A 57671-nucleotide genomic window follows, 5' to 3' on the forward strand; every position below is an offset into this window, starting at 1 on the left:
AATCTTTAACCAGACGAAGCTTAAAATCGGATTTGTGTTTTTTGTACTTAACCATAAAAATGCCCCCAAATAGTGTCTAACTTTTTGGGGGCAGTGTATTTTTACAAGCCTCTTTTTATTTCAATATGTTAAGCGAACAAATTATTTTTTCGCGTAAGTAACCTCTTTAACCGCTTTTACCACTTTTTCTACACTAGGTAATGTCGCTTCTACCAAGGTAGGAGCATATGCTAAAGGCACATCGGCAGATGTTACGCGTAGGATAGGTGCGTCTAAGTAGTCGAAAGCATTTTTTTGAACGTGGAAAGAGATTTCCGATGAGATGGAAGCCAATGGCCAAGCTTCTTCTACTACTACTAAGCGGTTTGTTTTCTTAACGGACTCTACCACGGTAGCGTAATCGATAGGACGAACTGAACGTAAGTCAATAACTTCTACGCTGACACCTTCTTTTTCTAGTTCTGCTACTGCCGGCAAAACTACACGAGGCATCATTTTACCGAAAGAAACGATAGTTACGTCAGTACCTTGTTGTACTACAGTAGCTTTACCTATAGGTAAGTAATATTCTTCTTCTGGCACATGACCTTTGTCACCATACATCACCTCCGATTCCATGAAGATTACTGGATCCGGATCAAGGATTGCTGATTTTAACAGTCCTTTTGCGTCGTATGGGTTTGAAGGAACTACTACTTTCAATCCTGGGGTGTTAGCATACCAGTTTTCGAAGTTTTGAGAGTGTTGAGCTGCCAACTGGCCTGCGTTACCTGTAGGTCCGCGGAATACGATAGGACAAGATAACTGGCCTCCTGACATTTGGCGGATTTTCGCAGCAGAGTTGATTACTTGATCTATCGCTACTAATGAGAAGTTGAACGTCATGAATTCGACTATAGGTTTAAGACCGTGAGTCGCAGCACCTACGGCGATACCAGCAAAGCCAAGCTCTGCAATAGGTGTGTCAATAACACGTTTAGGGCCAAATTCGTCAAGCATACCTTGGCTTACTTTGTAAGCACCGTTATACTCAGCAACTTCTTCACCCATTAAAAATATTCTTTCATCTTTACGCATCTCTTCGCTCATAGCTTCGCGAAGCGCTTCTCTGAATTGTATTTCTCTCATTAGTTTCTAAAATAATCTTATTTTTATAGAATACGCAAAGCTAATATTTTCTGACGATATTTTCGCAATGTTAGGCTAGCTTTTGCTGGGATTAATGTCATTTTTAAATAAGCTTTTGCTAATCCTTAATAATTGTTTTCGACAAAAGAGCGTAGCCATCGGTTGAGGTTTGCTATGGCCAGAGGGATGTTCCATGCCTCCTTATTGCGGCGTTCCACATAGTTGGAGATGGCACGTACTTGACAGCAGGGAATCCCTTCTTTCTCACAGACATATAGCACGGCAGCCCCTTCCATGCTTTCCACAGCGATATGTGGAAGATGTTCTTTTAAGGTTTGGATGCTCTTTTCATTACCATGTACTTTGTTGACCGTAATAGCAGCTACAGCAGGAAGGGGTAGGGATATATCTTTGGGCATGCAGCTCCTATAGGTGGCCTGACCGAACCCCATCTCTTCTATACTTAGAAAGCGGTCGCCGTCTTCTGCGCCCAGCTCGTAGAAGTGGTCGGTTTCTACAGCTACTACTTCGCCGATGGACAGTTCTCTTATCACCGATCCAGCAATGCCTACATTCAGCACAAAATCTACCCGTTGGGAGAGCAAAGCCTTCGTAAGCTGGTGGGCTGTAGCTGTCATCCCGACCCCTGTAACGACATAAGGAATGCCCTTTTCTTCCAGCAGGGGAATACTATCCTGAATTTCGAAGGTTGTGGCGGCGACAATCAGAGGCTTCATTTTATAGTTATTTGATGCTAAGTTAAATTTTTTTGAGGTATCTTTGTAAAATATGATTTATATCACTCGACGAGAGCGATTTTGCGCCGCACACAAACTGTATAGGGAAGATTGGTCACAGGAGCAGAATGAGGCCGTTTTTGGCTACTGCTCGAATCCTAACTGGCATGGACACAACTATGAACTATTCGTAACCGTGAAGGGGCAAATTAATCCTGAAACGGGATTTGTGATAGACCTCAAAGTCATGAAAAACATCATCCGCACGTATGTGATCTCCAAGATGGATCATAAGAATGTCAACTTGGATGTTGACTTCATGCGTGGGAAGATGGCTTCCACGGAAGTCATGGCAAAAGAAATTTTTCATCAGTTGAAACCCCATTTTGAACGTTATAACGTTACTTTGCATTGCGTAAGATTGCAGGAAACAGAAAACAATTCCGTTGAGTATTTCGGAGAATAAATAAACAAGTAATCAAACAAATCACAATACAATGAGTCATCCTACAGATTTCCATGAGGAATTAGACGGCTATACGAAGATCGACCAGTATAATACGGCACAAGTAGAACGTATTGCTAATCATTACTTAGATATTTTAGAGGCCTTGGGAGAAGACCCAAAGCGTGACGGCCTAATCAAGACGCCGGAACGTGTGGCCAAAGCTTTGCAGTTCCTGACACACGGTTATGATATTGACGCGGCAGAACTGTTGCGTAGTGCTATGTTTGAAGAAGACTACAGCCAGATGGTGGTGGTGAAAGATATTGAGGTGTATTCGATGTGCGAACACCATATGCTTCCCTTCTTCGGTAAGGCGCATATCGCCTACATCCCTAACGGACGTATTGTAGGGCTGAGCAAGATTCCTCGCGTGGTAGACGCTTTTGCAAGAAGGCTGCAAGTGCAGGAAAGACTAACAAACGAGATCAGAGACTGCATTCAGGAGACGTTGAATCCTGTCGGTGTGGCCGTGGTAATAGAGTGTAAACATATGTGTATGGCTATGCGCGGCGTGCAAAAGCAGAATTCAGTGACCACCACGTCGGCATTCACGGGAGCATTCCAAAACGACGTGACGCGCTCCGAATTTTTACGTCTTATCACAGCTTCCTTAGACTAAACGCCCTTTTTATAAAAGTTTTTCAAAAAACCTGCATAATCTCAAATTATGCGGGTTTTTTTTGTTATAAATTAAACTATATCAAGCTTATGCAGTCTGTGGAAGAAAGGCACGATGAGCTGAATTAAAAATAGAATGCTTACATTTGCATTTATGTTTCAGAACGAGGAACGTGTAAATAGCTATTTGGAGAGCATTTGTGATGAGGAAAATCCTTTGCTCAAAACGATACATCGCGAGACCTATCTTCGTGAAACCATGCCACATATGCTTTCCGGACATTATCAGGGACGCGTGCTGGCAATGATCAGTAAGATGGTGTCTCCTACACGTATTCTGGAGATAGGAACATTTACAGGTTATGCCACATTATGTCTCGCAGAAGGCCTTCAACAAGGAGGGGAGCTGCATACCATAGATATCAACGAGGAGCAGCAAGAGCGTGTACAAGGGTATTTCGATAAATCGCCCTTTGCTTCGCAGATACATTATCATATCGGTGATGCATATGATATCATCCCTACTTTGGAAGGGTCTTTTGATTTGGTATTTATTGATGCCGACAAGAAAAGAAACCTGACATATTATGACATGATGATAGATCGTGTCCCCTCAGGTGGCGTAATAATGATAGATAATGTTTTGTGGAAAGGAAAGGTATTCGATGAGAAGCCAGACAATCAAACAAAACAGGTTCTGGAGTTAAACAGTACGTTGGCAAAAGATAGCAGAGTTGAAAAACTCATCTTGCCGATACGAGACGGGCTTTTTGTGATGCGCAAAAAGTAATGGTTGAACTAAAAAACAGATTATGCAAAAATCTTTAGTTAGCAGAACGTTGCTAATGCTGTTCTTGTGTTTGCTGAGTATAGCTGCAGCTTTCGGGCAGAAAAAATTCACGCCGAAAAGCTATATCGAAGAACACAAAGGCTTAGCCCAGCAACTTATGCGAGAGACAGGTGTGCCAGCATCTGTGATTTTAGCGATAGCTATTCACGAAAGCGCTTACGGAAACAGCCGTATTGCTCAACATCTAAACAATCACTTTGGTATAAAAGGTAAAAACAATAGCAAGAAAATCCGCTCTGCCTACAAAGGATATTCTTCTGTCAAAGAGTCCTACCACGATTTTATAGGAGTTCTCAAACGACGAAAATCCACCGCCCATCTTTTTGAAACATGCTTCGGCAAAAATTGTGAAGCCTGGATACATGGCATCGCCCGTTCCGGCTATTCACAGACCAAGACATGGAAAACCCATGTTCTAGGCATGATAAAAAGATATAATTTAGAAGAGTACGACAAGATATAATGCCTAAAAGAGAAGAATGAGAGCGTCCGTTTATCTTTTATTGTTGTGTGTATTTTTTGTGTCCTGTAAAACCAAGCAGGTAGGAGTACAGCGAGGGCAGGGACAGCGCGGCTCTACCGTGATAAATACGCCTAGTCCATCCCGTACGCAGGGAGCAACATCCATGTCTGGATGGAACTACATCGAAAGATATAAGGACATTGCCATCCGCGAGATGAACCTTTATGGCATTCCGGCCAGCATCAAGCTGGCACAGGCATTGCTGGAGTCCGGCAACGGAAACTCCATGCTAGCAAGAGAAGCGAATAACCATTTCGGTATAAAATGCGGACCCAACTGGACCGGAAAGCGCATATTTAAGTCAGATGACAATCCTAACGACTGCTTCCGTGTTTACGATCATCCGGAAGATTCGTTTAAAGATCACTCGCAATTTTTGCTTCGCAAGCGCTATGAAAAGCTGTTTTCGCTTCGTAAAGACGACTATAGAGGGTGGGCTTATGGACTCAAGGAGGCCGGATATGCGACCAATCCGCGTTATCCGGAGCTGCTCATAGACCTTATCGAACGCTATCAACTGTACAAGTATGATAGACCGGAAAGCCATACCGAAAAGGTTGCCCGCGAAGTGAAAGTGGAGAGCGTCATAGAGCAGAAAATAGAAAAAGGAGAGAGCGTACAGGCCGAAAAAATTAAATCTCCCGTGAAGATGATAATCCACGAGGTGGTAGCGGGGAATACACTGTACAGCATCAGCAAGCAATATGGCGTGACGGTAGAACAGATTAAACAGCTGAACAACCTGACGTCCGACAATCTGCATGTAGGACAGCTCCTCGTGATAAGCAAATAGTCAAAAGATGTTAATTTTATGGTAAAATACTTAATAATAATGTAGTTTTACCATTGTGAGACCGAAAACCTTTCTTACGTTCATAGTGTTGCTATGCATGTTTTCCGTGTCCTACGGACAATCGGAAATAGGGGGTATTGTGCTGGACGTAGAAAGCAAACAGCGTATTGCTAAGGTCTTTTTGGTCAACAAAAGTACGGGAGAGAAAATCTATAACAACAGTAAGGGTGAATTTGCGATGAAGCTTCGCGAGGGGGACTTGCTTATCGCATCAAAAGAAAATTATTTTTCGGATACCTTAGTCTATAAGGGAGAGAAAGTTTTGGTTATCTCGCTGAAGCGTAAAGCCATCGAAATACCTACGGTAAATGTAGTGGCGAGAAGGTCACCGGAGGAAATACTGGAACAACGGAAGAAAGAGTACAGCAGGGCCTATAGGCTTGCCGATCCGGGAGATTATGTATCCGTGGGGCAAAATGGGGCTGGCTTAAGCATCGATGCGGTGTACAACTATTTCAGCCGTGAAGGACGCAATGCCCGCCGGCTTACCCAATATTTTCAGAAGGAATATGAAGACAACTATATCGATATGGTGTTTAGCCGTGAGTTGGTGAAGCGTGAAACGGGACTTGAAGGAGAAGCACTGGATAACTTCATGGTGCGTTACAGACCTACTTATGCTTTCGTGCTCAAGGCCACTCATTACGACCTGGTGAAATATATAAAAACTAAGTATCAGTATTTTAAATATATACCTTATATCAAGCCATTGCCTGATTTGCAAAAAATTGACTTATCTTTGGAAAAATAGCACAAAATCTATGTATAAAACAGCCAAAATAGTTTTAGCATTTATAGCTTCTTTAATAGCTTTGGACAGTTGGGCTCAGGTAAATCTTAAAGACCTGCGTGAAAAGCCGGAAACAAACATTGTAAATACAGACACGATAAAAGGACATAGTCTCAAACAGATTAATGTGCCTATCCCACAATTGGGATTGGAGGTAAACTATTGGAAGCACTGGACTAAGTTCGGACTCAACGCCAATCAGGCGTCATTTAGCGACAACTGGAATGCCGGAGGGGTGAACTCTATGGCTCTGTCAGGACTGTTTTGGCATAAAGCGGACTATACCCGTGATAGGATTAACTTTGTGTCAGAGTTAGATCTGAAATACGGAAAAATCAAGAATAAAGATCAACTGGCAAAGAAAAATAACGACCGTATATTCTGGGATAACAAGCTTTCTTACCAGTTTAGTGAGAAATGGGCATTATATTTCTCCTTCACATGGGAAACGCAGTTTGATCAAGGTTACAAATACGGTAAAGATGGGGAAGGAAATGAAATCATCATTGATACGGTTTCGGCATTTATGGCTCCGGGATATTTCACGGAATCTTTCGGTTTGGAGTATAAGCCGGACAAAACATTTTCCTTGCGTCTAGGTACGGGTACGGCACGTCAGACATTTCTCCTCGACAAACGCATAGCACAGCCCGAAGGAGGAGAGGTGGTGTATGGTGTAGAACCAGGGAAGCGAGTACGTAATGATTTGGCTTTTCAGCTTACAGCAAACCTAGACCGCAACCTTTCGCAAAATCTGAACTTGAAGTCAAGATACAATCTCTTTGCTGACTATAAGGAACTTAGCGACCCTAACCACCGTTTGGACGTGACACTGACAGCAAAGGTAACCAAGCTTGTCAATGTGACCGCAACAGGAGTGGTTTTATATGATTCCGATCAAAGTAGCAAAGTACAGTACAGTCAAGCTTTGGCGTTGGGAATATTATTTTCATTCCCTCGATAATAAAATAAATAATACAATATGAGAATGGTGAAGTGGGGTGTAGGGATTTTTCTTGTTGCTTTTTTGGGTGCCTGTGGCTCATCACAGCGAGCGTCGCAGCAGAAGTTGGCTTTAGTAAATATAGTGCCGGAAGCTAAGATGGCTTTGTCTATGGATACGTTGAAAGATACTGTCCTCCTTCCGGCAGACACACTAAAAATATCTGCTGTGACGCGTATAGACTCCATAGATGAGCCTGTAGTGTTAACGCCGGAAGAGAAAAGACTGCAAGAGCGGTTGTCTGGAATAAATAAGACAGCCGATTGGGCTCCCGCTATACATTATGACAATAGGAAGCCAAACTTTGTTATAATCCACCATACGGCGCAAAACAGTGTGGCCCAGACTGTGCGCACCTTTCAGCTTCCACATACAAAAGTGAGTGCCCATTATGTCATCGGCAAGAATGGGCAGGTGATTCAGATGCTCAACGAATTTGACAGGGCTTGGCATGCAGGAAAGAGCAAATGGGGCACTATTACCGACATCAACTCAGTATCCATAGGGATAGAACTGGACAACAACGGTAAAGAGCCTTTCGCTGAGCCACAAATTGAAGCTCTACTTGTTCTTCTGGATACATTAAAGACAAAATATAATATTCCTCAAACAAACTTTATTGGGCATTCCGATATAGCTCCTACGCGGAAAGATGACCCTAGCAGCTTTTTTCCGTGGAAAAAGCTTGCAGAGCGAGGCTTCGGAATATGGTATAATGAAGACTTTCTGCCACAACCGCCGGCAAATTTCAATCCTACGGATGCTCTGAAGATAATAGGATATGACATGACTAATCCTGAGGCAGCTATCCGTGCTTTTAAGCGCAGGTTTGTTCAGACGGAGGTGAATAGCATTCTCACACCACGTGATATTGCAATTCTATATGACCTTTACAGAAAATACTATTAGGATTGGGATGCGCCCTGTTTCTGAGGTAAGGCATATTCTAAAAGGTATCCCATAAGGATTACCAACACACACCCAATAACATTCAACCAAAGGAAGGCTATAATGTCTGCCAACCAGATTGTCACGACGATGAATTCGCTAATCACGGCACTCCAGAATACGGCGTTTCCTCCAATACGTTTAAAATAGAAAGCCACGAGGAAAATGCCAAGGATGGTGCCATAGAAGAGAGAGCCTAGAATGTTTACGGCTTCCAACAGGTTGCCCAGCTTGTTGGCAAAAAGAGCTACGATGATGGTGAATATACCCCATCCTAAGGTGCTTAGACGTGAAACTTTCAAGTAAACTTTATCATCTGAGGCGTCCTTACGGATAAGCCTTTTGTAGATGTCTATCACTGTGGTGGAGGCCAAAGAGTTTATGGCGCTGGAGGTGGCACCCATGGAGGCAAGCATGACTATAGCTACCAGTAGACCTATGAGACCTTTAGGGAATACATTCGTGACGAAATTGAGGAAAATATAATTGTTGTCGTTCAGTTCGGCTTTGGCGTCATTCTTTTTCAGCAGCTCTACAGTTTGGCTGCGTAGTTCCTGCGATTTGGTGTTGATTTCCTGAATCTGCTTTTTGGAAACCTCTACACTTTGTAAATCTTTCTTGTCTAAGGCGGTGTGATAACTGAGCAGAGCAGCAATGCGTTGCTGTGTCAGCTTCTCTTGTTGGATTTTGAGTGCATCAAAGTCCTGCTTATAGATGCTTTGCTCCAGTTTGTTGACCTCTACCGGATTGAAAAATAGAGGTGAGGCATTAAACTGATAGTAAGCAAAAACAAGAATTCCTATGAGAAGGATACAGAACTGCATGGGAACTTTCAGCAGACCATTCATAATAAGGCCCATGCGGCTTTCGCGGATGGAAGAGCCGGTAAGATAGCGTCCAACCTGGCTTTGGTCCGTACCAAAATAAGACAGCTGGAGGAAGAAGCCTCCTATGAGTCCTGTCCATACGGTATACTGGTTGTTTAAGTCCAGTGTCAAATCTATGGCGTTAGTCTTTCCGGATATCCCTGCAATATGTAGAGCATCCGTAAAGCCTATATCTTCCGGAAGAAGATGGACGACCATTATGCCAGCAGCTAGCATGCCGGCAAAGATGATGGACATCTGTAATAGCTGGGTATAGGATACAGCCTTTGTTCCTCCATATGTTGTATAACAAAGCACCAGCATACCTATAAATAGGGTGGTATAGGTGACATCCGTATGTAATATGGATGACAAAATGATGGAAGGTGCGAATATGGTAATACCAGTGGAAATCCCCCGCTGTATGAGGAAGAGAAAAGCTGTGAGTGAACGCGTCTTAATATCGAAGCGTTTTTCCAAGAATTCGTAGGCGGTGAACACTTTGAGCCTATGGAAAATAGGGACAAAGGTCACGCACAGTACTATCATTGCCAGAGGTAAACCGAAGTAGAATTGGACGAAGCTCATTCCCGAGCTGTAAGCCAAGCCTGGAGCGGAAAGGAAGGTGATGGCGCTAGCCTGGGTGGCCATCACGGATAACCCCACATTATACCAAGGAAGCTCCCTATTACCAAGAAGGAAACCGTCTATATTACGAATATTCCTGCTTTTGTAGATCCCATAGAGAACTATCAAAAGCAGGGTTACAAATAGTACTATCCAATCGATAATACTCATGAGAAGTGTATCGTAAAGAAGTACATTAATAGAATGCAAAGCGCTAACCAGACAATGTTAATAATATACCATTGTCTCCAGTTAGTCGTCTTGCATGGCATTCTTCTATCGGTCACTTTCTTTATATGGTAGCAATACGGTTATGAAGAAAACAGCGAAAATCAATCCGCCGATAAGACCGCCAATAATGCTTAGGAATGAACCGCAAGAAGCAAAAGCGATCAATGCACCTAAAATAGTTCCGATTAACAAAATAAGTCCTTTAACATTCAAAGGCTGTTCATTAACTTGATTTTCCATATACTGAATAATTAATTTTCGTTTGCTAACAAATTTACAAATAATCTATAAGCTCCGGGCACTCCGGCTGGTAATTGTCTGAAAAATGCCAACGAGGTGTATACAAACTTACCTTTTCCGTAGTTGCATATCAGTAAGGAGCCTTCATGAGGCGCTTCTCCTTTGTCGTGCATGCGCAACGGGGTGCGGTATCTTTTGTCAATATTTCTAGCGAAGTAAAGTCCGCGTTCCTGTATCCATCCCTCAAAGTCGGACTCCGTAATGCGATTAGGAAAAGAGAAGGCTTTATCCTGTCGCTCAAAAGAAACAGGTGAGTCTTCTTCTGTAACACGGTCCCGGGTAATCTGAAAAGGATAAGGGCCTAACCTATTCGTCAGCAGTTTTGTGTTTACATTGTATTGAAACACTACAACTCCGCCATTATTTGCGTATTCCAACAGCCTATCTAGGAGCTGACTGCTGTTGTTGATCACATTGAAAAAGCGGACACCAACGATGATGGCTTCGTATTGAGTTAAGGAGGAAGGGTTGTTGAGGTCTGCTTCTGTCAGGTTGGAAACTTTGATGCCTAACTGTTTTAGCGATTCACCCACAAGGTCACCGGCACCGGCGAGATATCCTACATGACGTACCGTGTTTTCCAGCTGGAGGTTTTGGCAGATGATTTCCGTCGTTGGAAACCATGTCTGCTGTGGGATATGGTCGTAATCCAGTGTTTTGATATAACAAAGCTTCTCTTCGTTGCTGGAGAATGTAACGACTCCCTTTTTGCTGTTTTTTCCTGTAGGTGCTATGGTAATGGTTTTTGTGATCTTGTCGCTGGCTCCAAAATCCAATTCCAAAGTAGATGGTTCGACTTTCCAGCCTTCTGGTTGGTTTACTTTGACATTAAAGGAGCTCCGCAGTAGGTCGTGCCGCGTGAAAGTGATGTCTATCTGCCTAGCCTGTTGGTTGGTACTCAGAGCAAGGCTGGAAGACACTTCTGCCGTCATTGCTGGAAGGATAACGATAGGATTGTGTACTTCGCCTTTCACGGGATCCACAAAGCGATGGTGTATGTCTTTTACGATGTGAATATTTGTGTTTTCGACTTTTACGATCAGCTTGACCTGAGGTTTGTCGGGGTTTGTAGGGTGTCCTACCACTTCTAAAGGAATATCAAAGCGTCCCAGGGAGTGAGGTTGGACAAGCCAATAAGGCTGCGTCGTTTTTGCATAGGAGGTTTCTATATTGTCTCTCCAGAGTTTATTGGACTGCAGTTTTTGATGTATGGTCTTGCCGTCGATGGAGACGATCTCTACCTCTATATCTTTCGCGTAAGCGATGGCTTCCACTGTGGCATTAATTTTTGTACCTTTCACAAAGGAAGCTTGTGCTGAGTACACGTCCACCCAGAAGCCACTACATGCCAAAATAAGCTCTTCGACTTCTTTAAGTTTTTGTGCAATCCAGAAGCCGTGGTTAGCATGCTGACTGTATTTTTTGTCTAAGGTATATCCTTCCAGCAGTTTTTTTAATGCTACCAAGTCGGCGATAGACTGTTGCGGGTTCTGAAAGTTGAACTCTTTGTTTATTTTGTCTACCAGTTGCTGTATGGCACTCGTGTTAGGGATACGGCTCCAAGAGGTGTTGATGCCATCAAAAAGGTCGGTATTTGCTTTTTCTCCTGCTACGTGATCGAAATATTCGAAGGAAGTGCCTCTTGAGGATGCAGATCCAAAGCCTTGGGTTTTGTGTTGGGAGCGGCTCTGTGCTGACACTTCTCCGTACGATTGACCTAATAAGGTGTTGTAATGTCCTATGTCAATTTTCAGCTGGTCGTCCGACGTATTGTTTTGTCCGCCGAAGTTGGCTGTATTCCATACCAGCCGTTTGGCCTGCCAGGTGCTTACCTTGTTTAGTTGTTCAGGAAATTTGTTTTTGTCTGCTGCGGCTAGGAAAGCTTCGTGGGCCAAGATGGCCGAAGCCTGATGGTGGCCATGTCCCCCTCTTGGGTCCGGAGGAAAGCGTGTGATGATTACGTCCGGCTGGTACTTGCGAATGAGCCATACGGCTTCACGCAATATAGTTTCATGGTCCCAGAACTTAAATGTCTCTTCATGAGTCTTCGAAAAGCCGAAGTCATAGGCCGAGGAGAACAGCTGTTCGCCTTTGTCTACCTGACGAGCTGCCAGCAGTTCCTGCGTGCGGATAATACCCAGATTGATACCTAGGTCTGTGCCCAGAAGGTTTTGTCCACCATCGCCACGTGTCAGGGACAGGTAGGTCGTCTTGAACTTCCTCTCGCGGGCCAACCAAGCGATAAGCTTAGTGTTTTCATCGTCCGGATGTGCCGCAAAATACATAACTGAGCCCAGATGGTTAAGTTTCTGCAGACTGATGGCTATGTCTACAACCGACTGCTGTGCTTGTAAACTTTTTGTAGAAAGACCGAAAATAAAGGCTATTAGGATGAAAAAAAGAGGACTAATAGTTTTTCGCATAGTGACATTAAGCTGGTTTGGTATTAATTTACGTTAAATTTTGCGAAAACCGTAAAATAAAAAAGAGTTGAAAAACCTTTCAACTCTTTTTTAACAACAATTAAAAATCTTTTACTTAAATATTGTGCCTGAATAAGATCTAAACAAATAAGCAGAACTTTCTTTTAAACCCCTACATTTGTGTGTTCTCACAGCTGTAAGATAAAAGTAGCATAAAATTGCGAGATTAAATCTTCGAACGCTAAAAAAAATTTCCACAATGACGAAGTTATACACATCTCATGGTGGAAATAATAAGTGGACTGGAATTGTAACTGTTTTTTATTTATCAATCGAGCCTAAAACGCGCTGCATAAATTTGTTAAGCGCTTCTTTTTTAGGAGTACCTTCTTTAATCATTTTATCAACCTCGATAGCGCCATACATGTTAGAGATGAGCTCTCCGATGACGTCCAATTCTTCATCTTTCAAAGAAGGGACTTCAGTAAGCGCTTCTAACGTTTCGATAGTTTCTAATACGTAATCGGCATCGTTCTGCTCGATGAATTCCGTAAGATGTTTAATTATTGGTAACTTCATTTAATAAGTCGATTAATCCGTCGATTTTGTTTGTTTGTACTTGGTTTACCAACTGACCGTTTTTGAAAGCAGCGAACGTAGGTAAGTTGTTTACGTTAGCCAACTTTCTTGACTCAGGGAATTTTTCTGCGTCAACGATTACGAATTTTACGTTTTCGTTTTCTGTTGCCAATTTTTTGAATTTTGGTTTCATAATACGGCAGTTTCCGCACCATGATGCTGCATATTGCACCATAACTACGTCGTTGTTGGCTACAACTTCTTGTAAGTTATCTGATTCTAATTCTTGTAACATAGCAAGTTAAATTTTGATAGAAGAGGTGGAATTAATCCACCTCTACAATCTATTAAAGCAATTCTTAGTTCATCGACAAGTAAGAAGCTACACCTTCACGTGTTGCTGACATAGCTTGTTTACCTTCTTCCCAGTTTGCTGGACATACTTCACCGTGTTTTTGTACGTGAGTGTATGCGTCGATAAGACGAAGATATTCTTTCACGTTACGGCCAAGAGGCATATCGTTTACTGACTCGTGGAATACTTTACCTGTCTCATCGATCAAGTAAGTAGCACGGTAAGTTACAGCTGAACCTTCAGCTAAAGTGCCATATTCTGGGTGTTCTACTTCTTTAACATCCAAGATGCCTAAGATGCTAGACAAGTTGCGGTTAGTATCTGCGATGATAGGGTATTCTACCCCTTCGATACCGCCGTTGTCTTTTGGTGTGTTTAACCAAGCGAAGTGTACTTCGTTGGTGTCGCAAGAAGCACCGATAACGATAGTGTTACGTTTTTCGAATTCTTCTTTAGCTGCTTGGAAAGCATGTAACTCTGTAGGACATACGAAAGTAAAGTCCTTAGGATACCAGAATAATAAGATTTTTTTGTTTTCTTTTTGTGCTTTCTCGAAAATGTTAAGTGAAATGTAATCACCTAAATAGTCAATAGCGTCAACTGTAATGTTCGGGAAATTTTTACCTACGAAACTCATAATTGTATCTTCTTTTAATGTGTCACAAAGGTATGAAATCTTCTCATTGAAAAGTATAAATATTACCTATGCATCATTGAGGTTATCTATATTTTTTATGGTAAAATATTGCTTATATTTATGGTTATGCCAAATTTTAAATAGGTCTTTGTTTTCAGTTAGGTGTTTTCTATTTTTGACCTCAGCTGGCCCCGTAGTTCAATGGATAGAATAGAAGTTTCCTAAACTTTTGATAGCAGTTCGATTCTGCTCGGGGCTACAAAGTTAGCCGTAAACAACAAAGGACAGCACTTAGGCTGTCCTTTGCTATTTTAAATCAACACATGATTAGAATTTGAATGTCAAACCAAAAGTAGCTGCATCGAAGAAGTTATTGTATTGATTTAAGTTCATTCCAAAGCTGTTAGTAGCTTTAGCACCGTCTGTGTCTACTTTTGAGGTATTGTAGCCTATAACATTTGACAAGGCGAAGTTGATCGCAATTTTATCTGTCAAGAAGTAGTTTGCACCTACACCTCCGTTGATTCCGAAAGATTTTACTTTCGGGCTTTCTGTGGTGTTGTTTGCTACAGTAATTTCAGATTTTTGTGTATTGTAATCTGCATTTACTTCAGCATAGGTCTTGAAACGAGAACCTAATTCTAAGAAATAGTAACGACCGAATATTCCTGCACCAAAAGTATTGGATTTGTTTTTAGTGTCGATGCCGTATTTGTCGTTTGTAGAAGATGCAACATTGAAGTTTACACCGGCAGCAAGTTTATCTGTAAAGAAGTATCCAACTTTTGGAGTGAATTTAAATGTTGTTTCTTTAACTTCTGTAGTTTTGTTGTCAGTTGTGCTTAAACCCAAGTTACCTTCAACCAATACATTTCCTTTACCGAAACCTTCTTGAGCATAAGAAGCTGCTGTCAATCCAGCGATAGCAGTCAATGTAAGTAAAACTTTTTTCATAGCAATTATATTTAGTTGTTTTGACAATACAAATATATGTCTGACCAATTTGTTAAAAAAGTCAAAACGTCAATTTATTGTCATAATGAGTTTAAGTTTAGGCAAGTAGTTAATATTCAATAGGAAAAAATAAAGGTCGAGTCACAAGGGCTTTTTTTTAAAGTGGGGATATTTATTAGAGTGCGGAGGAAGTAGTGTTACTCCTTTTCATCTTTTTGTCACAATGTTGATATTTCCTGATAGATTTATTTGATTTTCTCCTAGATGTAGTTTACTTTTGAGTCGTCAAATCAAGACTCCGTAGCTCAGTTGGTAGAGCAACTGACTCTTAATCAGTGGGTCGAGAGTTCGAATCTCTCCGGGGTCACCAAGCAGACGCCTCTCTTGCACCTGAGAGGCGTTTTTTAATTTAGGAGTTGTATGCTGTTGCGGCTGAGTAAGATTTTACCTTCTTTTTCTAGGACTTTGAGCAGGCGAGAGATGACCACACGGGAGCTGTTGAGCTCATTGGCAATTTCTTGATGTGTTTTTTCGATGGTTTTGCTGTTAGATAATTTACTCTTTTCCAAAAGATAGCTATAAAGTCTTTCGTCCATCTTCATGAAAGCAATACTGTCTATGGTGTTCAGAAGTTCTTGGAAGCGGTTGTTGTAGCTTTGAAAGACGAAGGAACGCCAGCTGTGGTATCTGCTAAGCCATTCCTCCATTTTTTGAATGGGCAGCATGGCTACCAGTCCGTCTGTTTCGGCTATAGCCTTGATTTCGCTTTTCTTCTCTCCTATACAGCAACTCAGCGTCATGGAGCAGGTGTCTCCCTTTTCTAGGAAGTAGAGCAGTAGCTCTCCCGCATCGAAGTCTTCACGCATGATTTTTATAACTCCATCAATAAGCAATGGCATACTTTTAATGTATTGACCTATATTTATCAGTGCATCACCTTCCTTAAACGCGATAATCTTTGCGGTATTGGTGATTTCTTCCAGCAGACCTTTTTCAAAAATACCGCCATATGTCTTGAATATTGATTCTTTCATGTTGTTTCTTAATTAAATATAGGTATAATCCTATCTTTTCCTCTAAAATATATGTGATGAAGGGGAATGAATGTAACCCGAGTTACACAGAGAGGAGTAATCTTTCGAAAGCTGTGTTTACTTTTAAGATATATTTTGTATATTAGTTTAATTCGGGTTGGATGACCTAATCAGGGCATTGCTTTTACTGTTGTTTGGAATAGACTAGTGCTTTCGATTGTAGACCTCGTTTACTGGCTAAGCGAGGTTTTTGGTTTTACGAAGAGGAAGGCTCAGGAATTTGTATTATATTTAAATATGAGCTTTAAAAATGTTTGGCTAGGCTTATTGACTTTTCTGTTGATAGGGGGCTTCAGCATCTGTGCGCAGGAGCAGGGCAGTGGATGGATTGTTGGACCGTCGTTGTCGTATCAATATCAAGAAAAGAGTTTTCTGAAAGCATCCTTTTGGGGACTCACAGATTTGGGTTATGCAAATTACCTTCGTTTTGATGTGGGAGCAGGCCTAACCTTTCAAGAGAAGAAAACGATAGTAATTCCGGAAGCTTCTACCACATATTACCTCAGCGCCAAAGGGGCTTGGCCTTTTGTGAAGGCAGAGTTTACCCCTTATACCTTTACGCCCAAGTTGGGTATTGGTGTTTTTAATATTTTAGAGCTCAGTGCCGGTTATGGGGTAAAGCTTCGTCGACACACCAAGCTGTCTTCTATTGACGGGTTCAGCTTTCAGTTAGGATTTAATATTCCATTGAATTATTATTTAAAGTAGTGTGAAGAGCATTCATTTCCTTAGATTTGTGGGGCTAACGAAGACTATTCATGGATATTTTTAGTCAATTACATCAACCTACCAACCGTATCATATCCCTGGAGCAAGAAGATTATTTGTTTTTCGGCGGGACGGCCTATTTGGGTTTGTTGGTGAATGAGGATTATCGTAGGTTGGTTGTGGAAGGCCTTTATAAATATGGTATCAACAACGGTACTTCACGATCCAATAATGTGCAGTTAGGGATATATGACGAGGCGGAAGAGCTATTGGCGAAGCGTTTCGGTTTTGCGCAGTCAGCCTTATTTTCCAGTGGTTATTTGGCAGCGCAGGCTGTCGTGCGTCAGCTGAGTCTTTCGCGCGAGGTATTTTATGCACCTCACACTCATCCTGCACTATGGATTGACGGAAGGCCACAAGCTTTGAAAGAAGATGTTACGGAATGGACGGAAGCAGTGGTGGATGCCGTTAACGCTTCCCCGTCAGAATATATTTTGCTTATTGCTAATGCTATTGACAATCTAAAACCCGAGAGGTATGATTTCAATGTTCTAAAACATATACGTGAGGACAAGAAGGTTTTACTGTTGTTGGACGATTCACATGGTCTAGGGGTAGTGCGTAAAAATGCACTATCTGCCGGTGTCCAAGAGCTGAAGGGTTGCCATCATATTGAGGTTGCCGTTGTAGCCTCTTTGGCTAAGGGGTTGGGTACCGATGCTGGGATAGTGTTGGCGAGCACTGAGGTGGTAGACGAAGTGAAGCGCTCGCCTATATTTATGGGGGCTTCTCCTTCGAGTCCGGCATTCATCTATGCCCTTGCGAAGGGAGAGAGCATCTATGAGCAAGCTTTCGACAGACTGCACAACAATATAGCTTATGTATGCGAGGGTGTGGCTGCTTTAGAAGGTTTGTCGTATGCAGAAGACTTCCCCGTATTCACCTCTACGGATTCTCAATTATATGCTAAATTGCTTCAGCACCGCATATTGGTGTCTAGCTTTCCTTATCCATTACCCACCAGTGAACCGCTAAACCGTATCGTGATTTCTGCCTTGCATGAACCACAAGATCTTCAAAGGTTGACAGAGGTTTTACATAGTGTTTTGGAATAAGGGTTTGAAAATCAATCAAATAATCGTAGATTTGCGGACTATTTTGCAGGAACGTTCTTTGGGGTAAAAGATAATCGTTTGATTATGAAAAAAATATGTTTGACAAAAGCGTCAAAATATTTTTAAAGCTCATGAAAAAACGATAATTTTGCATCCCCAAATGTGGGGAGTGGAGAAATAAATTATTACAGAATATAGATATGACTAAAGCAGAAATTATTGCAGAGATCTCTACCAAGACTGGTTTAGAGAAGGTTGATGTACAAGAAGCGGTTGAAGCGTTCTTCAAGGTTGTGAAAAATGCGATGATTGAAGGAGAGAACGTTTATGTTAGAGGTTTTGGAAGTTTCGTAGTGAAAAAAAGAGCTGAAAAAACTGCGCGTAATATATCGAAAAATACAGCGATTATCATTCCTGAGCACTATGTGCCAAGCTTTAAACCTGCAAAAATTTTTGTGGAGAAAGTTAAAAACAGTAATAAAATAAAAAAATAATTTAAATTAGCTCTATGCTGAATACCAAACAAATAGTTGTAGTTGTTGTTGTGATAGTGCTGATTGGGTCTTTGTTGGCGCAACCTATCAAAGGTTTGGTAGATAAGCAAGAGCAAAACACAACGGCAGCAGCAGACGAATCCGCTTCTTCGATGTTTACGTTGAAGAGCGTTTCCGAGCTCGCCAAGCAAGGTATCAACAACTCCTTGGCGCAGGAGATTACAGCAATAGAGCAACAGGCGGAGAAAGCCGAAGGGGAAGATAAGATATCCTTGTTACAGACGTTAGCTGATAAGTGGGACGATCTGGCAAAACCTATTCCACAAGGATTTATTTATAAGGAAATGGCCGAAATTAACCCGAAATTAGAATATTGGGTTAAATCGGGCGATGCCTTTCGCGAGGGCTATACCAATCTACAAGACACAGCCATGGCGTCAGCGCTAAACAAAATGGCGATAGACTCTTATGAAAAGGCTTTAGCCATGGACAGCAACAACCTTGCCGCCAAAACCGGTTTAGGGGCAGCTCTTGTAACGGGTTCCAGCAATCCTATGGCAGGTATTGCTTTGCTTCGCGAGGTTGTGCAAGCCGATCCGAAAAATCTTGATGCTAACAAAACTTTAGGTTTGTTCTCCATGCAGTCGGGACAGTTTGATAAAGCTATCGAACGTTTCAAGACTGTAGTAGAAATCAAGGCTGATGCCGAGTCTTATTTCTATCTGGCGGCAGCCTACGAAAAAATTGGTCAAAAATCTGAAGCAATAGCAGCTTATAAAAAGAGCAAGGAAATTGCTGCAGATCCGACACTATCTCAATACATCGATCGTCAGATCGAAGAATTGAGCAAATAATAATTAACAGGATTTTTTAACATTATTAAAAAACATTAAAGCTATGCCAAGCGGAAAAAAGAGAAAAAGACACAAAATGGCTACTCACAAACGTAAAAAACGTTTAAGAAAAAATAGACACAAGAAAAAATAGTTTTCTTGCTGTGTAGTCTTTGACAAGATAATCTCTTGTCAAAGACCTGTACAATCTATGATAGCACTTCGGTTGTATTCATAGATTGTATTTTTTCATTAAACAAGTTTTATGTTTCATAGGGACTAGATATTAGTACGCGAGGTGTTAATATCCCAAAAATTGAGTAGCTGTTGGTAAAGGAATTAATCATCGATTCGTCTCCTGAGAATGGAGTGACTATCGCTTTACTACAGGACAAGCAACTTGTAGAGCTAAATAGAGAACCAGCGGGCAGTCATTTCTCGGTCGGGGATATTTATCTCGGCCGTATCAAGAAAATCATGCCCGGCCTCAATGCGGCATTCGTAGATGTAGGCTACGATAAAGATGCCTTCTTGCATTATCTGGATTTAGGTCCACAAGTATTATCGCTATTAAAGCTTACCAGAGTAGTAAAGAATGGCAGTTATCGAGAGAATCTGCTAGGTAGTCTCAAACTTGAAAAGGACATCGATAAGGCCGGCAAAATTTCCGACGTACTAAGTCGTAACGTCGTGATCCCGGTACAGATAGCTAAAGAACCAATATCAACAAAAGGACCTCGATTGAGTTCGGATCTATCTATTGCGGGTAGATATGTGGTATTAGTTCCCTTTTCAAGTACAGTTTCCATTTCGAAGAAAATCAAATCCAGCGCCGAACGCGCCCGTCTGAAAAAAATTGTCGAAAGCATACGTCCCGCAAATTTCGGGGTTATAATTCGTACAGTTTCGGAAGGAAAGGGTGTGGACGAACTGCAAAAAGATCTGTTGGATCTGATAGCGAAATGGGAATTATTTACCAAACGCCTTAAAAATGTAGAACCTCCACAAAAAATATTGGGCGAAATGGATAGAGCTTCTACCATTTTGCGAGATATTTTGACGGATGAGTTTACACATATTCATGTCAATGATCCGGTGATATACGAAGAAGTAAAGTCGTATATCCAGGAAATTTCGCCTGATTTGGAAAAAATTGTGAAGCTCTATAAATATAAAGAGCCCATATTTGAACATTTTGGAGTAGAAAAACAAATTAAGGCGTCTTTCGGCAAAACGGTGAATTTACAGGGTGGTGCTTACCTCGTTATCGAGCATACCGAGGCCTTGCACGTCATCGACGTAAATAGCGGTAACCGCATTGCCAATAAGGAAAACCAGGAAGATAATGCCCTGCTGGTAAACAAAGAGGCAGCACGAGAGATCGCAAGGCAGCTTCGTCTGCGCGATATGGGTGGTATTGTCGTCATAGACTTTATCGATATGCATAAGCCTCAAAACCGCAAGGAGCTATATTCCTATCTCAAAGAGTGTATGGCAGAAGACAGAGCTCGCCATACCATATTGCCACCAAGTAAGTTTGGGTTGGTACAAATCACACGTCAGCGTGTGCGTCCAGAAATGAGCGTCGTGACAAGCGAAAAATGTCCGGCTTGTGATGGTACGGGAGAAATACGATCAAGCATTGTCTTGATTGATGATATTGAAAATAACTTAAGCTTCATCTTGGAAGAACAAAACGAGAAGGGCGTAACCCTATGTGTTCACCCTTATCTGGGCGCCTACATTAAGTCCGGTCTTATTTCTCGTCGTTTGAAATGGTTCTTCAAATATGGTCAATGGATAAAAGTCAAAGACATTCAGTCTTATCATCTGACGGAATTCCATTTCTTCAATAAAAAGGATGAAGAAATTAAGTTGTAAAAAAAGAGATTAACAAAAAGGCCTCTCAGAAATTTCTGAGAGGCCTTTTTGTTTTTGAAATATAAATCTCTTCACTCACCTAAGAGCGCTATTGCTATGCCAAATAAATTCCCCAATTTGCTCCCTTGAATTATGTTTTTGCATGAATTTCTCTAAAATCTAGTGCCGGAAGTCTTTTTACGATCGATTAGTGTCTTTACCTATCTGTTCCGCATTTTATAGCATTATATTTTTCACTGTTTCCGAGGATTATATTGAATATGTATATAATCAAGCAGAGAATGAAAATGCCGTTAAGCGATATTTGGAAAAGCAAGAAGATATTTTAAATAGATTGGATTCCAATTTATTTTTTCAAGAATATTCAAACCTTTACATCAGCAAAGCTAGATTCGAAAATCAGCGTAAAAACCTGAAAGGAGCATTGACCTATCTTTTTAAAAGTTTACATATTTTGCAGAAAAATAAGGTAAGACAATTTACGAATTTTTATCTAGCGTTCGCTCAAACATATGAAAGCCACCAGGAGTGGGATAAAGCTTCCTATTATTACGAGTTGGCATTAGAAAATGCGGAGTCGTTGGGTGATTTGGATGCTAGCTTCAGTACGGCAAAATTCTATAGTGATTTTTTGTTGACCAATAATCTAGACAGAGAGAAGGCGCAATCGCTGATTGTGAGATATGCTGCCGTGAAGGACTCGCTTGACAGGGCAAACAAATATGCCGTAGATGAAATATATAAAAAGCTACTTAAAGATAAAGAAGCGGACAGGATCCTTATTATATATAAATATGGCTTTGCTTTGTTTACGCTTTTATATATTCTTTACTATTCTCTGTTCTTCTTCAGGCTACGAAAATTGTCTCCAATTAATTTTAATTTACCAAAACAGTCTGAAAAGTATGAGATAAGAGACAACAATAGTGAAACCGATAAAAACTTTGATATAAAGGATCTGATTGAAATGGCTAAAAACAACAATCCTGAGTTCTTGTTTGTTTTCGGATCCATTTACCCAGAAGTGATGAGTGTATTTAGAGAGTTGGCGCCTAATATGAGAAACTCGGAGATTTATTTTCTAGCCTTGTGCTATCTTAATTTTACGCCGAAGGAGATCGCAAAATGTACAAATGTAACGGTAAGGGCTGTACAGGTGAGAAAAAACCGTTATCGTAAAAATTTAATATTCCTTCCGATACAGATTTTAACCTATGGATTTATGATTTAAACAAAGGGCATAAGGAGTCATAAAGGTAGGTAGAGAAAACACACAGCCTATACCATTGTTGTAGGCTGTGTGATGAACAAATAAAATTTTTATTTAATATCTGTTATTATAGTAAATAGTAGTAAAGCTTATATAGGAATTGCAATACTAACTATTGACTTCCGGACGAAACCCTCCTAATTCTTTTTCTTTGTTTATCAGCGTTGCTATGCTGGTATCGTTTAGAATTTGCAGCATGGCGTTGCGAACATCTATGAATGTATCTCGGATGCCGCAGGCATGTTCTTCCGTACATTCATCGCAGGAGCGATAAAAGTTTAAGCTCACGCATGGCAATAATGCTATAGGGCCGTCTATGAGACGCATGATCTGCGACAAGAAAATATCTTCCGGAGCCTTGTTTAGGCTGTAACCACCTCCAGCTCCTTTTTTGGAATATAAAATCCCTGCATTGCGCATTTCTAATAAGATTTGCTCTAGGAATTTTTTAGGAATACGCTCTTCCTCTGCTATCTTTACAATCTGCATAGGTTCCTTTCCGTAGTTCCTTCCCAATACCATTAATGCCTTAATGGCGTATTTTGTCTTTTTAGAAATCATAGATCAATAATAGTACATCCAAAAATACAAAATTTAAATTGTATTATTGACCTAATACTTCCACTATAGGCCTACCTATATTTCCGTTAGGCTCCATAACATGCAATAGCGATGCTAGGGTAGGAGCAATATCTGTACTGTGTACTTCTTTGTTGCTTACTCCCGGCTTCACTCCCCAACCCATAAATACCAAAGGAATGTGTGAGTCATAGGGAGACCATACACCGTGTGACGTTCCTGTCGCACGAGGGGTACCATTATACCATTGTGGCTCGCCTATGATTTGGATTACTCCTGAATTTTTGCGGTTATAGCCGTTGATGATTTTTTCACGGAGAGGAGCAGGGATAACCATGTTGCCTCCGCTTTCCATATCTACCACATAAGCTATACCTTCCTGCTTTTTAAGGAATTTGATGATGAAGTTTTTAACGGCTTGTTCGTCTAGATTTAACGAATCTATCAAGCTGTGGTTGAGGTGTACCTGATAGTTGAATACCCTTCTTATCAAGTCCTTGTGACCAAATTTTTTTGTCAGCTCATCGTTTAGCTCTCGTTGGATCTGACGAAGAAACAGGTAGCCGCCATTACCTTTTTGGTCTGTATAATAACGCGGATTATAGGATGCGGCGTGGTCAGCAGTCAAGAAAAAGGTGTAGTTGCCTTTACCTATGGTTTTGTCGAGATAGTTTAGCAGGTCAGCGATATCTCTATCTAGGCGAAGATATGTATCTTCGATTTCCACAGCAGAAAGAGAATAGCGGTGGCCTACGTAGTCCGTAGAAGAAAGACTGATACATAGGAAGTCCGTATGTCCTGTAGGATTGTTTCCTAATTTTTCTGCTTCTATGGCTGCTTTAGCGAAATCCAAGGTGAACGTATTTCCTTGCGGAGTGGTCTTGATAAGCTCAAGACCTATGTCTTTCATCAGTTCAGAGGTTTTGCGAGGGAAGGTAGGAGATTTTTCTCCAGCCCATTTTCCTTCATATTCATTGTCGTCTTGGATGCTATTTTTGTATGTCTCAATAGGGTATAATGTATTCCAGTCTTGCTTAAGATATTTTTCGGCGAGCTTAAGCTTGTTGAATTTGTTTACCCAGTCTGGAAGCTTTTGCATGTAGTACGTACTACTTACCCAATTTCCGGATTTAGAGTCAAACCAGTATGCGGCATCTGCAAAATGGCCTGCCGGAAGGATTCCTCCACGGTCTTTGATGGCTATCCCTATTACTTTAGACTGGAAGTTGGTGGCCAACTTCAATTCATCCGTGATTGTAGATGCCAACAGGTTTTTAGGAGACTGTTGCCCCACTTTTCCGGAAGCACCAACAGTTTTAACGCTATCATCTTGCGTACAATACATCGCTTGTCCTGTAGCTTGGATAATCCAGTCGTTGCCTGCTATACCATGGATAGAAGGTACTGAACCGGTATAAATAGTACTGTGACCTATAGCGGTATAAGTAGGAATATACGGAATAATCGTATTCTCGCAGGAAAACCCTTCTCTAAGCAATCTTTTGAATCCATCGTCGCCGTAGCGGTCTGCAAAGCGGTAAAGATAATCGTAGCGCATTTGATCCACTACAAGTCCGACAACTAATTTAGGTCTTTCTACTTGAGCAAAGAGGGTGGTGACAGCACAAATGAAAGTTAGGAGAGTAGCAAATATTCTGTTTTTCATTTTTTTAAGTCTTTTAAACTAAAATTAAGTTAAATTAATTGTTTCAGGTGATTTTTCAAGAATTTCCCTGTAAAACTTTCCTTACATTGAGCTAAATCTTCCGGAATTCCCGCGAAAACGATGTTTCCTCCGCGTTGTCCTCCTTCCGGACCTATGTCAATAACCCAATCCGCAGCTTTGATCATATCCATATTGTGTTCTATCACCAGAATACTATTGCCCAAAGCTATTAGATCATCGAAAGAGCGTAACAGTTTACGGATATCGTGAAAGTGAAGACCTGTTGTTGGCTCGTCGAAGATGAATAAGGTTTTCTTGCTGTTATTTCCCTTGATGAGGAAAGAGGCCAGTTTGATGCGTTGTGCCTCCCCTCCCGACAAGGTGCTGGATGATTGCCCGAGCTTGACATATCCTAATCCTACATCCTGTAGGGGCTTAAGTTTGTTGATAATTTTGGGTTGATCTTCGAAAAACTCTAAGGCTTCATCGACGCTGAGGTCCAGCACGTCAGAAACGGACTTACCCTTATAGGTTACTTCCAGCACATGCTGTTTGAAGCGTTTTCCACCACAAGCTTCACATGGCAGCACGATGTCGGCCATAAACTGCATTTCGATCTTTACTTCGCCATCCCCTTGGCAAATGTCACACCGCCCTCCTTCCACGTTGAAAGAGAAGGCTGCAGGCTTAAGTCCGTTGGCTTTGGCGGGAGGAAGACTCGCATACAGGGTTCGTATTTCGTCCCAGGCCTTGACATACGTGACAGGATTAGAACGGGATGAGCGCCCTATAGGATTTTGATCTACCAACTCTACCTGTTCTATTTGTTGGATATCGCCTTCTATGGCGTCAAACTGTCCCGTCTGTTCGCCGGAATAATTGCCTATGGCTTTCTGTAGAGCAGGATAGAGGACACGTTTCACTAAGGATGTTTTTCCGGAGCCTGAGACACCTGTCACTACCGTAAATACGTTGAGTGGAAAGTCTACGGTAATGCCTTTGAGGTTGTTTTCCCTTGCGCCACGAACAGTAATTTTGTCAGTCCATTTACGGCGAGACTTAGGAACATCTATTTTTAGTTCCCCACTAAGGTATTTTCCCGTAAGAGAATTTTTATCTTTTAGTATTTCGTCATAAGAGCCACTGAATATCTGCTGGCCACCATTGATTCCCGCCTCAGGACCTATATCAATGAGATGATCTGCAGCCTCCATCATCTCTTGTTCATGTTCCACTACGATGACTGTATTGCCCAGATCACGCAAGGACTTGAGCACTCCGATAAGGCGATGAGTGTCTCTTGGATGTAGACCTATGCTTGGCTCGTCCAGTACGTAGATGGAACCTACCAATGAACTTCCTAATGATGTGGCAAGATTGATGCGTTGCGACTCTCCTCCGGATAGCGTGTTGCTTAAGCGGTTAAGTGTCAGATAGCTTAGGCCCACATCACAAAGGAACTGTAGACGATTGGTAATTTCTGTAAGCAGGCGTTTGGCGATAATTTGGTCGTTGGCATCTAAGGTCAGTTTTTTGAAAAATTCCAGCAGCTCGTCAATAGGCATGAGCACGAGATCTATGATGGATTTTCCGCCGACTTTGACGTAGGCTGCATCTTTGCGAAGTCTTGTGCCTTTACATTCCGGACAATCTGTTTTTCCACGATAGCGGGAGAGCATCACACGATATTGTATTTTATAAGTTTGTTCTTCCAGCTCGGCGAAAAACTCGTTCAACCCTCGGAAATATTCGTTACCTGTCCATAGTAGCTGGCGTTGTTCCTCCGTAAGGTCAGCATAGGCTCTATGAATAGGGAAATCAAACTTTATGGCAGAACGTACTAACGCTTCTAGCCAAGCGCCCATCTTTTCCCCACGCCAAGGGGCAATGGCGCCATCATAAACGGATTTACTTTTGTCAGGCACGACCAAGTCAGGGTCTATACCTATAATTTTGCCATAACCTTCACAACGCTTACAGGCACCATAAGGGTTGTTGAAGCTGAAGAAGTTGGGAGAAGGCTCTTCAAAGGTAATGCCGTCAAGCTCAAACTTTTCTGAGAAATGATGTAGTTCGCCGTCAATATCTACGTAGCATTCACCTTTGCCTTCGAAATAGGCGGTTTGTATTGAATCCGCTAGACGCGAAGCAGTATCATCTTCACCGTCCAGACGGATACGGTCTATAACAATTTTAACGTCTCCGGCACTAAAGTTAGTATTGCCTATGGAGGTATCCTCCAAGATACTTTCAATCTTTTGAATACTTTCCTCAAAAAGCACCCTTACAAATCCTTTCTGCATCAGAAGAGACAGCTCCTCTTTTAGTTTGCGGTTGTTGGTAGGTACGAGAGGGCTGTAGATCGTTACGGTTGTATCAATGTCATTCTGCAATAGCAGGTTGACGATACTTGACACCGAGTCTTTGGTTACTAGGTTTCCGGAAACCGGAGAATAGGTTTTTCCTATTCGGGCATAAAGCAGCTTGAGGTAGTCGTAGATCTCCGTTGATGTTCCCACAGTAGATCTAGGGTTTGAGGTGATGACCTTCTGCTCTATAGCTATGGCCGGAGCTATTCCCTTGATATAATCTACTTCGGGCTTGTTCATTCTGCCCATGAACTGGCGGGCATAGGAGGAAAGACTTTCTACATAGCGGCGTTGTCCTTCGGCATAAAGAGTGTCGAAAGCCAGTGAGGATTTACCCGATCCGGACATGCCTGTGATGACTACCAGTTTATTTTTAGGGATGTTAACGTCAATATTTTTAAGATTGTTGACGCGGGCACCCTTGATTTGTATGTGAGTTTTGGGATTAATGTCCTGATTTTGTTGCATAACTGACAAAGTTAAGCAATTCTAATAAGTTGCGAGTTAAATGAAAGTAAGGAATGCAGGAAAAGTGGTAGAGAGGAAATTTTGATTTTCATGTAATATCTTGTTGATATGCCTAGAGGTATAAACTTATAAGGCTTAAAAAAAACTATATTTGCTTTATAATCAACTAAAACTGTGATTAGATAAGCAATGAAAAGAACCAAGAGCATTTTAGGATTATTCTTTGTATTGGCATCTCTTCAGGCATTAGGACAAGAGATTATTCAGCCAAGTATTAAGAGCAAAACGACTTTTGCTATTGTGGTGGACCAAAATACCTATGAAGCAGCAAAAGAGGAAATCAAAGCTTACAAACATGTTCTGGAAAATGATGGATTGGGAACGTATATCATTTATGACAATTGGACAAAACCAGACCAAATTCGGGAAATCCTTCGAAAGCTATATAAGGATAAATCTGCCCCCCTTGAGGGGACGGTATTGGTAGGTAAGATTCCTATCCCTATGTTGCGTGATGCCCAACATCTTACATCTGCGTTTAAGATGAGTCAGAAGATTCGTTGGGATAAATCTTCCGTACCTTCGGACCGTTTTTATGACGATTTTGATCTTCAGTTTGAATATTTGAAACAAGACACAACTAAAGGAAGAGAGCTATATCATTACTACAGCCTGAAAGCAGAATCTCCACAATTTATTGGTATGGACATCTATTCTGCACGTATTAAACCTCCGATTAAGGAAGGAGAGAGTATGACGCAGAAGATTAAAGATTATCTAACTAAGGTAGTAAGGTTAAGAGCGCAGCGTTACGTTTTAGATGATATGGTGGTGTCCACAGGACACGGCTATAATTCCAATTCGGTAAATGCCGTGTTGGGAGAGGCTATAGCGTTGAAGTCTCAGTTTCCAACCCTATTTAAGCCAGGAGGCTCCATCAAGTTTTTAAACTATCGTTCTCAGGAGTTTATAAAGTTTAACTTACTGTCGGAGCTGAAGCGTCAAACTGTGGATTTTGCATATATGACAGGTCATGGGACACCTACGTTGCAGCTGATGAACGGCTATCCGGAAACCTCCAGTCCGCAACCATCTATGTTGAATGTGGCTCGATATATACGATCAAAGATGCGTTCAGCAAAAGAAGATGGTCGAGATTTAGATCAGGTTAAGGAAAACTTTAAAAAATCTTTAGGTTTATCAGATAAATGGTTTGAAGATGCTTTTGATCCTAAATCCATAGAGCAAGATTCTATTTATAATCTGAATATGGACATTCAGATTTCGGATATAAAAGATGCTGGTATTCAAGCAAAATTGGTGTATATAAACTCATGTTTGACGGGTTCATTTCATTTGGAGGATTATTTAGCTGGATATTATCCTTTTTCGAAGAATGAGAATATTACTGCTGTCGCAAATTCCGTAGGAGTGTTACAGGATCTTTATCCAAGTGAACTTATGGGGCTTTTGGGAAAAGGTTACCGAATAGGAAATTGGTTGAAGCATATTGCTTATTTAGAAACACATATCCTTGGTGATCCTACCTTTTATTTTCACACTGATGGAGCAAAAGCACTGAATGAAGCTACGGTATTAAATAATAATGTGGCCTATTGGAAGAAATTGCTTAAAGAGGATGATGCAAGTTTCCAAGCTTTGGCGTTGGAAAAGTTGAGCCAGCTCCTTTCTGAGAAGGAAGTTTCTCCTATTTTGCGTTCATATTATTTCAATTCGCATTATGAGTCTGTGCGTATGCAGGCATTTCAGCTGTTAAGTCATTTTGAAAATAAAGATTACTTTGAGGTATTGCATGCTGCAAAAAATGATTCTTACGAGTATATACGTCGTCGGGCAGTTTATGACCTTACAGACTTAGGGGCTACGGATTTTATCAGAGATCTAATACAGTTCTATATATTGGACGCTCACTCTGAGCGAGTACTATATCGAGCTCGTTGGGCGCTGCAGTTTATGGATCCTGTAATAGCAAAACAAGAAATAAATTTACAGATTAGAGAAAATAAGGCCTTATATGGCGGGAAAGAACTAGCCGATAAGTTGGAAAAAGAGATCGATTATAATCAGGCTAAGTTAGAAAAGCTAAAAAAGATAATAACGGATCGTTCAGCAGCAGAAAAAGAGAGACTGTCGGAGCTTACCTCATTGCGCTTGTACAGACATCATTCTTTGGTGCCTGAGATGATTAATTTAGCAATAAGCAACGAGGAGTCAGAATTATTACGTATCACAGTCTTAGAAGCCTTAGGATGGTATACCTTGTCATACCAACGCAATGCAATCATAGAAGGTTGTGAAGCAATACTGAAGTCGGACGCGCCTGATGCTGTAAAGAAAGAAGCCCTAAAAACAAAAAACAGAATCAAAGGTAATTCCCATAAACTATAGGCCATTGAAGCTATTCCAAACGCTCTTTAACATCATGTTAAAAAGCGTTTGGGTTTAGTGATGACAGGCCCAAGGATGGGTATCATTATAAGCACCCCTAGTTCGTCAGTAAAGCTATTCTCAAGTTGTTGAGGGAGGGATTTGAAAGGCCTAAGTTTGACGCTATGAAAATTGAATATATTACATAACGATGTTTTGCTTCTTTGATTTAACTGTTTCAGGATATATTTAACTTTCCTTCACTAAGCTCTCTTGTTCTCCAATTTTGGCCTTTTCTTTTACTTGGGCGCTCAACTCTCTATCACGAACCATAAAAAGGTTAAAGACGTTCCAGATAACAATGGCATAGTAAAAAAATATGGTATAGTCTGGTGCTAAATATATATAACTGCTAAATCCTTCACGCAAGGCGACGAACTTACCTATCTACACAAATACCTTGGTGTGATCACGAAATGATGTAGGAGCATCTTTTGTAACAATTTTTATCCGTTAATTTCCTAGAAGGAGTTTCTAAAGTAATCTGAGCATTAAGTTGGAATCATCCAAAAGACTCCGGCAAAAGCTATATCTATTTTTTATATCTTAACATTATATATTTAGAGTTAATAAAAAGCTGTTATCGTGGTAAAGATTCCGGTCTTTTCATCCAATATTTTGTAGCGGTGATGGCCTGTAAGAAGGCTACTATATCTTTTATTTCCTCTTGTGTCAGGTTTAAAGGTTTCATCAGCGGGTCTACACGCGGATACATAGGGTCAGCCCACTGTTCTGGTGTTTTCGGGTTGTTCATTACCATGCCGCTGTTGTACATGTTTAACACTCCGGTAATATTGTCGAAGAGTCCATTGTGCATCCACGGTCCGGTATTCATGACATCCCGTAAGGAAGGCGTGCGGAACTTGCCTACATCTGCAGGATTTTTGGTTACCGTATATCTTCCCAGATCTTCGTATTTTCTTTTGTAATATGTCAGTCCAATATTGTGAAAATCTTCATCCGTAAAGTACTGACCATGATGGCAGTTCATGCAACGCGCTTTGGTACGAAATAGGTGCAGTCCGCGGATTTCTTGGTCCGTCAAAGCCTTGTAGTTGCCATCCAAAAACTCGTCAAAGCGGCTTCTGCGGCTTACCAAGGTACGTTGAAAGGCGGCAAGAGCCTTCAACACTTCCGGCATGGAAAAATCTTCGTCTCCAAAAGCTTCATAGAAAAGTTTGCGGTAGCCGGGAATAGCTTTCAACTTAGGGATAAGCTTGGTAAGCTCCATCGCCATTTCGTTATGCGCCTCGATAGGGGATAGGGCCTGTTCTTCCAGCGAGCGAGCTCTACCGTCCCAGAAGAAACTCTTTCTAGCATGGACGTTCAGTAGAGAAGGTGTGTTGCGCGTGCCCAATTGATGGTCATGCCCTACAGGTACAGAAAGATGGTCTGCCCAAGAAGTTTGCGGATTATGGCAAGAGCTGCAGGAAATCTGGTTCGAACCCGAGAGGATAGGGTCGAAGAACAACAGCTTGCCTAGCTTGACATCCGGACGCTCCATAAGGCTGAAATAACTGGTGTCTAGTTTAGGTAAGGACTTAAATTCTGCCCAGTTCACTCCTGAATCGATGTCTGGCTTCGGCCATTCTGTAACCGGCCGGCTATATAAGGCTCTTAATGCGTCTTGATGCTCATGAAAGAAAGCATTACAAACCACAAAAATGACGATGACGGCTAATGATAAAAGTTTTTTCATAATATGACTATAAGCTAAACTGAATACCTGCCTGTACCTGCCACATTTGTGCATCTTCTACAGGCAAAGACATGGTTTCCTTTTCGCTCTTATTGACAAAAGTAAGAATTTGATTACGTAGAAACAGCCTCATCCCTCTAAGTTTCATGACCGATGGGATATTGTATGCAATATTCAAATGTAGCATAAGAGGTTCCAAATTAAAATAATCGAAATCGGGATAGACTACTGATGTAGTAAACAGGTTCACCTGTGTTGATGGTACGGACAGTTTATTGTTGAGTTTGAACGTATATTGAGGTCGTAGTTCTGTCTCTAAGATGTGGTCGGCGATGTGCCAGAAACGTTTGGCGTTGATGCTTAGACTAAGCAGAGAATATTGATGGTGGTGTGCTGACGCAGCATCCGTCTTTTCCATACTGGACCATGCTGTACTACCTCCCCAAGACCACCTTTCGTTGGTGTAGGAATAGTCCAATTCCACATTGTAATATTTAACCAAATAATTTGCTGCTCGGAGATTGTAGTTGTAATCTCGACCGTTATGATATGCTGCATTCAGCTCCAAGATGTGGCTTGCAACATTTTTGTTCAGCATCAGAAGCGTGTTATGACTAACGCTTTGCAGAGTGAACTCACTACGTTTGAAATATCGTTGACGCAGCTTAGTGTCATATGTAGAGTTTGTCACCTTTCTTTCAAAGGAAGTCACGCTGTAGAGCTGTAGATATTCCTTTTCTAAGGTATACCCCAAATTTCCTCCAAGGTAGGTGTCGTAGCGCCGTAAAGAGCTTGAGTCTCTTTGTGAGATGAAGCCAAATCCTTGATTGGTATAATAGATACGTTCCGGATAAAGCATACTGGTGCTGAACATCCTGTTCTTATAGGTTATGGTATTCTCTTCGTCGCCATAGCCGTAGGAAAAGCCTAGGGACAGTTGATGATTCTGCAGCTGAGCAGTGATGTAGGGATTAAATTTTATGGCTACCGAAGCTACATTAGGACGAGGATCAACGGACCTAGTTGTCCAATGGGAATGGTATTTGAAGACAATACCGGGTTGTAAAAGAGAGAATTTTCCTGCATAGCGTACATTCACATTACCCACAAAATTTTGCCTTTCGTATTTTCCTGCCTTCTGAACAAAAAAATAGAATGGAGAGAGGTCGTCCATTTCGCCTTGAAGCGTATTAGCCAAACTATCTTCCCACACCTTGTCAAACTGGAAGCTTCCCGATACCACAAACTTATCTATTTGTGAAATGCCATCAGCCTTGAAGTTGGCGATATTCTGCAGGTGTGCCTGTTGTGCTCTTCTGTAATTGCCTTCTCTATGTTGGAAAGAAAGTTCAGCTTCACCAATATTGTAGTTGTGCTCCCGAAATTTTACCATGTTCGGGTTGTCATAGTGAAAATGGAGCTTCTTTTGCAAGGGAAGGTTCCAAAACAAAGAGTCATTGTCACTAAACTTCTGCCCGAAGCTAGTAAGAGCTAAGAATATCAATATTATGGAAAAGCTGAACTTCATATCTATACACTTAATCTATAAACGAGCTTGCAGATTTCGAAGGGTCGGCCTTTTGTAGGAAGCCAAAGTCTTCTTCGGAGTTGTTTGTATCTTTCAGAATACGTCTACCATTTACGGTTTTTAAGGTTTTACGTACTAACGATTGACTTGAATATTGTCCACCTGGCACATGTGTGCGTCCGGCATCCAATGTGGTTGGAAGGCGTTTCGGAACACGGGAGGAAGCTACCGGATGTTGTAACTCTACGGCATCCACCACCACCTCAATAGGAATCTGTTTGTACACACGTGTAGTAGCTATCACTTCCCTAATATCTGGGGCAGCAAAGCTTCTTAGATTTTCCATGTCTATGCTCTTTCCTTTAGGATCCACGATAAAGTAAGCATCACGACCCAAGGCGTCCAAGATAAGGTCGTTTCCCGACGAAACGTGTAGAACATCAACATTAGGCACGTTGATGTTATCCACATCAAAACGATAGGGGGTGTAAGCACTTCCGTCTTTCGGACGTAGAAATTCTATAAGGTTGACTTCAAAATCTGCATGACTTAGGTTAATCGTCAAAGCAGGGTTTGTGATTGTCACTGGGGTGGCGTTGTTCGACTCGTAGGAGTTGGTATGGTCCACGGCGTTGGCCGCGATGATAATGCTTTGTCCCGGTTGTACAGGGTATTTCTTGCCGCTGCCGTCACTAGGGATGCGGAACAGAGTGTGGGCATAGATGTAGTCCTTATTAGCATCTTTGCCACTTTCCACCACCATCCCTACGGATTTAGACCAGTCATATTGGAAATTAGGGAGATAATATTCACCGGCATTGTTATTATTTTTTCCTCCTACCTGCCCGAAATAGAGGCTGTCTGCATATAGCACTTGGTTGGAGTTATTGTAGATTTCTAAAAAAACATCTCTGAAGCTGGCTCCTGTGCTCGAATTTGAGCCGGCATAGTAAATCTGCTTAAAAACCCAGTTTCCTGTTTTTCCGGCTTTAAGTTCTAGGGAGAATACGCGATCGGCATAGATATCCACGTTGTCGTAGCTATCCGTAAAGCTGACATTATCTTCTACATAGTAACCAGCCAGTTCCGAATAAGATTGGGCGCTTATGACAAGCGTTCCCGAAATGGAATAAAGCCCCGGAGTAATACTTTCAAATGTCGCTTGACCATTTTCCAAGACAAAAGCTTGGTAAGAAGCACCGTTGGTTTTGTTGGTAAGCGTAATGATGGCTCCTTGGGACGGAATATTAAGATTTTCGTCACTCTTCACGGTTACGGTGGCGGTGAACTTCACAGGGCGTGTAAGTTCTGGGTCTTTTTGACATCCTACAAAGAGAATCAGTGTCGTAAGGATAAAATATAGATAGTTTCTCATGGTTCGTTAGTATTAGAATTTAATGTTTGTTCCTATTGTAAAACTTGGTCTTCTGTTGTATTTCACAATGCGTTCCGTTCCGCTATTGGTAATTCTGTAATATTCCGGACGTATATTGAATAGGTTGTAGGCATTCAGATTAATTCTGAACTTCTTGTTAATCTCTTTTGCCAAGGACATATTGATAATAGTATGTACATGTGGTATCCCTTCTATAGCTTCGTCTGAAGCGATCCGTTTGAGACTGTTCAAAATATCTTGGGGAAGGGGCTGTTCATTTATAAGAAAATATTTCGCCTCGGAAGTATAGTAACCTACTGGATATATGTTGCTTGATGCTTTCTGCTTTTCCAGCCAGAAGATGTCGGCGCTAAAGTTCACGATAAAACCCAACTTAGGTATATGTGTAGAGCTGTTAACTTTTGACATGATCTGTGTATAACGCGTATCGTCGGGGTTATATACAGCATAGGTCATGCTGTTCCCATCAGGAAGTATGATTTTGTTATTTTCGATTTTGACCCGCACATGCTGTGTTCTGTTATAGCTATTGTATTGAAGGTTGTTTACTAGAGAAAAAGAGGTTTTTATAGCATTAATCGGCTTGAAGTTTAGCATCCATTCTAACCCTAATGAGGATCCACTAGCTCCGTTGACCATTTCATAGCCGTAAAAGTCAAAGTAAGTATTTTCTTTTCCGTTAGGGGTATAGGTGATGTTTCCTTCATTGTCTACAGAATAGTCGAATTCCGGCAGGCGGTACCAATGCGGCTGGTTGACAGTCTCATAGCCATTCCAATTATGCTTATAGTACGAGTAAAGAGATGAGCTGAAGGTCTTACCTTGATATTCCAGTCCTAGTTCTGCTTGGGAGGCCATCGATGGCTTCAGATGGGCATTGTCCAGAATCTTTTTGTCTGTAAATACTAAATATAGGGCCTTAGAAAGATCTCCAGCATACACTTTCAGCAGGTCGATGTCAATAAATACAGGAGCGGGGTACATGTGAGCCAAGGTCGGTGCTTTGGAAGATATACCGAATGAAGCTGTGGTCGCCCATCTGTCGTTCCAACGTAGTCGAGAACTAAATCTTGGTTGTAGCGTAAAATAGCCATTTTGAATATCGCTTCTGAGACCGATATTAGCATTATATGATTTTTGTAGCAACGTTCCGGAAATTTGGTCTTCCACGTAGAATCCCCAGTTTTGGGCGGCAGGAAGATGCTCAAAGTCATACGCTCTTTCGTTTCCTCCCCCATTGAGTATCCACCGCGGTCTGTCGGGATCGCTAATAACACCTTTTCCTCCATTGTTGGAGTAATTGTAGTTTACCCCATAGGAGAGGTGGTGGGTATGAGCTCCCAACACGAAGGTGGCAGAAGCATCGAGACGGGCTGAAAAGTTTATCGGATTTCCGATGATTTCCTCTTCTGCCATATAGCTGCCATTACTAAAATATCCCTTATAGATTCCTGTAGTATCTTTTACTGTAATAGCCGTTATTCCTCTGTTAAGGATATATTGCTTGAACGAATATTGGTCGGAGTTTGAATAATTAATATTGGCATTTATATTTTCAAAGAAACGGCTTCCTGTAGGTATGGAAATCCTGTTGGCCACCGAGATCCCTTTGTTTTTGAATACCGACATTTGTTGAGTCTCATCATCAGGATCGGCGCGTCGTCCGTCGTTGCGGTAGTTATGATCAAAAGAAAATGTATTTTTTATGCCGTTGGCAAAACGCTTAGTCCACATCAAGGACTGGTTGTATCTATCGAAAGTTTTGATTTTGTCGCGAGGGTCAGCGTTGCTATGTGTATAGTTTGAGGAAAGGTTTAAAGCTCCCCATTTTTCGGGAAGGATGAATCCTTTGCTGATGCTGGTGGAGGTAGATCCTCCGTTGAGCTGGATATTTATTGCCCACGGGGATTGTGCAGCTTGGCGGTTGATAATTACGGCGCCATCCGTAATTTCTCCATAGCGTGCCGATGCCACGCCTCGCACGACCTCAATGCTTTCAATATTGTTCACCGGAATTTCACGTAAATCGATTCCTTGGAATGCCACATCGTAGGTTTGAGCACTTTGTGTGCCTAAATAAGAATCCGAATATCCTACTCCGGAAAGAGTAGCATTGGTCATACCCCAGCGGCTTACCGACCGGCTTTGCATATTGGCGTCGTTGCTAAGGTATATATCATCCATAATAATGGCTATACCAAGAGAGTTGTTTAGGTTGTATAGCGAAGAGCCTCCTAGCGTTCCCGTACCTCCGCGCAATGTTAATGTTTCTACCTTATTGAGGTCTGGTGCTACTGCAGCCTTTCCTGGTAGCTTTAGTAATACGTCCTGAAGGCTGAAAGCTTGGCTCGCTTCAATGGTTTCCTTGTCGAAGACTATAGACGAATTGCTGGTTTTGGTTTGACGTACTATCGGGTTTATGTCTACTTCTTCGAGAGTTAGACTTAAGTCTTTAAGGATGAACAGATGTTTTTGGGAAAAATCTTTTCTAAAAATGGTTTTAGAAACCGACTGTTTGCCTACATGCTGTAAGGTCAGTTTGACCAAAGGTAAACCCGAAGAGATTTGAAACGTAAATTCTCCCTGTTCATTGGAATAGGTGCTCTGCTGACCATCGTTTAAGCGTATGGTGGTAAAAGCCAGAGGCTTATTATCTTCGTTGAGCACTTTGCCACTAATAGGGACGGTTTGTGCTAAAGCGAAACTTAATAAGACAAAATAATTTGCTATGAATAGGCAAACAACTCGTTTCAATTTTATTAAGATTAATTCTAAATTGCAAAGTAAAGCAAAAAATTGTTCATAGCGAATTAAAAGTTAAAATTTTGTTTTTGAAGCTATTTCAATGCCATATTAAGTCTATTCGTTTTGTATGTTGCTGTCTTCGTCCATTGAGTCATTTGCTTCTTGCTGCAGTTGACTTAAAAGTCTGTCAACCTCTTCTTCCGAGGCTAGAAGTTTGGCTTTACATATAGCAATTAATGAGGAGGCGCGTTGGATTTTGTTTGCCAGCTCATCGACATTGACTTCTCCGGTTTCGATTTCAGAGACAATTTGTTGTAGTTCGTTGAATGCGTCTATGTAAGTGTAATTTGATTCCATGGTTAAATGTTTTTTGAGACAACCTGACTTTGAATGCTTCCATCCATTAGAATGGTTTCAACAAGATCACCTTCTTTTACCTGAGTTGTTGAGAGTAAGGCCTTTCCATTAACCTTGGTGATAGAAAATCCTCTTTTCAACAGATGGGAAGGATCGGCTAAGCGGATAAGCCGGCTAATATTTTCTATCTGTGTGTGCTGTTCTCTCAGAAAATGCCTGCTAAATAGATGCATTCTTTGAGTAAGCAGCTGCACGGCATGGTTTTCCTGCTGTAAGCGGTTTTTACCGGACCACGACAGCCTTCTGGTTATATCCTGTAGTTTATTTTTTTCTTCGGCAAACCTGTTTTTGGACAACGAGATTAAACGTTCCTGCAGCTGGTCCAGCGGGATGGCAAAGTTGTGAAACTGCTGTATAAGGAAATCTGCAAGCTCACTTGGCGTTATAGCATTTTTGTAGGCTACCATCTCGCTGACGGTCTCATTGGTGGAGTGTCCGATGCCGGTCAATACCGGAATAGGAAATATGGCTATAGCTTTCGCTAAAGCATAATTGTTATAACTAGACAACCCTACTTCACCTCCTCCGCCACGGATAATAGCTACTGCATCATATTCTTCCGTCCTTTCAGCAATGACGGCAAGCTGTTTAATGATGGAAGGAACAGATTTGTCACCCTGCAGGAGTGCAGGATATAGCGTCGTTTCGAACTTGTATTTCCATGGGTTGTTGTGGATAATCTTGTAGAAGTCAGAAAGACCTTTACTGGTTTCTACCGAGATGATAGCCAGTCGTTTAGGTACTGGAGGAAATGGTAGCCGTCGGTTGGCGTCAAACAGCCCTTCCTGCTGTAAGCGTAAGATGCTTTGCCGCTTTTCGCGTTCTAGCTCTCCCATTACAAAGGTGGGGTCTATGTCAACAATACGTAGACTCAGCCCGTATAAAGGGTCGTAGGAGATGCCTGCCTGAAATAGGATGGTGATACCATCACGTAGAGGTTCGTTCAGTAATTTGAGAAACAGACTATTAATACGTTCAAAGTCGTTCCGCCAGAGAATAGAACGCATTTCGGCAACAACTTTACCATCTTTTTTTTCTACAAGGTCAGGATAACAGTGACCAGAATGCTTGTAGTGATTAAGCTTATTCATCTCTGCCTTAATCCAATACAAGCTTTTGTAACGCTCTCCTATGGTTTTCTGAATGCTTCGCGTTACTTCTAGTAGCGAATAGATGGTCCTCTCTTGTACGACTTCAGGCATAATTCAAATATAAGTTAAATAAAATCCTTCTTAAAATGAAATGAACTTGTTACTTGAGCATTTGCGTTTTTGTGCGTTTTATTAGTACATTTACTGCTTAAAGCATGTAAAAACATGAAAAAACTACAATTACTACCTAATCTACTACTTATTCTATTTTTGTTTGTTTCTACAGCACAGGCGCAATACAAACAGACTATTGTCAATAAGACACATCTGCTGTTTAACAAAAATAATGAGATTCCGTTCGGAAGATTAGATGAGCTTAAAATTGCAGTGGCAGTTCCTTCTGTAGAGAAGTACAGCCCATTTATTGCACAGCTTGACAAGTATGCTGAAATCACGCCTATAGACATCTATAAGCTGAATGAGCAAGGTAAGCTGTTTAACACCATTATTGTTGCCGGTACGACGGCGGAGCTGCAGCTGCTAAATGCGCAGTTGGTGAGCCATGCTACGGCGAACAAAAAACGTGTTGTCGTATGTCGCTTTCAGGATAGTGATTTAAGTCGCCTTCAGCAGACACCATCATTCAACGGTGTCATGTCGGAACTGGTTTACCCGGAGTTCTCGGAAGAAGCTCAACGCTATATGGCGATGAGTATATTCGGAGGGCTTGCAATCGGAGGAAACTCCAAGATAAAAACCAACCAAACCAGACTTCAATACACCTATGGAGAGCGGTCAGGATTAAATATTGCTAAGATGACCCAAAGGATAGATGCCATTGCGGCCGAAGCTATACGCGAGAAGGCAGCACCCGGCATGGTAGTCATGGTAGTCAAAAATGGACAGGTAATCTTTGAAAAGGCCTATGGCCACCATACGTATGAAAACGCACGTAAAACCAGCGTAAACGATATTTTCGACCTAGCGTCGGTAAGTAAGATTGCCGGTACTACTCCTGTCATCATGCACCTTACCGAGACCAAGGCTATACATTTGGATAGCACTATCGGGCGTTATATCTGGGAAGCACGAGAAACCAACAAAAAGGACATCAAGTTAAGGACTGTATTGTTGCATGAAGCTGGTTTCACGCCTTATATACCGTTCTACCGTCATCTCAAGCCAGGAGATCTTCAACGTTTCCCTTCTCCGACGCATCAGGTTCAGGTGGCAGACAGCGCCTATCTGCGAAATAATTATTACGAAGAGGTGATGTGGCCTGAGATGCTGAAATCTGCTGTGAAACCAATAGGAAATTATGTCTATTCGGATATAAGTATGTATGTGATGAAGGAAGTGGCGGAAAATGTTACCCATGTCTCTATGGATACGTTCGTCAACAAACTTCTCTACAAACCTATAGGAATGAAAACGGCAGGTTACAATCCACGCAGACGCTTCGATAAATCGAGAATAGTGCCTACAGAGCATGATACCTCTTTTCGTAAGGTGTTATTGGAAGGTTTTGTTCACGACCAAGGGGCAGCCATGGCGGGAGGTTTAGCAGGGCATGCCGGTCTTTTTGCTACCGCAAACGATCTTGCTATCTATGGGCAGCTACTGCTCAATAGGGGTGAGTACGGTGGAGTGAGATATTTCAAGCCGGAAACCGTAGATCTTTTCACATCAAAACAATCGAAAACCAGCCGTCGTGGTTTGGGCTTTGACCGATATGACCCTGACTCGAAATCCGGATATCCTTCCAAGTTGGCCAATCCTTCGGTGTATGGACATACCGGTTATACAGGAACTTGTATTTGGATTGATCCGCAAAATCAGTTAATTTATATTTTCTTATCCAATAGGGTACACCCACAGGTGTCTACAAAGCTGTTGGACTTGAATATTCGTAGCAGAATTCAAGATGTTATCTACGAAACCATAAATGAATCTAAATAATGAAAAGAAGTTTTATACTTAGTGTATTGTCTCTTTGTTCTTTTATGCACATGACGAATGCGCAAGAAGATTATAAGAAGATACATGAAGAACTTATTGTGGTGGACGGCCACAATGATGTAATCGTATCCAGTATATTGAGAGGTCGCGACATAGGTACGCGTCTGACTCAGGGACACACAGACATTCCTCGTCTGAAAGAAGGAGGAGTGGATGTACAGGTCTTTGCCGTATGGTCTGACGATACACGCTGGAAGACCAACGCCTTCAAGCATGCCAACGACCAAATTGATGCTCTGGAAAAAGTTATAGAAAGAAACAAAGAGCATATTGAGCTGGCCCAAAATGTGGAGGACGTGTATAGAATCAATAAGGCTGGAAAAATAGCCGCTCTCATTGGCATTGAAAGTGGTAATATGATAGAGGAAAGCATAGATAATTTGGTGAAGCTTCATGAGCGCGGAGCCAAATATATGACCCTCACGTGGAACTATAACCTTTCTTGGGCAACAGCTGCCGCAATAGAAGATGAAAAGCCGGATGAAGAGCAGAAGGGCCTTTCCGAAAAAGGTAGAGAGATTATCCGTAAAATGAATGAGTTGGGAATGATGGTTGACCTGTCGCATGGCAGCAAAAAGCTGTTCTATGACGTGTTGGAAGTTACCACCAAACCCATACTCGTGTCACACAGTAATGCTGCAGCATTAACACCACATTCCCGCAACTTGGACGACAAGCAATTGGAAGCTCTTAAAAAGAATGGTGGTGTTATCGGTTTAAACTTCTATTCGGAATTTTTGGACACAGCATACCAGAAGCGTGTCAAAGAGCTTTATGAGAAACATTTCGGTAAGCCTGAAGAAGGTATGTCGGTGTCAAGGATGTACAACAAGCTACCTAAGGAGTTACGCTTTCAGGCTGATGCTAAGCTCGAAACCTTATTACAGCATATTGATTACTTAGTCAGTAAAGTAGGCATAGATCACGTAGCCATAGGATCCGACTTCGATGGAATAGAATCTTCTCCACAATATCTGGAAGATGTGTCTAAATTCCCTGTCTTGACCAAAGCCCTTTTGGAAAGAGGTTACAAAAAAGAAGATGTAGCTAAGATAATGGGACTGAATTTCCTTAGACTGATGAAGGAAAACGAAACAAAATAAATTAAAGTCCGACCATTTGGTCGGACTTTTTTGCATGGAATACTTATAGGGGAAAGAATCTTATCTGTTTACTTACTTAGCTTTTATATTTCGTCACTTTTTGTAGTAAACATTTTTCTTTATAGATATAAAGTTGTATTTTCGGACAAAATTTAGATTAAGTCTAAATAAAATTTATTCGCGAATATAGAGGATTTTTCTGCTATCTAATGACGCAATCGGGAATTAATAATACGTATTTGGAAAAAAACAATTCTTCTGAATTGTCCGAGATGCATGTATTTGATATCCAGATGCATTACATGTTATTGCATCAGCAGGGAACCGTGAAGACTCAGGCCCCTTATAAAGGTTATCTTAATGTGTTATTGTTGCGGAATAAGGATAACTGTATATGTCCTTACTTTATTAATCAACAGTCTTATATTATACGTGGTGGTGAGAATATCATTCATCAAATTGATAAAGGGGACATATTTGAGTGGAAGAATATTTATGATCAGAATATCGGGATTGTGATTTTTTTCCCGGAGGGTTATCTTCGAGAGTTAAATTTTACGCAACATTTCAATAGCCGACGGTTTAGAGAGGCAGTCTTGACAAACAGTGATAGTAGGATGCAACTTTTGCAAAATCAGCTGCTAGAGTTTAGTGAGTCAAATTCCTTGGAGCATAAGCTAAGGATTCAATCCTGTCTTATAGATATTATAGCCCATCAAGTGGAAAGTTTACGAATGGAAAATAGGGAAGATGGGGTAGCTCTGATGAAGAGCATGTATGAGAAGATCATGCTTGCCAAAAAACTGATTGATGAGGATATGTCTCGTCATTACACCATATCGGAGCTGGCTAAGCTGGTAGGTACAAACGATCAGTATCTAAAAAAGTACTTCAAGCAATATGTGGGGAAGACCGTCTCCAACTACATTACCGAACGGAAGATGCATTATGCCAAACAACTTATCGTTTCCGGTAATTATAGGGTTGTGGAAGTCGCTCATATGATTGGGTATAAACATGCTACCCACTTTACTACAGCATTTAAAAAATATTTCGGTTTTATTCCGAATTCATTGAGGTACTCTTTTCTTTTGGGATACGGAGGGATAGAAGCTCTTGATTTATTGAAGATGGTGGTGTTATAAAATCAATAAGGGCTTCAACATTGTTGAAGCCCTCTTCCTTACACTATATAAACCTAGAATTTATAGCTAAAAGCAAAAGCTGCGTTTCTTGGGTCTGTCTGGTTGATGAATCCTCCACGGAAGTAGGCATTGTAACCTATTTCATTGGCTAGATTGTTTAAGTACAGCTTGGCATCCCATCTTTTCACTTTATAACCTATCTGTGCATTGATAGTTGTATAGGCCGGCATATCAAAAGGTTTTACACCTGGATTGTAGGTATGTCCGTCGTAAGCATTGCTATATTCATTAACCGGGCGTTTCCCCACATAATAAATACCAGCACTTAAAGAAAGGTTGCGTAAGGCTCCCTTGTTGAATAGATATTGCACCCAAGCATTTGCCGTATGATCAGGAGCATTCATCGGAGAAGAACCTTCGACATAGGAAGGAGAATTTTTGTAACGTGCATCCAGATAAGCATAACCTATCATTACTGTCAAGTTGTCCAGAATACGTCCGTTCAGTTCGGTCTCTATTCCATCACGAACCAAGTCGCCTGCTTTAAAGTAATAGCCTGTAGGCTGTGTGGTTCCTTCTACATATTCCGTATTAGATAGATTGGAAGTGAAAATGTGGAAGTAGGTAAAGTTAAAGCGTAACTTATTGTTTAGCCAATCGGTTTTGAATCCACCTTCGTATTGGTTGGTGACAGAAGGACCTATTTCCTCTCCATTGCTCATTCTGTTTGCGGCACTACGCAGACTGGTGGAGTTGGTGTATGAGGCAAAAAGATTGATGTTTTCCAAAGGTGATACAATGACGCCAACAGAAGGGTTGAAGGCTGACCTTCTTTCTGTTTTGTTAGTCGTAAAATCAGGGGTATAGATTTGTGAATAACGTACTCCTAAGGAAGCCTTAACATATTTGTTAAATTCGATGACGTCTTGTGCTAAGAAGCCAAAGGTATTATAGTAAGAATTCACCGGTGTGCCTGCTGCAAACTTTACAGATTTCCCCACATAGTGCTGACTGTCCACTATATATTCTACGTCAGCAAGGTTGTTTGTCCAAGTGTCAAGAACGTTGATGGTGTCGATGACGTTGGTAGTAGGAAGCTTTACACCGGTGGTCAGTGGTGATAAAGTCACTGCATAGGTCGTTGTGTTGACGTCGGCACTACGAAAATCAAAGCCTAATTGGGCCGTATGTTTAACGGTCCCTGTATATAAATCCTGACCGATCAAGTCGAACTGTAGGGTGGTGTTTTTGTCTTCTTTTCCACTTCTGGAAATGGTACGTGCAAATCTGTTGAAATCCGGATTATTTTCACGTACAAGAGAAGCTGTGGTAGTCAGGTTGTCGGTGATGGCGGTATTTGTTGCGTAAGCACCTCGGATGCTCCAGTTGTTGGTGAGCTCATGCTGAACGCTGGCCATGACAGCCTTTTGAATAATATTGTTGTTGTCACTGGATAACCCTAAAAATTTGTTATAAGGCACCAAATACAATGCGTTAACTCCTTGAGAGCTGTTAAGGTTAACTACGGCAGAATGAGGCGTGACATTAGCATTTAGGTAATCCGCTTCCATCGTGATCGACGTTCTGTCAGAAGCTCTCCAAGTGATAGAGGGATTAAAATATACACGGTCGCTTTTCAAGCCCTTGCGGTAGCTGTCTGCTCTTTCGTAAGCTCCATTAACCCGTATAGCCAAGGATTCTTTTTTATCTAGTACAGTCTCGACATCAAAGGTAGGTCGTAGTTGTCCCCAACTGCCTATACGTAATCCCACCTGTCCTCTATTAACGAAATTCGGCGTTTTGGTTACGACGTTAATAACTCCTCCGGCATTTCCCAAGTCGGTAATAACACCCTGTGTTATGGCTGCCGATCCTTTTATCATCTGTATGGACTCTACTCCCTGCATATCTACCACACCGGCTGCGGTTTGAAACTGAGTATCCATACGTACACCGTTCTTCAATACAGGTACGCCACGAAACCCTCGAGTAGACATAGATTCTTTCACCCCTCCGTACGAACCGAAAAGTGTTACTCCGGGAATGTTACGTACCGCGTCTGTCAATGTTAAAGCTCCTTGGGCTTCTATGACTTTGTTTGAAATGACAGAGATGGTCTGAATCTGCTCGTTGGGCTTTAGAGGCATGCGGGTGATATCTTCCAGTCCTTTTGGTCTTTTGTTCCTTTCTCCGAAGACTTCAATCTCTTCAATATCATATTCTTCTTTTTCCAGAACTAACGAAGGAATATGGGTAATATCACCCTGTTGACTGAAAGTGTATTGTTGCCTTTTATAGCCCAGACCGTGGAGCTGTATGGTAAAATCTCCTGGAGAAGGTATATAAATCTCAAATTGACCTTTGTGGTTGGTTACCGTTTTTTTGTTTCCGATAGTTACAGTGATATCTGCAATCGCACGTTGTTCTTGATCGGTGACTTTGCCTTTCACGTGAGTCTGTGCTTGCGCAACATGCATCCCTGCGATTGTAGCTAGCGTAACTATAATTGATTTTGTTCTCATAAAATTATCGTTAGTATTACAATTAAACACTCTTTAGAATAAGTCTAAATAAAAACTTCGCTGCAAATTTATAGACTAACGAATTATGAAAACTGACGTAATCAGAAATAATGCTTCATCTTTGGAAATATTTTGAGCCGGTAGCGTAGAATAAAAAAACCGTCTCATTTTGAACGAGACGGCTTTTTAACTTTTTTTATTTTCTTAGTCTTCGAATTTCCATCTTACAAAAGCTTCGATGGCTTCATAATCAGCAAGACCTAATTTACGGTAAAGTCCGGCAGTATGTGTGGTACGGTCTTCCGCTCTTACCCAGAATTCGCGTGGATCGTCTCCAGGGAATACTGGAAGGTCTTTTTGCGATTGGTGTTTGAAGATAGCCAAACGCTTGCGTTTTACTTCCTGAGGAGAAAGAGGTACGGCCATTTCGATTTCGTGGATAGGGAATTCGTACCAAGCTCCTCGGTACATCCATAACCAACAATCTTTTGCCCACTCTTCTGTCGCACGCAATCTTTTCAATGCTTCCAAGATGATGTCAAAACAAACTTTGTGCGTTCCGTGTGGATCGTGGAAGTCGCCTGCCGCGAATACCTGATGAGGTTTTACCTGACGCATCAATTCCATTGTCAATTGGATATCTTCCTCGAAAGAAACGTCTTTGGAGAATTTCTGACGATCGTAGAATGGTAGGTCTTGGAAGTGAATATTTTCATCAGGTAAGCCTACGAAACGAGCGCCGGCGATAGCTTCTCCCTTACGGATAAGACCTTTCACCTTGCGAATGATTTCTGGATCGATTTCTTTAGGTTGCTTTTTCGCAAAGTATTCGTTTGTTTCTTTGTAAAGTGCTTCCAGTTTGCTCACGTCCAGTCCTAATTCTCTAGAGATGTCGGTTGCAAACTCTAAGAATCTTCTTGCGTCGTCATCCCATACGGCGTTGTTACCCGAAGTTTGGTATGCTACGTGCACGTTGTGACCCTGATCGGCAAGACGGATGAAGGTACCCCCCATAGAGATTACGTCGTCGTCTGGGTGTGGTGAGAACAACAACACGTTTTTACGGGCAGGCTCTGCACGTTCAGGACGGTTGGAGTCATCGACACCCGGTTTACCGCCCGGCCAGCCTGTGATGGTACGTTGTAACTCGTTGAAAATTTTGATGTTGATATTATAAGCAGGACCTTTGGTAGTAGCCAAGCTTGCCATGCCGTTGTTGTTGTAGTCGTCATCAGTCAATTTCAAGATAGCTTTGTTCAACTTTAATGACAACCATACTACTGCCTTTTTGATAAGCGAATCGGTCCATTTTACATCGTGCGTCAACCAAGGGGTATCAAATCTTGTCAATAGACTTGCTGCTCCTTGATCTAAGACGAACTCAACATTGTCCGAAAGCTGAAGATATGTGGCAGGAATTTCCGAAGAGATTTCTCCTTCTACCGCTTTTTTAATAATCTCCGCTTTTTTCTCATTCCACGCCATAAGGATGATCTCTCTAGCTTTGAAGATAGTTCCTACACCCATGGTAATGGCTTTTGTAGGTACATTCTCTTTACCCCCGAAGTCGTGCGAGGCATCGCGACGGGTCAAGTCATCCAATGTCACAAGACGTGTACCTGAATTTGGCGCCGAGCCAGGCTCGTTGAAGCCAATGTGCCCTGTACGTCCAATACCCAAGATTTGAATATCTATTCCTCCGAAATCGGAGATTTTTTGTTCATAAGCTTCACAGAAGGCTTGAACCTTATCTTCGCTCAATGTGCCATCAGGAATATTAATGTTTTCACGAGGAATGTCTACGTGATCAAACAAGTTTTTATTCATGAATGTCACATAGCTTTGTGGTGACGTCGGTTGCATTGGATAGTATTCGTCCAAGTTGAACGTTACCACATTCTTGAAGCTAAGGCCTTCTTCTTTGTGAAGACGAACCAACTCTTTGTACACCTTGATAGGGGTAGCGCCAGTAGCTAAACCTAAGACTGCTGTTTCCCCTTTTGCTTGCTTCTCTCGAATGATGGAAGCAATACGATTTGCAACATGAATAGAAGCAACATCCTGATTTGGGTATACCGTTACCGGTACCTTCTCAAAACGTGTTTCCTCTAATAAATTTAATCTAGCCATTTATGAGGTAATATATATGATAAATCGTGAATTGCAAATTTAACAAAAAAAATACCCTGATTACTAAAGAAATTTCTAATTAAAACTTTTTTATTTAAAAAAATTGAAGTCTTTTGACGCATTCTTCTACAAGCGTGATAGATTACGCAGCGCAGCCTCTAAGGTCTCTTCTTTTTTCGCAAAACATAATCGTATAAGATGCTGATTTTTAGCTTCTGAATAAAAGGCGGACACGGGAATGGTTGCCGTTTTATGCTTTTCTGTAAGAGCTATAGCAAAGTCCAATTCGTCTTGGTTGCTCAGCTCGCTGTAGTCTGCCAGAATGAAGTAGGTTCCCTCACAAGGCAAGGTGCTGAACTTCGAATTTCTAAGGCTGTTTATGACATAATCTCTTTTCTGCTGAAACAGCAAAGCTAGCTTTTCGTAGTATGTTGGGTCTTCGAGGTATTCAGCTATGGCGTACTGCATAGGTGTATTTACGGAAAACACATTAAACTGATGGATCTTTCTCATCTCCGCTGTGAGGAAAGGAGAGGCCACGACATATCCTAGCTTCCAGCCGGTGGCATGTAGCACTTTCCCGAATGACGCTACCACAAATCCACGTTCTCGCAGAAGGGAGGAGCTTAAGATGCTGATATGTTTTTTCCGGTCGAAAACAAGATGCTCGTACACTTCATCGCTTAGCACAAATATATCGTGTTCGCTGAACAGCTTTTCTAAAGCTTTAATATCTTGAGCGTCCAGCAGCCTTCCCGTAGGATTGTTGGGGTTGTTGATAATAATGAGTTTGGTTTTGGAGCTTATTTTATTCTTCACCAGATCCCAGTCTATCCGAAAATCTGGAGCTTCCAAGACTATAGGAACTACAGTACCTCCGAAGGATTGTACACTGGGTCCATAAGAGTCATAGGCCGGCTCGAAGAGGATAACCTCATCTCCCGGATGGATAAGGCAACCTATGACATTGTATAAAGCTTGTGTACCTCCGGCTGTTATAGTGATTTCCTCCTGAGCGTCAATGTTTAGATTGTAAATACTTCTATATTTTTCGGCAATGACACGACGTAGCTCCATAGTGCCCGGCATAGGAGCATATTGGTTAAACCCCTTTCCCAGATATTTAGTCACAAGAGAGGTAAGACGTGGGTCAAGGTCAAAGTCAGGAAATCCTTGTGAAAGATTGATGGCTTGATGGGCTTGCGCAAGCGCTGTCATGCGCGAGAAAATAGTTACTTTTGTATTAGGCAGTTTAGATTGAAAGCTTTTTGTCATTTTCGGTTTAATAAGTATACTAAAGTAGTAGATTATTTTATATTTGAAGAAATATTCGATTATGAAAAAATTAATTTTGATAATATCCTTGTTGTTCCCGATGGGAATGATGGCTCAAAGCCAGAAGCCGTCCAAAGAAGAGTTGATTAAGCAAATAGAGGCTAATTCGAGAAATCCGGAAGCTATTCAGCTTATTCAACGCCTTAATCCTTATGACCCGGATTATAAGGAAATGCGTACTTACTTCAACAAGTTACATAAGTCGGTACGTAAATCTACCAAGGGTAAGATCTTCGAACAATATCTTAAAGCTTTGGAAAACACCTCGGTAGGGAAGAAGGCTCCCGGTATTACACAATTTGATGTGTCGGGAGAACCATACTCATTACAAGACCTTAAGGGCAAATATGTGTTGATAGACTTCTGGGCCTCATGGTGTCCACCATGTAGGGCGGAAAACCCTAAACTGGTAGCGATTTATAATGATTTTAAGGACAAAAACTTCGAAATCCTTGGGGTTTCTTTTGATAAAGATTTCGAAGCTTGGAAGAAAGCTATCCAAGATGATAATTTGACTTGGAAACATATCTCCGACCTACAACATTGGAACAACGGTGCAGCAAGCGTGTATGGTATCCGTGCCATTCCACAGAACGTATTGGTAAACCCTGAAGGAATTATCATCGCCCGTAACCTACACGGGGATGATTTAAGAAAAAAATTGGAAGAGGTGTTGAAATAAGGTTTCTAGTAAGTTTTATAAGAAATGGGCTTTCAGATGAAAGCCCATTTCTTTTTTAACCAAATAATGCCCTAAAAATATCTTCTAATTTACCGACAGGGCGGATGGCGATATTGTATTTCTTGGCGTCAAGACCTTTGGTATTGTGCTTTGGTATGAAAATTCCTTCAAAGCCTAACTTTTCAGCTTCAGCGATACGTTGTTCGATACGATTTACGGCACGTATTTCTCCTGAGAGCCCCACTTCTCCTGCTAATGTGATATTGCTAGGAAGCGGAATATCTTGTTGTGAAGAGATAATAGCAGCAATCACAGCTAAATCTATTGCTGGATCTTCTACACGCAACCCACCAGTGATATTTAAAAACACATCTTGCGCACTCAAACGGAAACCAAAACGCTTCTCTAACACAGCAAGAAGCATGTTTAGTCTTTTGGTATCAAAGCCTGTAGAACTACGCTGCGGTGTTCCAAAAGCAGAATTCCCAACCAATGCTTGCACTTCAATCATCAACGGTCGAATCCCTTCGAGCATGGTGGCGATAGCGACACCACTGGTAGGCTCATCACGTTGTGAAATCATAATCTCCGAAGGGTTGGAAACCTCCCGTAGTCCGGCCCCCTGCATTTCGTAAATACCCAACTCCGAGGAGGACCCGAACCTGTTTTTGACGGCTCGTAGGATGCGATAGACATGATGACGGTCCCCTTCAAATTGTAATACAGTATCTACCATGTGTTCCAGCACCTTAGGCCCGGCGATAGAGCCGTCTTTGGTGATGTGTCCTACGATAAATACGGGGACATTACTTTCTTTAGCATACCGTAATAATTCTGCCGTACATTCTCGTACTTGAGACACAGATCCAGGGGCAGATTCTATCTGTTGGGAGTGCAGCGTCTGAATGGAGTCTATGACGACAATGTCCGGCCTTACTGCTTCCGCCTGTTTGAAAATATTTTGTATGGATGTTTCTGTAAGGATATAGCATTCGGCTCTTGACTGTTGTGAAAGTCTTTCTGCCCGCATTTTAATCTGTTGTTCGCTTTCTTCTCCAGAGATGTAGAGGACCTTGGTCTTTGGTAGGGACAGAGCCAGCTGGAGCATAAGTGTTGACTTGCCGATGCCTGGTTCTCCACCTATCAATACCAAGGAGCCGGGAACTATACCTCCTCCCAAGACCCGGTTTAATTCTTTATCGGGTGTGATGATACGCTGCTCTTCGGAATAGACAATTTCGTGGATGATAGCCGCCTTGTTTTGTCTTTTGGCACTGCCCACGGTGGTACTGCGCCATTCCGGCACACGTGATGCACCGGTGGAGACCATTTCTTCCACGAAAGTGTTCCATTGTCGGCAGGAAGGACATTGTCCTAACCACTTTGGGGATTCATAACCGCAGGACTGACAAAAATATGCGGACTTCGACTTAGCCATACCTTGCTCTACCTCGTTTTATTCTTCGGTGTAAAAATCAATAAGACTTCCAACATATTCGGTATCCCATCCTTCGATAATATCCTCGTATGCCTCATCCGGAATGTTAGTATGTTGGACCTCAAAAGAAGTACCTTTCTTGTGTTCGTGAAGCTTTATTGTCACGATGGAAGGTACTTCTTCTCCAAAATACCATTCTTGTACGATTTTTTTGTAAGGCTCCAGCTCCAAAAAGCGTCCGTTGATACTGCTGTCCCACAGCGAAAACTCGCCTCCCACTCGTGGATCTATCTCTACAAGATCTCCGGTCCACAGACGTATTGTAATGTCTGTCGTCAACGCCTTGTAAACCTCTTCCGGTGTGGCAGGGATGATGTAATATTTCTTAAAATCTTTCATTATAATCAAAGATAAGGCAATTGTGGAGGATTTCAGTTTTTACTTTTGAATTTTTACTTTTGGATATGAGTAATATACTTCCCAACGACTTGATTAATGCGCTGAAGGGGGATCCTTCTTTCGATTACGAAGCTTTTATTGCGGTTCACGATAAAGAAGAAAAGACCACTTCCATAAGGCTAAACCCTTTCAAGGATGCTACCACCGAAGGTTTTGATGTGGAGAAAGCTATTCCATGGTGTAGGGGTGGTTACTATTTGAAGGAAAGACCTGTCTTTACCTTGGATCCTCTTTTTCATAGTGGGTGTTATTACTCGCAGGAGGCTAGTTCTATGTTTCTGGACTATGCCATACGCTCTCTTGCCTTGCATAAGGAGCCAATAAAGGTCTTAGACCTCTGTGCTGCTCCCGGAGGGAAGTCCACCTTGCTTAATTCGGCATTGCATAAGGATAGCCTACTGGTAGCCAATGAGATTATCAAGTCTAGGGTGAATATACTGAATGACAACCTTGTACGCTGGGGCAATCCTAATGTTGTGGTGTCCAACAATGACCCTTCGGCCTTCGGCAGACTGCCGGGATATTTTGATTTGATGGTGGTAGATGCACCCTGTTCGGGCTCGGGAATGTTTCACAAAGACCATACCGCTATAGATGAATGGTCTCTTTCCAATGTGAAGTTGTGCAGTGAGCGTCAACAACGTATTCTAGGACAAAGTTTAGACGCCTTGAAAAGTGAGGGTTACCTCTTTTATTCCACCTGTTCATATTCGCAGGAGGAAAATGAAGATATCGTCGATTGGCTAATCGACTGTTTCGAGATGGAGGCTGTCGACATAGAGGTGGATGAAAGCTGGGGCATCATGGTGACAAAATCGCCAAAACATAAAGCTGCCACATTCCGATTCTATCCACATTTGTTGAAAGGAGAAGGTTTTTTCTTTGCTGTACTGAAGAAAAGGGGAGATCAAAGTTCTTTTTCCATGAAAAAGGTGAAAAAGGAAAAAAATACCGCCCCGCAACAGGTTGCAGATACGTGGATAGATAAGGAAGGTTTGTATGTCTTTCAGCATAATGATATGCTTCATGTCTTTCCTAAACAATATGAGATGGACCTGCAGGCGCTACAAAATGTGTTATATCTTAAAAATGCGGGTACGCAAATAGGAAAACTCAAAGGCAAAGAACTCATTCCGGCACATGATCTGGCATTGAGCAACCGCATTCTAACAGATCTGCCGGCCATTGAACTTGATCTCGAACAGGCCCAGCAGTACCTCAGAAAAGAAAATCTTGCTCTTTCTATTAATCCCGACAATCTTCAAGGTTGGATATTGGTGCGATATAAAGGGACAAATATGGGATGGATTAAAGCGATGCCTAATCGAATCAACAACTATTATCCGAAAGAAATAAGGATTGCCAATCTATAGATTATAATTGTTGTTGGTGTTCAACAATTATCTGACAGATATCTTTGGCGACCTCTTGTTTGGACTTGAGGTCGTAATTTTTAGTGTTACCCGAACGGGATAGCACAGTAACTTTGTTGGTGTCCGTTCCGAATCCGGCGCCTTCATCCTGCATGGAATTCAGCACGATGAAATCTGCATTTTTGTGGTATAGTTTCTCTTGGGCGTGTTCCAGCTCGTTGTTAGTCTCTAGGGCGAAACCTACCAATGTCTGATTGGTGGTTTTGCGCTGTCCTAACGTGCCTAAAATGTCTATGGTTTTCTTCAACTCTATGGTGAAATCTTCCGCCTTTTTCTTGATTTTCTGTGAGGCGGCTTCTTTCGGCGTGTAGTCGGCAACGGCAGCACTCATGACGGCAATGTCCACTTTGTCAAAAAGACTGTTGCAGCTTTCAAACATTTCTTGTGCAGAAAGTACGCGTATAGTTTCTATGTCGGAACTTGCCTGTAGGTGTGTGGGGCCACTCACCAGAAAGACCTTTGCCCCCAAACGGTTTAGTTCCTCTGCGATGGCATAGCCCATCTTGCCGGACGAATGGTTTCCGATAAAGCGTACAGGATCTATGGCTTCGTAGGTAGGTCCTGCTGTCACAAGAGCCGTTTTTCCTTCCAAAGGTTTGTCAGCGCGAAAATGATTGTGAAGAAATGCGATAATTTCTTCAGGTTCAGCAAGACGACCTTCGCCTATCAGTCCGCTGGCAAGCTCTCCGCTTCCTGGAGGGATGAGGATGTTGCCATATGTTTTAAGTAAGGCTATATTTCGCTGTGTTGAAGGGTGTTTCCACATGTCGAGGTCCATGGCAGGAGCGACGAATACAGGGCATTTGGCCGAAAGGTAGGTGGCGGTTAGTAGATTGTCGCATAAGCCATTGGCCATCTTGGCAATAGTATTAGCGGATGCTGGTGCTATAAGCATAAAATCTGCATCCAATCCCAGGTGGACATGGTTGTTCCACTCTCCCGTTTTTGAATCATAATAATCTACCAATACCGGCTTTTTGGAAAGGGTAGATAATGTAAGCGGGGTGATAAATTGGGAGGCTTCCGGAGTCATGATGACCTGTACGGAGGCCTGTTCCTTAATGAGAAGTCTTATTAAAGAAGCTATTTTGTATGCGGCAATACTGCCGCATACGCCAAGTACAATATTTTTGTCTTTTAAAGAAGACATAGCTTCTCTTAGTCTTGCTCTTGTTCTTTAGCTGGGTTTCTGAAATAAACTTTGCCGTTTAAGAATTCGTCTACCGCAATCAATGTTGGTTTTGGTAAGCGCTCGTAGTGCTTAGAGATTTCGATTTGTTCGCGGTTTTCGAATACCTCTTCCAAATTGTCATTGTTGCTAGCAAACTCCGCCAATTTTGCGTTAAGCTCTTCTTTAAGCTCTACGCTGATCTGGTTCGCTCTCTTACTGATGATTACGATAGATTCATAAAGATTGCCTGTTGGCTTGTCCAATTCTCTCAAATCTCTCGTAACAGTGCTATTTGGAATGTTGCCGTATTTTGCTTGACTCATATTTACCTCGATATTTTTATATTCAAATTGTTAAAGACTTATTTTGTTTCTGCCTCTGCGGCTTTCGCCTCTTCGGCAATACCTAACTCTTTGTTTCGCTCTTCCATCTCTTTGTTATACTGTTCCATGAGACGGATGGCGGCTACGATTTTTTTGTCCGCACTTTTTTTCAGGTCGTCAGCTTCCGATCTGAACTTGGAGTTAGGGAAATGTTCGATAAAGCTATTATAGTAATCAATCGCTGTATTGAAACGTTCTTCTTGTCTGTACACGCGGCTGTTGTCCGCATAAAGGTACTGTGATTTGAAAATCAAGAATTCTATTTCTTCAGCATACTTGGTGTCCGGATATTGTCTCAACACGTTTTCCAAAGCTATTACCGCGGCGCGGTAGTCGTCCGCTAATCCCATGTTGTAATATAGCTTGGCATTTTCAAAAGCCTTTCTTTCCAGCTTGTCCCTTAGAATTTGGATCAGCTCGGAAGCTTTCTCTGCTCGTTCGGACTCCGGGTAGTAGTTGATAAACAGCTGGAGCTCGTCGATGGCTTTGCGTGTATTTTCTTGGTCCAACGAAAAGCGTGGCGACTCCAAGAAATAACAATATGCTGCCATATATCTACATTCTTCGGCTCTTTCGCTGTTCGGATAAGTGTTTGCGAAATTCTTGAAGTCGTAACGGGCAGCCGTATAATCTTTTAGTTTGTAATGTGTGTTGGCTAAAAGATAAAATAAATCCTCTGCTTCGGCACGACCACGATATTTAGAGGCCAAATCATCAAATAGAATCCGCGCTTTAGCATATTTGCCTTTTTCGTATAGCTTTACGGCCTCTTGGTACTTCATCGTGATATTGTTGCTGTTGCGAAGTTTTTCAAACTTGCTCTTGCAACCGGTAAATACCAAGGTGGTTAAGCAAAAAGCCAAAAGTACACTTATACGTCTATTCAAAAACATTTTACAAAGATACGTCAATTAACAATAATATTCAATTTATTTTTAAACCGCAATTTACTTGATTTTAAGATATTAATCCATATCTTTCAGGTGCCTTTAACAAACTTTAACCTTTATTTTGTATTGTCATTATTTTGCTATTAATATTGCCGTATTTTATTTAGGGCGTAAAATTGATTATATTTACAAATTAAAAGAGAGACAAAAGAAATGAATTTACGTGAAAGAGTAGAGCAAGCATTGGATACGATTCGACCGTATTTGGAGACGGATGGCGGCAATGTGAGTGTGGAGGAAATTACAGCCGATAATGTGGTGAAGCTTAAATTACTGGGCGCTTGTGCTAACTGTTCTATGAGTATCATGACTTTCAAAGCCGGTTTAGAGCAAGCCATCAAGAAAGCAGTGCCTGAGATTGTTTCGGTGGAAGCCATCAATATCACCGATATGGATGATCCGAATGCGACCACACCTGGTTTATAATGTGTTGGTTTCTTCTGGATTAACACAATTTAACAGCTAACATAACAACGAATTTATATTTTTGTTTTATGTTCCATAAGGCTATCACATATTTTCTGGTTGTATTAGGCTCCTGCCTAATTATGTTTTCCGTGGCGTCAGCTCAGGAAAAGAAAATCATCCAGTTTAGTGGCCTTATCACTTCTATAGGTTCGGATCTGCCGGTTGGATTTGTGACCATCAAAAACACCTCCTATAACAATCAGACTTTTATAGCGAATAACGAAGGTTTCTTCTCATTTGTAGCCCATGTGGGAGACGTTATAGAGTTTTCCAGTGTGGGATTTGAGACCACTACGTTCACCATTCCAAATGTGGAGGGGGATAAGTATACCGCATCTATCAAGATGAGAGCCTTAGTGATTGAACTTCCGGCGGTGACCCCTTTCCCGTGGGCAAGTTACGAAGATTATGTAGCCGAATTTATGGCTTTGGGCAATGGTGAAGATCCTATAGCTACAGCCCGTCGTAACCTCAGCCCGGAAGCTTTGGCGGCTTTGGCTCGTATAGTACCCCGCAGCGCCGAGGAGATACAGACCTTTAATTCTTTGCAGCGCCATCATAACATGCAAAACAGATATATCAATCAGAGGATGAGCAACCCTTTCCTTAATCCGTTTAACTGGTATCAATTTATCAATTCCATCAAACGTGGCGATTTCAATAAGGAGAAGCCGAAATACTAAAATTACTCGCTCTTGATATCGGTAATATTGCCAATCTCGCGTACACTCAGCTTGGAAGCGAAATAGGATACCAATAGTGAAAGCAGATTGATGGTGATAAAGACTAAGATAAAGTCCTGCATACGCATATCTACAGGATAGACATCTATGAAGTTGCCCCCGGTATTATTTGTACGGATAAATCCGTAGATATCTTGTAGATAACAGAAAATATATCCTACAATAGCACCAAAAACGCTGCCTATAAAGGCTATCATGGCGCCCTCAATAAAAAATATTTTCTCAATAGTGTTTTTCTGTGCTCCCAGATGCTGAAGTATTTTCATGTCTTCTTTCTTATCGATGACCAACATGGTAAGAGAGCCGATAATATTGAAAATGGCTATGATACCGATAAAGGTAAGGATAAAGAAGACAATCCATTTTTCAGATTTTATGGTTTTATAGAGAACAGGGTTTTGCTGTTCTCTGTTTTTTACAGCGTAGTCATCTCCCAGCTGTTTCTGCAGCTGTTTTTGTAGAGTTTTGGCTTGGGAGGGGTCCTGCAGGAATAGCTCTACAGCGGTTGCCGCCTTATCCTCGCCCAGAATTTCACGGGCGAAATCCAACGGTACGATGACTAAGTTCTGAAATTCAGGTTCGAATGTTAAGATACCGTTTACTTCGATAGGGCGGATATTAAAATCTTCCAGCGGGTTGAGGGTGCTGGCTGAAGCCTCTTTTCTTGGGAAGAATACTTCTATCTCGTTGTTGAATTCCGAAATAGGGACTTGCAGATTGGTCTGTATCTGAGGACCTATCAGGGCATAATAGGTAGAATCTGCCTGTATTTCAAACTTTCCTATGTGAAGGATATGCTGTTCGGACTGCTTGGATAAGCTTTCTTGGGAGATACCTTTGAGCTGTCCTACAATCTGTTTGCCTTCGAATTGAACTAAAACCTTGTCTTCCAGTGTTTCTGAATAGTTTTTGATAAGGGAATTCTTCTTCAGTTCAGTGAAGATTGTGTTGTAAGGATC

50 protein-coding genes and 2 tRNA genes (1 of these 52 running past the window's edge) are annotated in these 57671 nt (G+C 41.7%); 24 read left to right on the forward strand and 28 right to left on the reverse strand.

The window, feature by feature from the left end:
- Positions 1-141: 141 nt before the first annotated feature.
- On the reverse strand, positions 142-1128 hold the full coding sequence (locus ABD873_RS04810) for a pyruvate dehydrogenase complex E1 component subunit beta (protein WP_039054349.1): 987 nt from the start codon (positions 1126-1128) through the stop codon (positions 142-144).
- Positions 1129-1253: 125 nt separating this feature from the next.
- Positions 1254-1865: a futalosine hydrolase gene (gene mqnB / locus ABD873_RS04815; RefSeq protein WP_039054350.1), complete on the reverse strand. Its 612-nt coding sequence runs from the start codon at positions 1863-1865 to the stop codon at positions 1254-1256.
- Between the two features lie 52 nt (positions 1866-1917).
- Between mqnB and ABD873_RS04820 the strand changes: the two genes are divergently transcribed.
- The 8 genes from ABD873_RS04820 to ABD873_RS04855 all read left to right on the forward strand — a co-directional run bounded on the left by ABD873_RS04820 (position 1918) and on the right by ABD873_RS04855 (position 7919).
- Positions 1918-2331, forward strand: coding sequence for a 6-pyruvoyl trahydropterin synthase family protein (locus ABD873_RS04820; RefSeq protein ID WP_039054351.1), 414 nt, complete (start codon positions 1918-1920; stop codon positions 2329-2331).
- A 31-nt stretch (positions 2332-2362) separates the two neighbouring features.
- Positions 2363-2992, forward strand: a complete 630-nt coding sequence (folE, locus tag ABD873_RS04825; RefSeq protein WP_039054352.1) for a GTP cyclohydrolase I FolE — start codon at positions 2363-2365, stop codon at positions 2990-2992.
- Positions 2993-3145: 153 nt separating this feature from the next.
- Complete coding sequence (locus ABD873_RS04830) at positions 3146-3781, forward strand: O-methyltransferase (protein WP_345065396.1); 636 nt, start codon at positions 3146-3148, stop codon at positions 3779-3781.
- 22 nt (positions 3782-3803) lie between these two features.
- Entirely contained in the window at positions 3804-4304 is a 501-nt protein-coding gene (locus ABD873_RS04835; protein ID WP_082021947.1) for a glucosaminidase domain-containing protein, read from the forward strand.
- A 16-nt stretch (positions 4305-4320) separates the two neighbouring features.
- Positions 4321-5157, forward strand: coding sequence for a glucosaminidase domain-containing protein (locus ABD873_RS04840; RefSeq protein ID WP_345065401.1), 837 nt, complete (start codon positions 4321-4323; stop codon positions 5155-5157).
- Positions 5158-5212: 55 nt separating this feature from the next.
- Complete coding sequence (locus ABD873_RS04845) at positions 5213-5968, forward strand: hypothetical protein (RefSeq protein WP_345065404.1); 756 nt, start codon at positions 5213-5215, stop codon at positions 5966-5968.
- Between the two features lie 10 nt (positions 5969-5978).
- A complete protein-coding gene (locus ABD873_RS04850; protein ID WP_345065407.1) occupies positions 5979-6971 on the forward strand; it encodes a DUF3078 domain-containing protein in 993 nt (330 codons plus the stop codon).
- Positions 6972-6989: 18 nt separating this feature from the next.
- Positions 6990-7919 carry an N-acetylmuramoyl-L-alanine amidase gene (locus ABD873_RS04855; protein WP_345065409.1) on the forward strand — a complete coding sequence of 310 codons (930 nt, stop codon included), beginning with the start codon at positions 6990-6992 and terminating at the stop codon, positions 7917-7919.
- Here the strand turns inward: ABD873_RS04855 and ABD873_RS04860 are convergent.
- From ABD873_RS04860 to ABD873_RS04885, 6 genes are all read right to left on the reverse strand, one after another.
- A complete protein-coding gene (locus tag ABD873_RS04860; RefSeq protein ID WP_039054195.1) occupies positions 7916-9622 on the reverse strand; it encodes a sodium:solute symporter family protein in 1707 nt (568 codons plus the stop codon). The two genes, ABD873_RS04855 and ABD873_RS04860, sit on opposite strands and share 4 nt — an antisense overlap.
- Positions 9623-9727: 105 nt before the next feature.
- Entirely contained in the window at positions 9728-9922 is a 195-nt protein-coding gene (locus ABD873_RS04865; RefSeq protein ID WP_039054196.1) for a hypothetical protein, read from the reverse strand.
- 11 nt (positions 9923-9933) lie between these two features.
- The gene (locus ABD873_RS04870) at positions 9934-12405 is read right to left on the reverse strand and encodes a PIG-L family deacetylase (RefSeq protein ID WP_345065414.1); all 2472 of its coding nucleotides are present in this window, start codon (positions 12403-12405) and stop codon (positions 9934-9936) included.
- A 321-nt stretch (positions 12406-12726) separates the two neighbouring features.
- Positions 12727-12984 carry a DUF6952 family protein gene (locus ABD873_RS04875; protein ID WP_039054197.1) on the reverse strand — a complete coding sequence of 86 codons (258 nt, stop codon included), beginning with the start codon at positions 12982-12984 and terminating at the stop codon, positions 12727-12729.
- Entirely contained in the window at positions 12965-13279 is a 315-nt protein-coding gene (locus ABD873_RS04880) for a thioredoxin family protein (protein ID WP_039054198.1), read from the reverse strand. The genes ABD873_RS04875 and ABD873_RS04880 overlap by 20 nt, the downstream gene beginning before the upstream one ends.
- Before the next feature lie 64 nt (positions 13280-13343).
- Positions 13344-13976: a peroxiredoxin gene (locus tag ABD873_RS04885; protein WP_345065418.1), complete on the reverse strand. Its 633-nt coding sequence runs from the start codon at positions 13974-13976 to the stop codon at positions 13344-13346.
- A gap of 187 nt (positions 13977-14163) precedes the next feature.
- On the opposite strand from ABD873_RS04885, the gene ABD873_RS04890 reads away from it, so the two are divergent.
- Positions 14164-14235: transfer RNA gene (locus ABD873_RS04890), tRNA-Arg, on the forward strand.
- A 68-nt stretch (positions 14236-14303) separates the two neighbouring features.
- Here the strand turns inward: ABD873_RS04890 and ABD873_RS04895 are convergent.
- Positions 14304-14930, reverse strand: coding sequence for an outer membrane beta-barrel protein (locus tag ABD873_RS04895; protein ID WP_345065422.1), 627 nt, complete (start codon positions 14928-14930; stop codon positions 14304-14306).
- 294 nt (positions 14931-15224) lie between these two features.
- On the opposite strand from ABD873_RS04895, the gene ABD873_RS04900 reads away from it, so the two are divergent.
- Positions 15225-15300, forward strand: a tRNA-Lys gene (locus tag ABD873_RS04900).
- A gap of 34 nt (positions 15301-15334) precedes the next feature.
- On the opposite strand, the gene ABD873_RS04905 is transcribed toward ABD873_RS04900, so the two are convergent.
- A complete protein-coding gene (locus ABD873_RS04905; RefSeq protein ID WP_345065424.1) occupies positions 15335-15964 on the reverse strand; it encodes a Crp/Fnr family transcriptional regulator in 630 nt (209 codons plus the stop codon).
- A gap of 297 nt (positions 15965-16261) precedes the next feature.
- Here ABD873_RS04905 and ABD873_RS04910 point away from each other — a divergent pair, with 297 nt between their 5' ends.
- The 6 genes from ABD873_RS04910 (at position 16262) to ABD873_RS04940 (ending at position 22286) form a co-directional block, all read left to right on the forward strand.
- On the forward strand, positions 16262-16732 hold the full coding sequence (locus ABD873_RS04910) for a hypothetical protein (protein WP_345065426.1): 471 nt from the start codon (positions 16262-16264) through the stop codon (positions 16730-16732).
- Positions 16733-16782: 50 nt separating this feature from the next.
- Entirely contained in the window at positions 16783-17847 is a 1065-nt protein-coding gene (locus ABD873_RS04915; protein ID WP_345065429.1) for a PLP-dependent aminotransferase family protein, read from the forward strand.
- A 200-nt stretch (positions 17848-18047) separates the two neighbouring features.
- On the forward strand, positions 18048-18341 hold the full coding sequence (locus ABD873_RS04920) for an HU family DNA-binding protein (protein ID WP_039053031.1): 294 nt from the start codon (positions 18048-18050) through the stop codon (positions 18339-18341).
- A gap of 14 nt (positions 18342-18355) precedes the next feature.
- A complete protein-coding gene (locus tag ABD873_RS04925) occupies positions 18356-19195 on the forward strand; it encodes a tetratricopeptide repeat protein (RefSeq protein WP_345065433.1) in 840 nt (279 codons plus the stop codon).
- 306 nt (positions 19196-19501) lie between these two features.
- Positions 19502-21055, forward strand: a complete 1554-nt coding sequence (locus tag ABD873_RS04935) for an Rne/Rng family ribonuclease (protein WP_345065436.1) — start codon at positions 19502-19504, stop codon at positions 21053-21055.
- A 304-nt stretch (positions 21056-21359) separates the two neighbouring features.
- Positions 21360-22286, forward strand: a complete 927-nt coding sequence (locus tag ABD873_RS04940) for a hypothetical protein (RefSeq protein ID WP_345065439.1) — start codon at positions 21360-21362, stop codon at positions 22284-22286.
- Between the two features lie 147 nt (positions 22287-22433).
- Here the strand turns inward: ABD873_RS04940 and ABD873_RS04945 are convergent, their stop codons facing one another.
- Genes ABD873_RS04945 through uvrA form a run of 3 tightly spaced genes read right to left on the reverse strand, consistent with a single transcriptional unit; the run spans position 22434 to position 27407 of the window.
- The gene (locus ABD873_RS04945) at positions 22434-22886 is read right to left on the reverse strand and encodes an RrF2 family transcriptional regulator (RefSeq protein WP_039053034.1); all 453 of its coding nucleotides are present in this window, start codon (positions 22884-22886) and stop codon (positions 22434-22436) included.
- 43 nt (positions 22887-22929) lie between these two features.
- Positions 22930-24570: an alkaline phosphatase PafA gene (pafA, locus tag ABD873_RS04950; RefSeq protein WP_345065445.1), complete on the reverse strand. Its 1641-nt coding sequence runs from the start codon at positions 24568-24570 to the stop codon at positions 22930-22932.
- 29 nt (positions 24571-24599) lie between these two features.
- Positions 24600-27407 (reverse strand): excinuclease ABC subunit UvrA, encoded by a 2808-nt coding sequence (uvrA, locus tag ABD873_RS04955; RefSeq protein ID WP_345065448.1) that lies wholly within the window; start codon positions 27405-27407, stop codon positions 24600-24602.
- Positions 27408-27596: 189 nt separating this feature from the next.
- Between uvrA and ABD873_RS04960 the strand changes: the two genes are divergently transcribed.
- Positions 27597-29816, forward strand: coding sequence for a HEAT repeat domain-containing protein (locus tag ABD873_RS04960; RefSeq protein WP_345065451.1), 2220 nt, complete (start codon positions 27597-27599; stop codon positions 29814-29816).
- A 619-nt stretch (positions 29817-30435) separates the two neighbouring features.
- Here ABD873_RS04960 and ABD873_RS04965 read toward each other — a convergent pair.
- From ABD873_RS04965 to xseA, 6 genes are all read right to left on the reverse strand, one after another.
- Positions 30436-31554 carry a cytochrome-c peroxidase gene (locus ABD873_RS04965; protein ID WP_345065454.1) on the reverse strand — a complete coding sequence of 373 codons (1119 nt, stop codon included), beginning with the start codon at positions 31552-31554 and terminating at the stop codon, positions 30436-30438.
- Positions 31555-31561: 7 nt separating this feature from the next.
- Positions 31562-33082: a DUF6850 family outer membrane beta-barrel protein gene (locus ABD873_RS04970; RefSeq protein ID WP_345065457.1), complete on the reverse strand. Its 1521-nt coding sequence runs from the start codon at positions 33080-33082 to the stop codon at positions 31562-31564.
- Positions 33083-33092: 10 nt separating this feature from the next.
- Positions 33093-34457: a DUF4876 domain-containing protein gene (locus ABD873_RS04975; protein ID WP_345065460.1), complete on the reverse strand. Its 1365-nt coding sequence runs from the start codon at positions 34455-34457 to the stop codon at positions 33093-33095.
- Positions 34458-34469: 12 nt separating this feature from the next.
- Complete coding sequence (locus tag ABD873_RS04980; protein ID WP_345065463.1) at positions 34470-37232, reverse strand: TonB-dependent receptor; 2763 nt, start codon at positions 37230-37232, stop codon at positions 34470-34472.
- 105 nt (positions 37233-37337) lie between these two features.
- Positions 37338-37580, reverse strand: a complete 243-nt coding sequence (gene xseB, locus ABD873_RS04985) for an exodeoxyribonuclease VII small subunit (RefSeq protein WP_039053041.1) — start codon at positions 37578-37580, stop codon at positions 37338-37340.
- Positions 37581-37582: 2 nt separating this feature from the next.
- Positions 37583-38842 (reverse strand): exodeoxyribonuclease VII large subunit, encoded by a 1260-nt coding sequence (xseA, locus tag ABD873_RS04990; protein ID WP_345065467.1) that lies wholly within the window; start codon positions 38840-38842, stop codon positions 37583-37585.
- A 114-nt stretch (positions 38843-38956) separates the two neighbouring features.
- Between xseA and ABD873_RS04995 the strand changes: the two genes are divergently transcribed.
- From ABD873_RS04995 to ABD873_RS05005, 3 genes are all read left to right on the forward strand, one after another.
- Positions 38957-40690, forward strand: coding sequence for a serine hydrolase domain-containing protein (locus ABD873_RS04995; RefSeq protein WP_345065470.1), 1734 nt, complete (start codon positions 38957-38959; stop codon positions 40688-40690).
- Positions 40690-41853 carry a dipeptidase gene (locus ABD873_RS05000; protein ID WP_345065473.1) on the forward strand — a complete coding sequence of 388 codons (1164 nt, stop codon included), beginning with the start codon at positions 40690-40692 and terminating at the stop codon, positions 41851-41853. The genes ABD873_RS04995 and ABD873_RS05000 overlap by 1 nt, the downstream gene beginning before the upstream one ends.
- A 209-nt stretch (positions 41854-42062) precedes the next feature.
- Positions 42063-42998, forward strand: a complete 936-nt coding sequence (locus ABD873_RS05005; protein WP_345065476.1) for a helix-turn-helix transcriptional regulator — start codon at positions 42063-42065, stop codon at positions 42996-42998.
- Between the two features lie 53 nt (positions 42999-43051).
- Here ABD873_RS05005 and ABD873_RS05010 read toward each other — a convergent pair whose 3' ends face one another.
- From ABD873_RS05010 to ABD873_RS05020, 3 genes are all read right to left on the reverse strand, one after another.
- On the reverse strand, positions 43052-45520 hold the full coding sequence (locus tag ABD873_RS05010) for a TonB-dependent siderophore receptor (protein ID WP_345065479.1): 2469 nt from the start codon (positions 45518-45520) through the stop codon (positions 43052-43054).
- A 204-nt stretch (positions 45521-45724) separates the two neighbouring features.
- Positions 45725-47650: a glucosamine-6-phosphate deaminase gene (gene nagB, locus ABD873_RS05015; RefSeq protein ID WP_345065482.1), complete on the reverse strand. Its 1926-nt coding sequence runs from the start codon at positions 47648-47650 to the stop codon at positions 45725-45727.
- A 126-nt stretch (positions 47651-47776) separates the two neighbouring features.
- Entirely contained in the window at positions 47777-48925 is a 1149-nt protein-coding gene (locus ABD873_RS05020) for a methionine aminotransferase (protein ID WP_345065485.1), read from the reverse strand.
- A gap of 61 nt (positions 48926-48986) precedes the next feature.
- Here ABD873_RS05020 and ABD873_RS05025 point away from each other — a divergent pair, with 61 nt between their 5' ends.
- Positions 48987-49667 (forward strand): peroxiredoxin family protein, encoded by a 681-nt coding sequence (locus ABD873_RS05025; protein ID WP_345065488.1) that lies wholly within the window; start codon positions 48987-48989, stop codon positions 49665-49667.
- Between the two features lie 55 nt (positions 49668-49722).
- Here ABD873_RS05025 and radA read toward each other — a convergent pair whose 3' ends face one another.
- Positions 49723-51105 carry a DNA repair protein RadA gene (radA, locus tag ABD873_RS05030; protein WP_345065491.1) on the reverse strand — a complete coding sequence of 461 codons (1383 nt, stop codon included), beginning with the start codon at positions 51103-51105 and terminating at the stop codon, positions 49723-49725.
- 18 nt (positions 51106-51123) lie between these two features.
- Positions 51124-51504, reverse strand: coding sequence for an SRPBCC domain-containing protein (locus ABD873_RS05035; protein ID WP_345065494.1), 381 nt, complete (start codon positions 51502-51504; stop codon positions 51124-51126).
- A gap of 65 nt (positions 51505-51569) precedes the next feature.
- On the opposite strand from ABD873_RS05035, the gene ABD873_RS05040 reads away from it, so the two are divergent.
- Complete coding sequence (locus tag ABD873_RS05040) at positions 51570-52937, forward strand: methyltransferase RsmF C-terminal domain-like protein (protein ID WP_345065497.1); 1368 nt, start codon at positions 51570-51572, stop codon at positions 52935-52937.
- A 1-nt stretch (position 52938) separates the two neighbouring features.
- Here the strand turns inward: ABD873_RS05040 and coaBC are convergent, their stop codons facing one another.
- From coaBC to ABD873_RS05055, 3 genes are read right to left on the reverse strand one after another with little or no spacing between them, the layout of a single operon-like run.
- A complete protein-coding gene (gene coaBC / locus ABD873_RS05045) occupies positions 52939-54147 on the reverse strand; it encodes a bifunctional phosphopantothenoylcysteine decarboxylase/phosphopantothenate--cysteine ligase CoaBC (RefSeq protein WP_345065500.1) in 1209 nt (402 codons plus the stop codon).
- Positions 54148-54155: 8 nt separating this feature from the next.
- Positions 54156-54491: a DNA-directed RNA polymerase subunit omega gene (locus tag ABD873_RS05050; protein ID WP_345065503.1), complete on the reverse strand. Its 336-nt coding sequence runs from the start codon at positions 54489-54491 to the stop codon at positions 54156-54158.
- A 38-nt stretch (positions 54492-54529) separates the two neighbouring features.
- Positions 54530-55414: an outer membrane protein assembly factor BamD gene (locus ABD873_RS05055; protein ID WP_345065506.1), complete on the reverse strand. Its 885-nt coding sequence runs from the start codon at positions 55412-55414 to the stop codon at positions 54530-54532.
- Between the two features lie 240 nt (positions 55415-55654).
- On the opposite strand from ABD873_RS05055, the gene ABD873_RS05060 reads away from it, so the two are divergent.
- A complete protein-coding gene (locus ABD873_RS05060; RefSeq protein ID WP_039053670.1) occupies positions 55655-55927 on the forward strand; it encodes a NifU family protein in 273 nt (90 codons plus the stop codon).
- A 122-nt stretch (positions 55928-56049) separates the two neighbouring features.
- On the forward strand, positions 56050-56652 hold the full coding sequence (locus ABD873_RS05065) for a hypothetical protein (protein WP_345065510.1): 603 nt from the start codon (positions 56050-56052) through the stop codon (positions 56650-56652).
- Between the two features lie 2 nt (positions 56653-56654).
- On the opposite strand, the gene ABD873_RS05070 is transcribed toward ABD873_RS05065, so the two are convergent.
- Positions 56655-57671, reverse strand: partial view of an ABC transporter permease gene (locus tag ABD873_RS05070; protein WP_345065513.1) — the 3' portion only. Its footprint extends 231 nt past the window's final position; 1017 of the gene's 1248 nt are visible here — the last part of the coding sequence; the start codon falls outside the window, past its right edge; it ends in the stop codon at positions 56655-56657.

Source organism: Sphingobacterium thermophilum, from assembly GCF_039541675.1.
Lineage (GTDB): Bacteria > Bacteroidota > Bacteroidia > Sphingobacteriales > Sphingobacteriaceae > Sphingobacterium > Sphingobacterium thermophilum.

Excerpts from the sequence above, each read along its gene's own strand:
- ABD873_RS05035 (WP_345065494.1), bottom strand. The coding sequence starts at position 51,504 with ATGAAAGATTTTAAGAAATATTACATCATCCCTGCCACACCGGAAGAG.
- ABD873_RS04975 (WP_345065460.1), bottom strand. The coding sequence starts at position 34,457 with ATGAGAAACTATCTATATTTTATCCTTACGACACTGATTCTCTTTGTA.
- mqnB (WP_039054350.1), bottom strand. The coding sequence starts at position 1,865 with ATGAAGCCTCTGATTGTCGCCGCCACAACCTTCGAAATTCAGGATAGT.
- nagB (WP_345065482.1), bottom strand. The coding sequence starts at position 47,650 with ATGGCTAGATTAAATTTATTAGAGGAAACACGTTTTGAGAAGGTACCG.
- ABD873_RS04965 (WP_345065454.1), bottom strand. The coding sequence starts at position 31,554 with ATGAAAAAACTTTTATCATTAGCCGTCATCGTCATTTTTGTGGTTTGT.
- folE (WP_039054352.1), top strand. The coding sequence starts at position 2,363 with ATGAGTCATCCTACAGATTTCCATGAGGAATTAGACGGCTATACGAAG.
- ABD873_RS04810 (WP_039054349.1), bottom strand. The coding sequence starts at position 1,128 with ATGAGAGAAATACAATTCAGAGAAGCGCTTCGCGAAGCTATGAGCGAA.
- ABD873_RS05040 (WP_345065497.1), top strand. The coding sequence starts at position 51,570 with ATGAGTAATATACTTCCCAACGACTTGATTAATGCGCTGAAGGGGGAT.
- ABD873_RS04920 (WP_039053031.1), top strand. The coding sequence starts at position 18,048 with ATGACTAAAGCAGAAATTATTGCAGAGATCTCTACCAAGACTGGTTTA.
- ABD873_RS04865 (WP_039054196.1), bottom strand. The coding sequence starts at position 9,922 with ATGGAAAATCAAGTTAATGAACAGCCTTTGAATGTTAAAGGACTTATT.
- xseA (WP_345065467.1), bottom strand. The coding sequence starts at position 38,842 with ATGCCTGAAGTCGTACAAGAGAGGACCATCTATTCGCTACTAGAAGTA.
- ABD873_RS04895 (WP_345065422.1), bottom strand. The coding sequence starts at position 14,930 with ATGAAAAAAGTTTTACTTACATTGACTGCTATCGCTGGATTGACAGCA.
- ABD873_RS05020 (WP_345065485.1), bottom strand. The coding sequence starts at position 48,925 with ATGACAAAAAGCTTTCAATCTAAACTGCCTAATACAAAAGTAACTATT.
- ABD873_RS04995 (WP_345065470.1), top strand. The coding sequence starts at position 38,957 with ATGAAAAAACTACAATTACTACCTAATCTACTACTTATTCTATTTTTG.
- ABD873_RS04835 (WP_082021947.1), top strand. The coding sequence starts at position 3,804 with ATGCAAAAATCTTTAGTTAGCAGAACGTTGCTAATGCTGTTCTTGTGT.
- ABD873_RS05025 (WP_345065488.1), top strand. The coding sequence starts at position 48,987 with ATGAAAAAATTAATTTTGATAATATCCTTGTTGTTCCCGATGGGAATG.
- xseB (WP_039053041.1), bottom strand. The coding sequence starts at position 37,580 with ATGGAATCAAATTACACTTACATAGACGCATTCAACGAACTACAACAA.
- uvrA (WP_345065448.1), bottom strand. The coding sequence starts at position 27,407 with ATGCAACAAAATCAGGACATTAATCCCAAAACTCACATACAAATCAAG.
- ABD873_RS04910 (WP_345065426.1), top strand. The coding sequence starts at position 16,262 with ATGAGCTTTAAAAATGTTTGGCTAGGCTTATTGACTTTTCTGTTGATA.
- ABD873_RS05050 (WP_345065503.1), bottom strand. The coding sequence starts at position 54,491 with ATGAGTCAAGCAAAATACGGCAACATTCCAAATAGCACTGTTACGAGA.
- ABD873_RS04885 (WP_345065418.1), bottom strand. The coding sequence starts at position 13,976 with ATGAGTTTCGTAGGTAAAAATTTCCCGAACATTACAGTTGACGCTATT.
- ABD873_RS04925 (WP_345065433.1), top strand. The coding sequence starts at position 18,356 with ATGCTGAATACCAAACAAATAGTTGTAGTTGTTGTTGTGATAGTGCTG.
- ABD873_RS04855 (WP_345065409.1), top strand. The coding sequence starts at position 6,990 with ATGAGAATGGTGAAGTGGGGTGTAGGGATTTTTCTTGTTGCTTTTTTG.
- ABD873_RS04840 (WP_345065401.1), top strand. The coding sequence starts at position 4,321 with ATGAGAGCGTCCGTTTATCTTTTATTGTTGTGTGTATTTTTTGTGTCC.
- ABD873_RS04820 (WP_039054351.1), top strand. The coding sequence starts at position 1,918 with ATGATTTATATCACTCGACGAGAGCGATTTTGCGCCGCACACAAACTG.
- ABD873_RS05005 (WP_345065476.1), top strand. The coding sequence starts at position 42,063 with ATGACGCAATCGGGAATTAATAATACGTATTTGGAAAAAAACAATTCT.
- ABD873_RS04880 (WP_039054198.1), bottom strand. The coding sequence starts at position 13,279 with ATGTTACAAGAATTAGAATCAGATAACTTACAAGAAGTTGTAGCCAAC.
- ABD873_RS04870 (WP_345065414.1), bottom strand. The coding sequence starts at position 12,405 with ATGCGAAAAACTATTAGTCCTCTTTTTTTCATCCTAATAGCCTTTATT.
- ABD873_RS04860 (WP_039054195.1), bottom strand. The coding sequence starts at position 9,622 with ATGAGTATTATCGATTGGATAGTACTATTTGTAACCCTGCTTTTGATA.
- ABD873_RS05060 (WP_039053670.1), top strand. The coding sequence starts at position 55,655 with ATGAATTTACGTGAAAGAGTAGAGCAAGCATTGGATACGATTCGACCG.
- ABD873_RS04875 (WP_039054197.1), bottom strand. The coding sequence starts at position 12,984 with ATGAAGTTACCAATAATTAAACATCTTACGGAATTCATCGAGCAGAAC.
- pafA (WP_345065445.1), bottom strand. The coding sequence starts at position 24,570 with ATGAAAAACAGAATATTTGCTACTCTCCTAACTTTCATTTGTGCTGTC.
- ABD873_RS04970 (WP_345065457.1), bottom strand. The coding sequence starts at position 33,082 with ATGAAGTTCAGCTTTTCCATAATATTGATATTCTTAGCTCTTACTAGC.
- ABD873_RS04830 (WP_345065396.1), top strand. The coding sequence starts at position 3,146 with ATGTTTCAGAACGAGGAACGTGTAAATAGCTATTTGGAGAGCATTTGT.
- ABD873_RS05000 (WP_345065473.1), top strand. The coding sequence starts at position 40,690 with ATGAAAAGAAGTTTTATACTTAGTGTATTGTCTCTTTGTTCTTTTATG.
- ABD873_RS05010 (WP_345065479.1), bottom strand. The coding sequence starts at position 45,520 with ATGAGAACAAAATCAATTATAGTTACGCTAGCTACAATCGCAGGGATG.
- ABD873_RS05065 (WP_345065510.1), top strand. The coding sequence starts at position 56,050 with ATGTTTTCCGTGGCGTCAGCTCAGGAAAAGAAAATCATCCAGTTTAGT.
- coaBC (WP_345065500.1), bottom strand. The coding sequence starts at position 54,147 with ATGTCTTCTTTAAAAGACAAAAATATTGTACTTGGCGTATGCGGCAGT.
- ABD873_RS04915 (WP_345065429.1), top strand. The coding sequence starts at position 16,783 with ATGGATATTTTTAGTCAATTACATCAACCTACCAACCGTATCATATCC.
- ABD873_RS04850 (WP_345065407.1), top strand. The coding sequence starts at position 5,979 with ATGTATAAAACAGCCAAAATAGTTTTAGCATTTATAGCTTCTTTAATA.
- ABD873_RS04960 (WP_345065451.1), top strand. The coding sequence starts at position 27,597 with ATGAAAAGAACCAAGAGCATTTTAGGATTATTCTTTGTATTGGCATCT.
- radA (WP_345065491.1), bottom strand. The coding sequence starts at position 51,105 with ATGGCTAAGTCGAAGTCCGCATATTTTTGTCAGTCCTGCGGTTATGAA.
- ABD873_RS04945 (WP_039053034.1), bottom strand. The coding sequence starts at position 22,886 with ATGATTTCTAAAAAGACAAAATACGCCATTAAGGCATTAATGGTATTG.
- ABD873_RS04905 (WP_345065424.1), bottom strand. The coding sequence starts at position 15,964 with ATGAAAGAATCAATATTCAAGACATATGGCGGTATTTTTGAAAAAGGT.